Origin of the sequence: Stenotrophomonas sp. Marseille-Q5258 (genome assembly GCF_946900935.1) — a bacterium.
Classification (GTDB): domain Bacteria; phylum Pseudomonadota; class Gammaproteobacteria; order Xanthomonadales; family Xanthomonadaceae; genus Stenotrophomonas; species Stenotrophomonas nematodicola.
The window spans coordinates 1-55,806 of record NZ_CAMPPN010000010.1; the positions used below are offsets into that span (position 1 = coordinate 1).

At 67.3% G+C, this 55,806-nt stretch carries 50 protein-coding genes, 12 tRNA genes and 1 other RNA gene (1 of these 63 only partly in view); 23 read left to right on the plus strand and 40 right to left on the minus strand.

Annotated elements, in window-relative coordinates:
* Positions 1-1,273: DNA polymerase III subunit gamma/tau (gene dnaX / locus OC534_RS07680; protein ID WP_262071641.1), on the minus strand; the 1,273-nt coding region annotated here is incomplete at its 3' end.
* A 135-nt stretch (positions 1,274-1,408) separates the two neighbouring features.
* Here dnaX and OC534_RS07685 point away from each other — a divergent pair.
* The 6 genes from OC534_RS07685 (at position 1,409) to OC534_RS07710 (ending at position 5,636) form a co-directional block, all read left to right on the plus strand.
* Positions 1,409-1,501 (plus strand) — tRNA-Ser (locus tag OC534_RS07685).
* 226 nt (positions 1,502-1,727) lie between these two features.
* Positions 1,728-2,951 (plus strand): DNA methyltransferase, encoded by a 1,224-nt coding sequence (locus tag OC534_RS07690; RefSeq protein WP_017355643.1) that lies wholly within the window; start codon positions 1,728-1,730, stop codon positions 2,949-2,951.
* Positions 2,948-3,829 carry a hypothetical protein gene (locus OC534_RS07695; RefSeq protein ID WP_017355642.1) on the plus strand — a complete coding sequence of 294 codons (882 nt, stop codon included), beginning with the start codon at positions 2,948-2,950 and terminating at the stop codon, positions 3,827-3,829. The genes OC534_RS07690 and OC534_RS07695 overlap by 4 nt, the downstream gene beginning before the upstream one ends.
* Before the next feature lie 301 nt (positions 3,830-4,130).
* Complete coding sequence (locus tag OC534_RS07700; protein ID WP_017355641.1) at positions 4,131-4,439, plus strand: hypothetical protein; 309 nt, start codon at positions 4,131-4,133, stop codon at positions 4,437-4,439.
* An 89-nt stretch (positions 4,440-4,528) separates the two neighbouring features.
* A complete protein-coding gene (locus OC534_RS07705) occupies positions 4,529-5,173 on the plus strand; it encodes a cation transporter (RefSeq protein ID WP_262071642.1) in 645 nt (214 codons plus the stop codon).
* 13 nt (positions 5,174-5,186) lie between these two features.
* Positions 5,187-5,636, plus strand: a complete 450-nt coding sequence (locus OC534_RS07710) for a GNAT family N-acetyltransferase (protein WP_262071643.1) — start codon at positions 5,187-5,189, stop codon at positions 5,634-5,636.
* A gap of 4 nt (positions 5,637-5,640) precedes the next feature.
* Here the strand turns inward: OC534_RS07710 and OC534_RS07715 are convergent, their stop codons facing one another.
* Positions 5,641-5,958: a multidrug efflux SMR transporter gene (locus tag OC534_RS07715; RefSeq protein ID WP_017355638.1), complete on the minus strand. Its 318-nt coding sequence runs from the start codon at positions 5,956-5,958 to the stop codon at positions 5,641-5,643.
* Positions 5,959-6,233: 275 nt separating this feature from the next.
* On the opposite strand from OC534_RS07715, the gene ffs reads away from it, so the two are divergent.
* Positions 6,234-6,330: signal recognition particle sRNA small type (ffs, locus tag OC534_RS07720), an RNA gene on the plus strand.
* A gap of 10 nt (positions 6,331-6,340) precedes the next feature.
* Here ffs and OC534_RS07725 read toward each other — a convergent pair.
* The 3 genes from OC534_RS07725 to OC534_RS07735 are packed head-to-tail and all read right to left on the minus strand — an operon-like array spanning position 6,341 to position 8,243.
* Positions 6,341-6,727 (minus strand): DUF4440 domain-containing protein, encoded by a 387-nt coding sequence (locus tag OC534_RS07725; RefSeq protein ID WP_017355637.1) that lies wholly within the window; start codon positions 6,725-6,727, stop codon positions 6,341-6,343.
* A 2-nt stretch (positions 6,728-6,729) separates the two neighbouring features.
* Positions 6,730-7,494, minus strand: a complete 765-nt coding sequence (locus tag OC534_RS07730; protein WP_017355636.1) for an MBL fold metallo-hydrolase — start codon at positions 7,492-7,494, stop codon at positions 6,730-6,732.
* Positions 7,494-8,243 (minus strand): 3-deoxy-D-manno-octulosonic acid kinase, encoded by a 750-nt coding sequence (locus OC534_RS07735; protein ID WP_017355635.1) that lies wholly within the window; start codon positions 8,241-8,243, stop codon positions 7,494-7,496. The genes OC534_RS07730 and OC534_RS07735 overlap by 1 nt, the downstream gene beginning before the upstream one ends.
* Positions 8,244-8,264: 21 nt before the next feature.
* Between OC534_RS07735 and OC534_RS07740 the strand changes: the two genes are divergently transcribed.
* Positions 8,265-9,305 (plus strand): glycosyltransferase family 9 protein, encoded by a 1,041-nt coding sequence (locus OC534_RS07740; RefSeq protein ID WP_262071644.1) that lies wholly within the window; start codon positions 8,265-8,267, stop codon positions 9,303-9,305.
* 29 nt (positions 9,306-9,334) lie between these two features.
* Here the strand turns inward: OC534_RS07740 and OC534_RS07745 are convergent, their stop codons facing one another.
* Positions 9,335-9,739, minus strand: coding sequence for a DUF6165 family protein (locus tag OC534_RS07745; RefSeq protein ID WP_017355633.1), 405 nt, complete (start codon positions 9,737-9,739; stop codon positions 9,335-9,337).
* 340 nt (positions 9,740-10,079) lie between these two features.
* Positions 10,080-10,170: transfer RNA gene (locus OC534_RS07750), tRNA-Ser, on the minus strand.
* Positions 10,171-10,337: 167 nt separating this feature from the next.
* Here OC534_RS07750 and OC534_RS07755 point away from each other — a divergent pair.
* On the plus strand, positions 10,338-11,042 hold the full coding sequence (locus OC534_RS07755; protein WP_026070711.1) for a protein phosphatase 2C domain-containing protein: 705 nt from the start codon (positions 10,338-10,340) through the stop codon (positions 11,040-11,042).
* Between the two features lie 78 nt (positions 11,043-11,120).
* Here OC534_RS07755 and dnaQ read toward each other — a convergent pair whose 3' ends face one another.
* The 3 genes from dnaQ to OC534_RS07770 are packed head-to-tail and all read right to left on the minus strand — an operon-like array spanning position 11,121 to position 12,965.
* Positions 11,121-11,852, minus strand: coding sequence for a DNA polymerase III subunit epsilon (gene dnaQ, locus OC534_RS07760; protein WP_136005587.1), 732 nt, complete (start codon positions 11,850-11,852; stop codon positions 11,121-11,123).
* Positions 11,853-11,856: 4 nt separating this feature from the next.
* Complete coding sequence (gene rnhA / locus OC534_RS07765) at positions 11,857-12,309, minus strand: ribonuclease HI (protein WP_017355630.1); 453 nt, start codon at positions 12,307-12,309, stop codon at positions 11,857-11,859.
* Between the two features lie 11 nt (positions 12,310-12,320).
* Positions 12,321-12,965, minus strand: coding sequence for a hypothetical protein (locus tag OC534_RS07770; protein ID WP_017355629.1), 645 nt, complete (start codon positions 12,963-12,965; stop codon positions 12,321-12,323).
* 11 nt (positions 12,966-12,976) lie between these two features.
* Here OC534_RS07770 and gloB point away from each other — a divergent pair, with 11 nt between their 5' ends.
* The gene (gene gloB, locus OC534_RS07775) at positions 12,977-13,744 is read left to right on the plus strand and encodes a hydroxyacylglutathione hydrolase (protein WP_262071646.1); all 768 of its coding nucleotides are present in this window, start codon (positions 12,977-12,979) and stop codon (positions 13,742-13,744) included.
* On the plus strand, positions 13,741-14,955 hold the full coding sequence (locus OC534_RS07780; protein ID WP_153164566.1) for a lytic transglycosylase domain-containing protein: 1,215 nt from the start codon (positions 13,741-13,743) through the stop codon (positions 14,953-14,955). The genes gloB and OC534_RS07780 overlap by 4 nt, the downstream gene beginning before the upstream one ends.
* A 119-nt stretch (positions 14,956-15,074) precedes the next feature.
* Here the strand turns inward: OC534_RS07780 and OC534_RS07785 are convergent, their stop codons facing one another.
* The 17 genes from OC534_RS07785 to OC534_RS07865 all read right to left on the minus strand — a co-directional run bounded on the left by OC534_RS07785 (position 15,075) and on the right by OC534_RS07865 (position 26,811).
* Complete coding sequence (locus OC534_RS07785; RefSeq protein ID WP_136005578.1) at positions 15,075-17,048, minus strand: peptidyl-prolyl cis-trans isomerase; 1,974 nt, start codon at positions 17,046-17,048, stop codon at positions 15,075-15,077.
* A gap of 179 nt (positions 17,049-17,227) precedes the next feature.
* Positions 17,228-17,304: transfer RNA gene (locus OC534_RS07790), tRNA-Asp, on the minus strand.
* A gap of 90 nt (positions 17,305-17,394) precedes the next feature.
* Positions 17,395-17,471 (minus strand) — tRNA-Asp (locus OC534_RS07795).
* Positions 17,472-17,553: 82 nt separating this feature from the next.
* A tRNA-Asp gene (locus OC534_RS07800) sits at positions 17,554-17,630 on the minus strand.
* Positions 17,631-17,659: 29 nt separating this feature from the next.
* Positions 17,660-17,734, minus strand: a tRNA-Val gene (locus OC534_RS07805).
* Positions 17,735-17,745: 11 nt separating this feature from the next.
* Complete coding sequence (locus OC534_RS07810) at positions 17,746-18,018, minus strand: HU family DNA-binding protein (protein ID WP_017356992.1); 273 nt, start codon at positions 18,016-18,018, stop codon at positions 17,746-17,748.
* A gap of 205 nt (positions 18,019-18,223) precedes the next feature.
* Positions 18,224-20,689: an endopeptidase La gene (gene lon / locus OC534_RS07815; RefSeq protein ID WP_017356991.1), complete on the minus strand. Its 2,466-nt coding sequence runs from the start codon at positions 20,687-20,689 to the stop codon at positions 18,224-18,226.
* A gap of 143 nt (positions 20,690-20,832) precedes the next feature.
* Complete coding sequence (gene clpX / locus OC534_RS07820) at positions 20,833-22,122, minus strand: ATP-dependent Clp protease ATP-binding subunit ClpX (RefSeq protein ID WP_017356990.1); 1,290 nt, start codon at positions 22,120-22,122, stop codon at positions 20,833-20,835.
* A gap of 126 nt (positions 22,123-22,248) precedes the next feature.
* Positions 22,249-22,875 carry an ATP-dependent Clp endopeptidase proteolytic subunit ClpP gene (gene clpP, locus OC534_RS07825; protein ID WP_017356989.1) on the minus strand — a complete coding sequence of 209 codons (627 nt, stop codon included), beginning with the start codon at positions 22,873-22,875 and terminating at the stop codon, positions 22,249-22,251.
* Between the two features lie 67 nt (positions 22,876-22,942).
* Entirely contained in the window at positions 22,943-24,238 is a 1,296-nt protein-coding gene (tig, locus tag OC534_RS07830; RefSeq protein WP_153164568.1) for a trigger factor, read from the minus strand.
* A 235-nt stretch (positions 24,239-24,473) separates the two neighbouring features.
* Positions 24,474-24,558: transfer RNA gene (locus tag OC534_RS07835), tRNA-Leu, on the minus strand.
* Between the two features lie 63 nt (positions 24,559-24,621).
* Positions 24,622-25,923, minus strand: coding sequence for a chloride channel protein (locus OC534_RS07840; RefSeq protein WP_262071666.1), 1,302 nt, complete (start codon positions 25,921-25,923; stop codon positions 24,622-24,624).
* 220 nt (positions 25,924-26,143) lie between these two features.
* Positions 26,144-26,219 (minus strand) — tRNA-Lys (locus OC534_RS07845).
* A gap of 124 nt (positions 26,220-26,343) precedes the next feature.
* Positions 26,344-26,419: transfer RNA gene (locus tag OC534_RS07850), tRNA-Lys, on the minus strand.
* An 81-nt stretch (positions 26,420-26,500) separates the two neighbouring features.
* Positions 26,501-26,577, minus strand: a tRNA-His gene (locus OC534_RS07855).
* A 35-nt stretch (positions 26,578-26,612) separates the two neighbouring features.
* Positions 26,613-26,689, minus strand: a tRNA-Arg gene (locus OC534_RS07860).
* A 45-nt stretch (positions 26,690-26,734) separates the two neighbouring features.
* Positions 26,735-26,811: transfer RNA gene (locus OC534_RS07865), tRNA-Pro, on the minus strand.
* Positions 26,812-26,990: 179 nt separating this feature from the next.
* Between OC534_RS07865 and OC534_RS07870 the strand changes: the two genes are divergently transcribed.
* Entirely contained in the window at positions 26,991-27,749 is a 759-nt protein-coding gene (locus OC534_RS07870; protein WP_017357323.1) for a Bax inhibitor-1/YccA family protein, read from the plus strand.
* A gap of 53 nt (positions 27,750-27,802) precedes the next feature.
* On the opposite strand, the gene OC534_RS07875 is transcribed toward OC534_RS07870, so the two are convergent.
* The 4 genes from OC534_RS07875 to grxC all read right to left on the minus strand — a co-directional run bounded on the left by OC534_RS07875 (position 27,803) and on the right by grxC (position 30,570).
* Positions 27,803-28,558, minus strand: a complete 756-nt coding sequence (locus OC534_RS07875) for a sulfite exporter TauE/SafE family protein (RefSeq protein WP_136005569.1) — start codon at positions 28,556-28,558, stop codon at positions 27,803-27,805.
* A 97-nt stretch (positions 28,559-28,655) separates the two neighbouring features.
* A complete protein-coding gene (locus OC534_RS07880) occupies positions 28,656-29,663 on the minus strand; it encodes an isocitrate dehydrogenase (protein WP_136005567.1) in 1,008 nt (335 codons plus the stop codon).
* Positions 29,664-29,881: 218 nt separating this feature from the next.
* Positions 29,882-30,274: a carboxymuconolactone decarboxylase family protein gene (locus OC534_RS07885; RefSeq protein WP_017357320.1), complete on the minus strand. Its 393-nt coding sequence runs from the start codon at positions 30,272-30,274 to the stop codon at positions 29,882-29,884.
* Positions 30,271-30,570 carry a glutaredoxin 3 gene (grxC, locus tag OC534_RS07890; protein WP_017357319.1) on the minus strand — a complete coding sequence of 100 codons (300 nt, stop codon included), beginning with the start codon at positions 30,568-30,570 and terminating at the stop codon, positions 30,271-30,273. Before grxC ends, OC534_RS07885 begins: the two co-directional genes overlap by 4 nt.
* Positions 30,571-30,722: 152 nt before the next feature.
* Between grxC and OC534_RS07895 the strand changes: the two genes are divergently transcribed.
* The 8 genes from OC534_RS07895 (at position 30,723) to lpxH (ending at position 40,878) form a co-directional block, all read left to right on the plus strand.
* A complete protein-coding gene (locus tag OC534_RS07895; RefSeq protein ID WP_136005563.1) occupies positions 30,723-32,363 on the plus strand; it encodes a M48 family metalloprotease in 1,641 nt (546 codons plus the stop codon).
* A 133-nt stretch (positions 32,364-32,496) separates the two neighbouring features.
* On the plus strand, positions 32,497-33,186 hold the full coding sequence (gene phoB / locus OC534_RS07900) for a phosphate regulon transcriptional regulator PhoB (RefSeq protein WP_017357317.1): 690 nt from the start codon (positions 32,497-32,499) through the stop codon (positions 33,184-33,186).
* Between the two features lie 83 nt (positions 33,187-33,269).
* Complete coding sequence (gene phoR, locus OC534_RS07905; RefSeq protein WP_136005559.1) at positions 33,270-34,610, plus strand: phosphate regulon sensor histidine kinase PhoR; 1,341 nt, start codon at positions 33,270-33,272, stop codon at positions 34,608-34,610.
* Positions 34,607-36,688, plus strand: coding sequence for a polyphosphate kinase 1 (ppk1, locus tag OC534_RS07910; protein WP_017357094.1), 2,082 nt, complete (start codon positions 34,607-34,609; stop codon positions 36,686-36,688). Before phoR ends, ppk1 begins: the two co-directional genes overlap by 4 nt.
* A gap of 123 nt (positions 36,689-36,811) precedes the next feature.
* Positions 36,812-38,338, plus strand: a complete 1,527-nt coding sequence (gene ppx, locus OC534_RS07915) for an exopolyphosphatase (RefSeq protein ID WP_136005556.1) — start codon at positions 36,812-36,814, stop codon at positions 38,336-38,338.
* Positions 38,339-38,435: 97 nt separating this feature from the next.
* Positions 38,436-39,572, plus strand: coding sequence for a glycosyltransferase family 1 protein (locus OC534_RS07920; RefSeq protein ID WP_017357092.1), 1,137 nt, complete (start codon positions 38,436-38,438; stop codon positions 39,570-39,572).
* Positions 39,553-40,092, plus strand: a complete 540-nt coding sequence (locus OC534_RS07925; protein WP_017357091.1) for a phosphatase PAP2 family protein — start codon at positions 39,553-39,555, stop codon at positions 40,090-40,092. The genes OC534_RS07920 and OC534_RS07925 overlap by 20 nt, the downstream gene beginning before the upstream one ends.
* 45 nt (positions 40,093-40,137) lie before the next feature.
* Complete coding sequence (lpxH, locus tag OC534_RS07930) at positions 40,138-40,878, plus strand: UDP-2,3-diacylglucosamine diphosphatase (protein WP_017357090.1); 741 nt, start codon at positions 40,138-40,140, stop codon at positions 40,876-40,878.
* A gap of 85 nt (positions 40,879-40,963) precedes the next feature.
* Here lpxH and OC534_RS07935 read toward each other — a convergent pair whose 3' ends face one another.
* Positions 40,964-42,220 (minus strand): zinc-dependent metalloprotease, encoded by a 1,257-nt coding sequence (locus OC534_RS07935; RefSeq protein ID WP_262071649.1) that lies wholly within the window; start codon positions 42,218-42,220, stop codon positions 40,964-40,966.
* 238 nt (positions 42,221-42,458) lie between these two features.
* Here OC534_RS07935 and OC534_RS07940 point away from each other — a divergent pair, with 238 nt between their 5' ends.
* Positions 42,459-43,949, plus strand: coding sequence for a DUF2235 domain-containing protein (locus OC534_RS07940; RefSeq protein WP_017357088.1), 1,491 nt, complete (start codon positions 42,459-42,461; stop codon positions 43,947-43,949).
* Here the strand turns inward: OC534_RS07940 and OC534_RS07945 are convergent.
* The 7 genes from OC534_RS07945 to OC534_RS07975 form a co-directional block, all read right to left on the minus strand.
* The gene (locus tag OC534_RS07945) at positions 43,922-44,782 is read right to left on the minus strand and encodes a ferritin-like domain-containing protein (RefSeq protein ID WP_262071650.1); all 861 of its coding nucleotides are present in this window, start codon (positions 44,780-44,782) and stop codon (positions 43,922-43,924) included. The genes OC534_RS07940 and OC534_RS07945 overlap by 28 nt on opposite strands.
* Positions 44,783-44,792: 10 nt before the next feature.
* Complete coding sequence (purF, locus tag OC534_RS07950; protein WP_017357086.1) at positions 44,793-46,259, minus strand: amidophosphoribosyltransferase; 1,467 nt, start codon at positions 46,257-46,259, stop codon at positions 44,793-44,795.
* Between the two features lie 29 nt (positions 46,260-46,288).
* Positions 46,289-47,020: a CvpA family protein gene (locus OC534_RS07955; RefSeq protein ID WP_136005548.1), complete on the minus strand. Its 732-nt coding sequence runs from the start codon at positions 47,018-47,020 to the stop codon at positions 46,289-46,291.
* 52 nt (positions 47,021-47,072) lie between these two features.
* Positions 47,073-48,107 carry an SPOR domain-containing protein gene (locus OC534_RS07960; RefSeq protein ID WP_153164573.1) on the minus strand — a complete coding sequence of 345 codons (1,035 nt, stop codon included), beginning with the start codon at positions 48,105-48,107 and terminating at the stop codon, positions 47,073-47,075.
* A 106-nt stretch (positions 48,108-48,213) separates the two neighbouring features.
* Complete coding sequence (gene folC / locus OC534_RS07965; RefSeq protein WP_153164574.1) at positions 48,214-49,488, minus strand: bifunctional tetrahydrofolate synthase/dihydrofolate synthase; 1,275 nt, start codon at positions 49,486-49,488, stop codon at positions 48,214-48,216.
* Positions 49,489-49,534: 46 nt separating this feature from the next.
* Entirely contained in the window at positions 49,535-50,179 is a 645-nt protein-coding gene (locus tag OC534_RS07970) for a histidine phosphatase family protein (protein WP_017356794.1), read from the minus strand.
* Positions 50,180-50,461: 282 nt separating this feature from the next.
* Positions 50,462-52,627 (minus strand): S46 family peptidase, encoded by a 2,166-nt coding sequence (locus tag OC534_RS07975; protein ID WP_017356795.1) that lies wholly within the window; start codon positions 52,625-52,627, stop codon positions 50,462-50,464.
* 183 nt (positions 52,628-52,810) lie between these two features.
* On the opposite strand from OC534_RS07975, the gene tdh reads away from it, so the two are divergent.
* Positions 52,811-53,833, plus strand: coding sequence for an L-threonine 3-dehydrogenase (gene tdh / locus OC534_RS07980; protein WP_026070885.1), 1,023 nt, complete (start codon positions 52,811-52,813; stop codon positions 53,831-53,833).
* Positions 53,834-53,965: 132 nt separating this feature from the next.
* Here the strand turns inward: tdh and OC534_RS07985 are convergent, their stop codons facing one another.
* A complete protein-coding gene (locus OC534_RS07985; RefSeq protein WP_017356797.1) occupies positions 53,966-54,667 on the minus strand; it encodes a TorF family putative porin in 702 nt (233 codons plus the stop codon).
* A gap of 192 nt (positions 54,668-54,859) precedes the next feature.
* Between OC534_RS07985 and kbl the strand changes: the two genes are divergently transcribed.
* Positions 54,860-55,806, plus strand: the 5' portion of a protein-coding gene (gene kbl, locus OC534_RS07990; RefSeq protein WP_017356798.1) for a glycine C-acetyltransferase. It continues 265 nt past the right edge of the window; only the first 947 of its 1,212 coding nucleotides appear in the window; its start codon is at positions 54,860-54,862; its stop codon lies beyond the right edge, outside the window.

A 55,806-nucleotide genomic window follows, 5' to 3' on the forward strand; every position in this document is an offset into this window, starting at 1 on the left:
GGGTTGGGGCGGGCGCCGGCGGCGCCACCACCGGGGCCGCTTTCGGCACGGCCGGCGTGGCGGCGGCCGGCGCAGGCGCGACGGCCGCCGCAGGGGCCGCAGCGACGGCACCAACGCCGTGGCCGCTGCCGGTGCCACCGGTGCTGCCCACCCCGGTGCCGGTCTCCGGATCACGCGGTACCGGCGGCACCGCCGCCGCCGGGCGGAAGGCCAGCATGCGCAGCACGGCCATTTCGAAGCCGGCGCGCGGGCTGGGCGCCAGATACAGATCGCGGCGCCCATTCAGCGCCATCTGGTACCACAGCTGTACCACTTCCGGGCGCAGGCGACCGGCAAAGGCCACGGCATCGATGCCCTCACCCGCCGCCGATGCGCCCGGGACCAGCTGCTGCACCTGGATGCGGTGCAGGCCTTCGGCCAGCGCTTCCAGCACGCCACCCCAGTCCGGCGAGAATTCCGCCAGCAGCGCGACCACCTGCAACAGGCGGGGGCCGTCGCCGTCGGCCAGCGCATCGAGCATGGCGGCCACCTGGGTACGGTCGACCGTCCCCAGCATCGTGCGCACCACGTCTTCGCGCAGCGCACCACCGGCGTAGGCGATGGCCTGGTCCAGCAGCGACAGGCCGTCGCGCAGGCTGCCGTCGGCCGCCTTTGCCAGCTGGACGATCGCGCTCGGGTCCGATTCGATCTCTTCGGCAGCCAGAATCCGGGTCATCTGCCCCTGGATCTGGTCCTCGTCGAGCCGCTTGAGGTTGAACTGCAGGCAGCGCGACAGCACCGTCACCGGCAGCTTCTGCGGATCGGTGGTGGCCAGCAGGAACTTCACGTGCTCCGGCGGCTCTTCCAGCGTCTTCAGCAGCGCGTTGAACGCCGCCTTGGACAGCATGTGCACTTCGTCGATCAGGTAGACCTTGTACTTGCCGCGGGACGGCATGTACTGGGCGTTCTCGATCACCTCGCGGACGTCATCGACACCGGTATTGGATGCGGCATCGATCTCCAGCAGGTCGATGTAGCGACCCGAATCGATGTCCAGGCAGGCCGGGCACTGGCCGCACGGGTCGGCGCTGGTGCCCTGCTCGCAGTTCAGCGACTTGGCGAAAATACGCGCGATCGTGGTCTTGCCCACCCCGCGGGTGCCGGTAAACAGGAACGCATGGTGCACACGGCCGCTGTCCAGCGCATTGCTGAGCGCGCGGACCACGTGTTCCTGGCCCACCAGCTCGGCAAAACGCTTCGGACGCCACTTGCGGGCAAGGACGAGATAGGACATCAGGCCACCGTCTTCATCGGGACGTCCATTGTGCCACGCCTGTCCAGCCACCCTGCCCCCGCGTCTTGCCGCTTGTGCGTTGGCGATTCCCCCGCTAGAATCTGCGCCCCTGCAGCGGGTTGTTGCCGCAGGTCCGGAGAGGTGTCCGAGTGGTTGAAGGAGCACGCCTGGAAAGTGTGTAAGCGTCTAAACCGCGCTTCGGGGGTTCGAATCCCCCTCTCTCCGCCAGACAAACGTAGAAAGGCCGCCTTCGGGCGGCCTTTCTGCTTTTCGCCCTTCGATCTCAGCCACCGCGACAACGTCGCGCGATTCTTTGGCGGCGTCAGTCGTCCCGACGTTACCATCCCCCCATCGCATACACGTGAGGCCTCACTTGCTGTTCGCCCCCCCCCCTACCGCCAGGCCGAAGGCGAAGCCGCTGCAGACCGCCCGGTCAGGAACGTTCACGGACAACATGCGGCTGCCCGTCCACCGGTGGTTTCGCTATTCGGCAGGCTTTTCTGCTGAATGGGCGGAAAGCGTCATCGATGCCCACGGCGGCAAGCACTGCACCGTGCTTGATCCCTTCGCAGGATCCGGCACCACGCTTGTCGCCGCGGAGCACTGCGGCGCGGCCGCGTTCGGGTTTGAGAGCCATCCGTTCGTAAACCGCATTGCCGAGGCCAAGCTGTCCTGGCCCAGCGACAGCGATGCGTTCCTGGACGCCGCCGAGACGGTAAAGCAGCATCTCGACACCTGGGAGACGCTCATCACCGAGGCACAGGGTGCGCCCGATCTGCTGCAGAAGTGCTACTCCGTTGACGTGCTTGCCCAGCTCTATGCCCTGCGCAACGGATACACGACGGAGTCCGGCGCGCTCGATCCCGCTGCGGCGCGACTGGTGTGGCTGGCCATCACGGGCATCCTGCGCGCCTGCAGCGGCGTGGGTACGGCGCAATGGCAGTACATCCTGCCCAACAAGTCGAAGGCCAAGGTGCTGGAGCCACGGGTGGCATTTGATGCCAAGGTGCAACAGATGGCCGCGGACATGCGCTCGGCCCAGGAACACCGGTGGAGCGGTTCTGCCCGTGTGTTCGCCCACGATTCGCGCAATGCGCAGATCCCGATTGAACCTGGTTCCGTCGATCTCGTTCTGACGTCCCCGCCCTATGCAAACAACTATGACTATGCGGACGCTACCCGGCTGGAAATGATGTTCTGGGGGGAGATCAAGGGCTGGGGTGATCTGCAGAATGCCGTTCGTCAGCACATCGTTCGTTCGTGCTCCCAGCACGCGGCCGCCGATCGCGTCGATCTGGCGAGCATGCTTGAACATCCCAGCCTGTCAGCCATTCACAGCGAGATAAGCGAGGTCTGCAACGAACTCGCCACGGTACGCCTCGGCAAGGGCGGCAAGAAGGCGTACCACATCATGGTCGCAGCGTACTTCCACGACATGGCGGCCACGTTCACCATGCTTCGCCGCGCCTGCCGTGACGGCGCGCGGATGTGTTTTGTGGTCGGCGATTCCGCGCCGTACGGCGTCTACGTGCCTGTCGACGACTGGCTGGGACGCCTGGCGGTGGCCGCCGGCTTCACCTCGTATTCCTTCGAAAAGCTGCGTGACCGCAACACGAAGTGGAAAAACCGGAAACACACCGTGCCTTTGCACGAAGGCCATCTATGGATTGAGGGTTGACTGTGGCGAAATCTCCATCCCACCGCTTTGGACAGATCATCGGCGACCTCCTGGAGGAGATCGTCCTGCCGCAACTCCAGGCGTACTGCGATGCACGCGGGCTCTATCTGGACAAGAAGGGAAAGCGCGCGGCCCGCTCGGGCTCGAAGGTCAGTTGGCAGGATCGCTACAAGAACTTCCACGACCTCGATTTCGTCATCGAGTCGGGCGGAAGCGATGGCGTCCGTGGGCGCCCGGTTGCCTTCATTGAAGCTGCCTGGCGCCGCTACACGAAGCACTCCCGCGCCAAAGCCCAGGAAATCCAAGGCGCGGTCATGCCGATCGCCGAACAACACTCCTGGGACAAGCCTTTCCTTGGCGCCATCCTCGCGGGTGTGTTTACCAGGGACTCGCTGGCGCAGATGCGCAGCTGTGGTTTCGAAACCATTCTGATGCCCTATGACTCGATTGTTGAGGCATTTGCGTCCGTCGGCATTGACGCACGATTCGATGAGGAAACGCCGGATCAGGAGTTCGCGCATGCCGTCGAGCAGATCGAATCACTCACGCCCGAGAAGAGAGCCTCGCTCAAAGCGCAACTGACCGCGAACAATGCAGCGCAGTTGGCGGGCTTCTTCGACAGCCTGAAGAAGGCCATCGACAGGGCCGTATCCAAGGTCATGGTCATTCCGCTGCACGGCGTGGAAAGGGAGTTCGCCGGGGTGGATGCGGCAACGCAGTTCCTCGCGGAGCACGACCAGGCCAGAGTCGACGAAGGCGCGTTCCGCAAATACGAAATCGTCGTGCGTTACTCCAATGGTGACCGCGTTGAGGCCTCCTTTGAAGACAGGGCAGCGGCCCTTGGCTTCCTGGGTTACATCGGGGCCACTGCGCACTAACCGGGCGCGCGGGGATCGGCCCCATTAGGGACAAGGTGCATTGTCCCTCCCATGTGGCAGGATCCGGCACTCGGTCAACTGCAAGGAATGCACGATGATGACAAGGACGATGTGTTGTGCCCTCGTACTGGCCTGCGCGGTGGGCATAACCGCCTGCACGCAACCGGCCGCATCCGATGGACCGGCCGCGCCTGGCGCGCCAACGCCCGAAGCAGGTGCGCCGGACGCAGGTGCCGATCCGGCACCCGGCACAGCGGTGACCCACATTGCTCCCGGCCCTTCGCAGCAGGCCCGTGCCTGCATGATTGCAGGCGAGTTCCACCTGTTCGGAAAGACGCTCCGCTCCCGCGATTGCGTGCAGTCCAGCGGCGCCTCGAGCGACGCCGAGCTGAAGAAGATCTGCGAAGGCCTGGCGGCCACCTCCGCGCAGATGGGAGGCAAGGCAGGCCAGGTCACGTATATGGACGCCTGCCCGTCCCCATCGCAGGGCCGCTGCAGACAGCTGTTCGGCCTGGCGTTCGATGGCTACTACTACGAGCGTTCCGCCGACGACCTGGCCGGCCTGCCGGACAGCTGCACCCACGGGGGCGGCCACTGGACCACCGGCTGAACCTGCCGGCCCGGCCATCCGTCGATCGGCCGCAGCGCCCCGGATCTGGATTACAGTCGCTTCGCCTCCCTCGCCTGTGCGCTGCCCCCATGTCCGACTGCTGCGGTTGCGGAAAGATCGTCGATGTTGCCGCCCTCCAGGCCAGGCAGCGCCGCGTGCTGGGCATCGTGCTGGCCATCAACCTGGCCACGTTCGTGATGATGGCCGGCGCGGCCTGGTGGAGCCACTCGTCCTCGCTGCTCTCCGGCAGCCTGGACAATCTGGGCGACGCGCTCACTTACGCGATCAGCCTGGCGGTGGTGGGCGCTTCCGCGCGGACCAAGGGGCGCGTGGCGCTCCTGAAGGGACTGCTGATCCTTGGCGCCGCCCTGGCCGTTGCCGTGCAGATCGGCTGGCGGCTCACCCATCCCGCCGTCCCGTTGTTCGAGGGCATGGGAATTGCCGGCGCGCTGAACCTGGCGGCCAACGGGGTCTGCCTCTGGCTGCTCACGCCCTTCCGCCACGGCGACGTCAACCTGGCATCGGCATGGGAATGCTCGCGCAACGACATTGCCGAGGGCGTGGCCGTGCTGCTGGCAGCGCTCGCCGTGTGGGTGTTCGGTGCTGGCTGGCCGGACCTGCTGATCGCCGGCGCGCTGCTGGTGATGTTCCTGCGCTCGGCAGTGCGCGTCCTGCGCGCGGCCTGGCAGGCGCTGCGTGTGCAGGCAACGTCGAACACGCCGGAGGCACGCTAGCCATCGCCCCACGATGCGCATCTCCCGCCCCTACCGCCCCGCCGACGCGGACGCCTGCCTGCGCATCTTCGACAGCAATGTGCCCGGCTATTTCGGCGCACATGAGCGCGCCGGCTTCGCTGCGTACCTGCAGCATCCAGACCGCACGGGCGACTACCGGGTGATCGAGCGCGACGGCCGGATCGTTGCCTGTGCCGGCCTGGCGATCGATGGAACAACCGCCGCGTTCTGCTGGGGGATGGTCGAGCATGGCCTCCACCGCCAGGGGCTCGGCCACACGCTGGCGCAGGCGCGCCTGGGGCTGGCGCGTGCCGTGGGTGCGCAGCGCGTGACCCTAAGCACCAGCCAGCACACGCGCGGCTTCTACGCGGCGCTGGGCTTCACCGTGACCCGGGTCGTCACCGACGGCCACGGCCCGGGCCTGGATGCGGTGGAAATGGAACAGGTCCTGTCCGGCCGATGACGGCTCAGCCGCTCGAGACCTTCATCAGCACCAACCCGCTGACGATCAGCACCGCCGCGCCGATCCGCATCGCGCTGATCTGCTCGCCCAGGAAGACGATGCCGACCACGAACGCACCGACCGCACCGATGCCGGTCCAGATCGTATACGCGGTCCCCAGCGGCAGCGTGCGCATGGCCAGCGACAACAGCCAGAAACTGGCGGTCATGGTGACCAGGGTGATGATCGAGGGAGTGAGTTTGCTGAACCCGTCGGACTGCTTCATCGCGAACGCCCAGACGATTTCCAGCACACCGGCTGCCAACAGATAGATCCAGGCCATGCGGCCCTCCTTGATGGGGCCAGGCCGTCCTGGTCAGTCGTACCCGATGCGGGGGAGGTCGTTCCTCCTGTGCGGCGTATTTTACCCACCCGACCGCCCGATGGGCGGTCTGCCGGGCAGCGGGCTACACGGGATTCAGACTCGCCAGTCTGGCACTGCGTGCCGCGCATGCGCTAGAATGCGCGACTGCACTGCCGGACCTGTTCCGTCGCGCAGCTCCAGCATCCAGCGGCCGATCCTGATCGCCCTGTCTGCGGAACGTCTCTATGGTGGCCCCGTCGGCCCCTCGCGACGCTAGGTCGAAAATCCCGCCAGGGCCGGAAGGCAGCAACGGTATCGATCGACGCGGGCGCCGAGGTCAGCCGGCGGGGCCGCCACCTTTTCAGGGGTCCGGTACCGGCGTGCCCTGGTGGAACACCATCCGCCACGCGCCTGCGCGCAACCGCCACAGCGAACTGCGCAGCACCGTGCGCTGGCGCTCGCCATTGATCACGTAGGCGCTGCGATAGCGCACCTGCGCAACGTGCGCGTCGAGCAGCAGGACGCTGACGTCCTCGGCGAGGATCTCGACCTGCGCCCGTTCGGCCGGCAGTTCCGCCAACGCGGTGGCGCGGTCGAAACAACCGCCGGAACTCCCTATTTCGGCGAAGTCGTCATCCAGCAGTGCCGACAGGCGCGCCCGGTCACCACGCACGACCGGGTCGTGCAGCGCGCGCTCCAGCGCCTCCAGATGATCGGCCAGCGCACTGGGCACCCGGCCGGCCGCCATGCTCAGGGGTCCTGCGCGACCACGTTCGCGGCAGTCGGCGTGGCCAGCACCACGCACTCGCCGGGCAGCGCGACGCGATGGCCACGCTGGCGCAGGGCCTCGCCATCGGCGTGGCTGGCGTAGTGGTACAGCATCATCCGCGCCTGCAGCGCGCGGCTGTATTCGCGCTCCAGGTCATCCACACCGGTGTGCGACGGATTGCCGTGCAGGCCGCAGTCGTGGGCGATCAGTTCGTTGTCGTCGGCAAAGCGCGCGAGCATTTCCGGGATCGGCCGGGTATCTCCGCTCCAGGTCAGGGCACCCTTCAGGCGCAGGCCGTAGGCGGTTTCCGGCCAGTGGTGGCGCACCGGGAACACTTCCATGCGCACGCCGTCGTGCCAGAACGCGTCACCGACCACGATCAACTGGAACGCATCCCAGAAGTTGGCACCGCCCTCGGCCAGCACGTTGGGGTAGTCGGCGACCCGCCGATGCAACAGCGGCACTACCGGGGCCGGCACGTACAGGCGGATGCGCCCGCGGCGCTGCGGCGAGAAGAACGCATCCACGAACAGGCGCTCGAACCCGGCCACGTGGTCCAGATGCACATGGGTCACGAACAACGCCTGCGGCATGTGCCCGTAGTGGGCCTGGAAGGCGGTGAGCCCCTCGCCGCCGCAGTCGATGGTCAGCCACGGCCGTCCGGCGCGCTCGATCACCGCCATCGGCGACCCCAGTTCGACGGCCGACGCATTGCCGACCCCCATGAAACGCAGCGCCCAGTCCATCAGTAACCCCGGTTCCAGGCCAGGTCGTAGGCACGGCGCAGCCGTGCATAGTCTTTTTCCACGTCGTCGTGGCTGCGTTCGCCGCGCAGCTTGATCAGCGAGCGCAGCAGCCGCTTGAGATTGCGCTCGCGCCAGCGGGTGGCGGGAATGCGCTGCACGCCGCGGTCGAAATCGATCAGCCAGCCGTGGCCGTTGGCGTCGAACAGGATGTTGTGCGCGTTGAGGTCGGCATGGTCCAGGCCGGCGCGGTGGAACCGGGCGATCAGCCGGCCGGTCTCCTCCCAGGGCGCGCCACGGCCCGCCACCAGGGCACGGTCGGCCAGCGAGCGCACGCCTTCCAGGCGTTCCATCAGGATGGCCGCGCGGTACCGCAGCCCCTCGCGCATGTAGAACGCGGCGATCGGACGCGGCACCGGCAGCTTCTGCGCGCGCAGCGCGCGCATCAGGCGGAATTCGGCGAAACTTCGGGTGTGGTTGGCGCCCCGCCAGAAATACTGGTCACGGCTGAATCTGGCCGCCACGCCGCCGCGCAGGTACTGGCGCAGCACGCTATGGCCGAACGGCGCATCGACGAACCAGGCGCCGCCGCGGCCCCCATCACCGACCGGGCGCGCACGCTCGCCCCAGTGCGCCGGCGAGAACAGGCTCATCTCGGCTTGCCGCAGCCGCTCGCGGTCGAACAGAATGGCACCCATCCCGCGTCCATCGCGGCAGGGCGTCAGCGCTTCAGTGGCGTCGAATGCGACCATTCCTTCGAGTCTAACAACACCATGCCATCAGCGTCCTCTTCCTTGTGCCTTTTGCGTTTGTCCGCACTCGGGGACGTGACCCATGTGGTCCCCCTCGTCCGCACCCTGCAGCGCGCCCGACCGGGCCAGACCCTGCACTGGATCATCGACAAGGCTGGCCACAAGCTGCTGGACGGATTGCCCGGCGTGGTGTTCCACCCCTACGACAAAAAGACCGGGCTGGCCGGGATGCGCGCGCTGCGCGCGAGCCTGCCGCCCGGCCGCTTCGAGGCGCTGCTGCAGATGCAGGTGGCGTTCCGCGCCAACGTGCTGTCGGCCTTTGTACCGGCGCAGCGCCGGATCGGCTACGACCGCGCCCGCTCCAAGGATCTTCACGGACTTTTCATCAATGAACGCATTCCCGACCGCCCCGGCATCCATGTACTGGACGCGATCGGCAGCTTCTGCGAGCCTCTGGGCGTGGTGCAGGACACGGTGAGCTGGGACCTGGCGGTACCGCCTGCGGCGTTCGAATGGGCGCAGGCGCAGTGGGAGGATGACGGCCGGCCGGTGCTGATCATCTCGCCCTGCTCCAGCCATGTGCGCCGCAACTGGTATGCCGATCGCTACGCGGCCGTGGCCAACCATGCCACTGCTCGCGGCTGGCGGGTGGTGCTGTGCGGTGGGCGCAGCACGCTGGAGCGGGACATGACCGATGCCATCCAGGCCCAGCTGCAGACCCCGGCACTCGACCTGGTCGGCAAGGACACGCTCAAGCAGCTCCCCGCGCTGCTTGCCCGCGCCAACCTGGTGATGACGCCCGACTCCGGGCCGATGCACATCGCCAACGCAATGGGCGCCAAGGTGCTGGGCCTGCATGCGGCCAGCAACCCCCATCGCAGCGGGCCCTACTCGGACCGCCGCTACTGTGTGGACCGCTACGACGATGCCGCGCGGAAGTTCCTCGGCAAGCCGGCCAGCGAACTGAAGTGGGGCGCCAAGGTGGAGTTCGACGACGTGATGCAGCTGATCACCGTCGAGGACGGCATTGCGGCATTCGAACGGTATGTTGCCGACCGGTAGGGCCGGGCGCTGCCCGGCACCGTCGCCGCTCATGCGCCCGCAGCGTAGTCCTTGTACGACTTCTCTTCGACGTAGGCCGAGCCCAGCGCGAGATTGATGTCTTTCTTGATCCGGGCGCGCGCGTCGTTCTGCAGGTAGACCGTGCGGGCCAGCTCGATGAAGCGCTCGTCGAAGGCCTGGGCCTTGTCCTGCAGGCGGATGTCGTCTTCGGTATCCCACAGGCGCTCGTTGACGGCCTTCAGCTCGGCGCGCAGGCGCGCGACATCCTTGACCGCAGCCGGATGCGCCATCCAGGTCTGTTCCAGCGCGCTCAACTCGGCGCGGATATTGGCCAGCTTGGCCGGATCGCTGATGCGCTCGGACTTGATCTGCAGGATGGAAATCTTGTCGAGCAGCTCGCCGAAGGACACGGGAACGAGGATTTCAGCGGTCATGGTGGGGCATCCGTTACGTGAGGCGGTCAGTTTAACGGACCGCACCGCGCGGGGCGTCCGCCGCCGGAACGGAGCGCAGCCGACCAACGGTCGGCTCTACCGGATTGCCAATAAAAAAGCCGCCCAGTGGGCGGCTTCTTCATTGATCTGGCGGAGAGGGGGGGGATTGCGGGGCGCATCCGTGCGCCCCGCCCTTCCGCGCCATGCGCTCCAGGGCCAGCCTTTCGGCTGGCCGGATTCGCTCCTGGCGAATCCGTCGAACTCCAGCGGGTGTGCGATCAACCCGGCTCCCCGTCAGACCAATAAAAAAGCCGCCCCGTGGGCGGCTTCTTCATTGATCTGGCGGAGAGGGGGGGATTCGAACCCCCGAGGCGCTATAAACGCCTGCCTGATTTCGAGTCAGGTACATTCAACCGCTCTGCCACCTCTCCAGATGGTCCCGGCGAACCGGGGAGCGAATGATACGGGCAGGACGCGCCGGCGACAAGTCATTGCGTGCAATGAAGTGAATTTCTTCTGTATGGATGCCTTGCCGGATGTCCGGCGGGCCGCGATCATGCCGTTCATCCCCGCAACAATCCCCGGCCTTCGCACCGCCATGATCGAATTCGGACACCTGACCCACCCCGGCCTGCGCCGTGACCTCAACGAGGACACCTACTACGGCGATGGAGAGCTGTCCCTGTGGCTGGTGGCTGACGGCATGGGCGGCCACGCCTGCGGCGAAGTCGCCAGCGCCCTCGCCCGAGAGACCATCGTGCGCGAGATACGCCGCGGCGCCACCCTCGCCCAGGCCATCCGCGTGGCCGATGAGGAGATCATCCGCACCTCGCGCCGCCGCAACGACAGCCTGCCGATGGGCACCACCGTGGTTGCCGCGCGCGTGCAGGGCAATCGCTATGAAGTGGCGTGGGTCGGCGACAGCCGCGCCTACCTGTGGCGCGATGGCACGCTGGCGCAGTTGAGCCAGGATCACAGCGTCGTCCAGGAAATGGTCAGCCAGGGCAATCTGACCGCCGAGCAGGCGCGCGCGCACCCGCACCGCAACGTGGTGACCCAGGCGCTCGGCGTGACCGACCCGGCGCACCTGAACGTGGCCACCACCACCGGCGAGCTGCGCCCGGGCATGCAGCTGCTGCTGTGCAGCGACGGCCTGACCGAGGAAGTGGAAGACCAGGGGATCGCCCGCACCCTCGCCTTCGACGACGCCAGCGCGCAGGAATGCGTGGATACCCTGGTGGCCGCTGCACTGGATGGCGGCGGCTCGGACAACATCACCGTCATCCTGGTGCGCTGCCACTGACGCCGCCCCGCCCCGGGCAGCGCCGACCACGGGTCGGCCGCCCGGGGGCTGCAGACGCTCCCGCGCGCCCGGCGCGATTCAGGCGCTGGCGGCTTCCGCCATCTCCGGCTCGCCGTCCCAGATGGCACGACCGGCCTTCTTGCGCAGTTTGGCCAGACGCGCCTCATGGGCCTCCAGCTCCGAGGCGGTGGCGACCACGCGCGGGCGCGGCAGCAGGCGCGAGGTGTCGAAGACCTGGGCGTGCGCCGTGCCCGGCCGGCCCTCATCGACCGACCCGAAGCCGATCTCCTCCTGGCCCGACGTCAGCGCGATATACACATCGCCCAGGATCTGGGCATCGAGCAGGCCGCCGTGCAGCTGGCGGTGCGCGTTGTCCACGCCCAGCCGCTTGCACAGCGCATCCAGCGAGTTGCGCTGGCCCGGGAATCGCTCGCGGGCCATTTTCAGCGTATCGATGACCGAACAGCGGTCGGTGATCCGACCGTACTGGTCACCCAGCAGCGACAGCTCGTTGTCCAGGAAGCCCAGATCGAACGCCGCGTTGTGGATGATCAGCTCGGCGCCGTCGATGAAGGCCAGGAAGTCCTCGGCCACCTCGGCGAACGTGGGTTTGTCGGCGAGAAACTCCAGGGTCAGGCCGGTGACTTCCTGCGCGCCGGGTTCGAACTCGCAGTCGGGCTTGAGGTAACGGTGGAAGTGGTTGCCGCTGGGTCGGCGCTCGAGGTATTCCACGCAGCCGATTTCGACGACGCGGTTGCCCTTCTTCCACTCCAGGCCGGTGGTTTCGGTATCCAGGATGATCTGACGCATGGGCTCAGTGTACCGGTCCAGTGGCGCGGATCCGCATGGCCGCGTCGCGGGCGAGCTGGTCCACGCGCTCGTTGTCCGGGTCGCCGGAATGCCCCTTCACCCAGCGCCAGTCGATGGTGTGGCGCAGGGTGGCCGCGTGCAGGCGCTCCCACAGTTCGCGGTTCTTGACCGGATCACCGCCGGCGGTCTTCCAGTTCTTGCGGATCCAGCCCGGCATCCACTGGGTCAGGCCCTGGCGCACGTACTGGGAGTCGGTGAACAGCACGATGTTGCAAGGCTCGGTCAGCGCCTCGAGTCCGGAAATGGCTGCCATCAGCTCCATCCGGTTGTTGGTGGTGTGCGCTTCACCGCCGCTCAGCTCGCGCTCGTGCGCGTTGTAGCGCAGCAGCGCCGCCCAGCCGCCGGGGCCGGGATTGCCAAGGCAGGAACCGTCGGTGTGTATTTCAATTGTTTTCATTGCAGTCCAGATCAGGTCGCCACAGTGCCGTGCCAACGGCGTACCGGCAGTGGCGTTGGCCCCGGCAGGGCCAGGGTGCGTTTTTCAGCAGTGAACAGACAGGCCGCGCGCAGTGGCGCCAGGCTGCTGCGGTCGGGCGCGCGGTCGCGCCACATCGGGCCGAGGTAGCGCAGTTCCTCGCAGGTGAGCCCCGCCTGGGCCAGGGTATGGCGCAGGCGCTGCGGCGAGCGCACCACCAGGCCGTGCCGGCGCCATTGGCTGCGCCACGGGCTGAACGGATTGAGGGTGGACAGCCACAGGCGGCCGCCGGGCATCAGCACGCGCGCGCACTCGTCGATCAGGTGCTCGGCGTCGCGCGCGGTCACATGCTGCAGGACGATGGCGTTGACGCTTTCGCCGGGCAGCGGCAGCGGCAGGCCGCAGCGGGCGTCGCCGGCGTAGCCCCCTGCGTCGCGGTACAGGCGCAGGCCGCGTCCAGGCAGTGTGGCCTGCTCCAGCCATGCAGGGGTCGGGGCGATCCACAGCCACGGGGTCACCGGGTGCACGGACAGCAGCGGATGCAGGCGCTCGAACTCGAGACGGCGCAACGCCTGCGCCGGTTCAGTATCAAACCAGGATGCGACTGTCGCTTGACGGGGGCGCGGCGCGGCGGGCATGGTCCAATTCTATGCGACTGACCGCCCTGCCCGCCTTCGCGGACAATTACATCTGGACGCTGGTCGCCGACGACGGCCGTGCGTTGATCATCGACCCCGGCCAGGCCGCGCCCGTGCTGGCCGCCGCAGCGCAGCAGAACTGGCGTCCGGAGGCCATCCTGCTCACCCATCACCACGACGACCACATCGGCGGCGTGGCCGAACTGCAGGCCCGTTTCCCGGGGGTGGAGGTGTATGCGCCGGTGGAACCGCGCATCGACCTGCCTGCCCATCGGGTCGCCGAAGGTGAATGCATTCAGGCACTGGGGCTGGGCTTGCACGTAGTATCCGTGCCCGGGCACACCCGGAGCCACATCGCGTTTCACACCCCTGAACACCTTTTCAGTGGCGATGCGCTGTTCAGCCTGGGCTGTGGGCGCATGTTCGAAGGTACGCCGTCCCAGCTTCTGGCATCCCTGCACAAGCTGGCGTCCCTGCCGTCGCAACTGCTGGTCTGTTGCGCCCACGAGTACACCGTGTCAAATGCCGTCTTCGCGCGGCATGTCGACCCCACCAACGCTGCGTTGTCGCAGCGCCATGAGGAGGCTTTGGCCATGCGCCGCGATGACCGCCCCACGCTGCCGGTAACCCTGGCAAGCGAGCTCCAGTGCAATCCGTTCCTGCGTACCCATACTGCCGTGATCCAGCAGGCCGTCAGCGCCCATCTGGGTCGTCCCGTCACCGATGACGTCGACGTGGTCGCCGGTCTGCGGCGCTGGAAAGACGGATTCAGTACGTGAGTCGGCGATTGTTGCCGCTCGCGCTTGGCCTGGCGATCGCCGTGGCCGGCAGCGCGGGCGCCCAGTCGTTGACCGCCGGCATGTCGCAGAACGTCGCAGGGCTGTCCTCGCTGCCACTGGACCCGTCCGCCCTGCCGCCGCCTTCGGTGCGCAATGGCCAGGAGATCTTCGCCAGCTTCCGTGAGGGCCTGGCCGAGCCGACCTGCAATACCGAGGCCACCAGCCCGCGCTGGCAGAAGCAGTTCGCCCACGCCCCGTCCCGCCTGGCCAACCAGGATGATGACGCCCTGGTGCTGTTCGGCTATGTGGTCGAAGAGCTGCGCAAGGCCGACCTGCCGACCGAATTCGCGCTGATCCCGTTCGTGGAGAGTGGCTACCGCCCCAACGCCCGCAACGGCAGTGGGCCGACGGGCCTGTGGCAGTTCATCGCCACCACCGCCAGGAACCACCGCGTGCAGATGACGCCGGGCTACGACGGCCGCCTGTCGGCGGTGGACTCGACCCAGGCGGCGGTGCGGTACCTCAAGACGCTGCACGGCATGTTCGGCGGCGACTGGCGCCTGGCCACAATGGCCTACAACGCCGGCGAGTACCGGGTGCTGCAGTCGCTGCGCAAGGCCGGCATGAACGCGCAGAATGCGCGGCCGGCCGAGCTGCCGGGTCTGTCGCCGATCACCTATGCCTACGTCGAGAAGCTGCATGCCCTGGCCTGCGTGCTTGAAGACGCCGAGACCGAGCCGGCAGTGATGGCCTCGCTGGACCGGACCGTGCCGGTGCTCAAGGGTCACACCCTGCCAGCGGGTACCAGCGTGCAGCAGTGGGCCGCCCAGCGCTCGCTGGACCCGGCACGCATCGCACGCCTCAACCCGGCCCTGGCAAGCGGCAAGGGCCGCCCGTCCGGGCAGGTGACCGTGCTGGCCCCGACCACGCACGCGCCCGTGGACGCCAGTGCCAGTGTCGCCGCCGTGGCCAGTGCCCCGGCCTCCCCGGTAGAGGCGACCAGCCCCCGCAACGCACCCGCTCCGGCCACCAGCCGCACGGTGGCCAGCGCCGATCGCCCGCGCAGCCGCCGCCACACCGTGCGCGACGGCGAGTCGGCGTGGACCATCGCGCGCCGCTACGGCATGCCGCTCAAGGCGCTGCTGTCGCTCAATGGCTTGTCCGGCAGCAGCGTACTCAAACCTGGCGCGGTGCTTCGCGTCGAAGACTGAGCCACCCGCCCGGTCGATACCTGTCAGAAGCCCGGCCATGCCGGGCTTTTTTTGTCAGGCGCACAACGCAGAAAGCCCGGCGATGCCGGGCTTTCTGCTGTCCCTGGAACCGGGGTCGGTTACAGGTTCGCTTCTTCGGTCTGCACCTTGTAGTGCTTGCGCATGGCCTGGATGTAGGCCTTGGCCGCGGCCATGCCGTCGATCTGGCTCAGCTGCTGCTTGAGCTGCTGCTGCTGCTCCGGCGTGACCTCAGCCACGTTGCCCGGGGTGACCTTGTTCACCGCGAACACCAGGTAACGCCCCTGCACCTCGACCTTGCCGTAGGTCGGCTTGCCTTCCGCCGGCTGCGCCGCAGAGAACACCGCGCGGTTGATTTCCGGGGTCGGTACCGGCTGCGTGCGCGGCAGGCCCGGCAGCGGGCTGATCTGCAGCTGCTCGCTGGCCTGCAGCGCCTGCAGGGTCTGTCCGGCCTTGAGCTTGGCCAACAGAGCATCCACGGCCTTTTCCGACGCCTGGCGGGTACGGTCGGCATGGATCGCCGCGATCACCTGCTCACGCGCCTTGTCCAGCGGCAATGCCTGCTCGGGGGTGTGCTCGGTGACGCGGATCATCACGCTGTGGTTCGGTTCCAGCTCGATCGGGTCGCTGACCGTGCCGTCCTGCGTCAGCACGTCGGAGAATGCAGCGCGCAGCACGGCCGGGTTGGTGGCGATGCCGCTGGCGGTGGCGCGGTTGAACGGGCCCAGGGTCTGCACCGGCAGACCGATCTCCTTGGCCGCGCCTTCCAGCGAGGTCGGGTTCTTGTAGACCAGATCCACCAGGCGGCCGCTCAGCTCAGTGAACGCACGGTCGTTGTCGGCCTTGAGCTGTTCGGCGGCCAACTGGTCGCGCACCTCCTCAAATGCACGGCCCTCGCCGCCCTTGAGTTCGCGCAGCTTCAGCACGTGGTAACCGAAGTCGGTCTTGACCGGCCCGGTCACGTCACCGACCTTCATCGCGAACAGCGCGTCTTCGAACGGCTTGACCATCGCACCACGCTCGACCCAGCCCAGATCACCGCCGGTGCCCTTGGAGCCCGGATCTTCGGAGTTGGCATTGGCCAGCGCGGCGAAATCGGCACCCGGCGCCTTGGCCTCGGCGGCAATGCGCGTTGCCTTCTCTTCGGCGGCCTTGAGCTTGGCCGGGTCGCTGCCGTCGGCGGCGATCAGGATGTGCGAGGCCAGACGCTGTTCGGGCGTGGCGAAACGCGCCTTTTCATCGTCATAGCGTTTGCGCAGCGTGGCCTCATCGGCGGGCGCCGCAGCCGGCAGGTTCGCGCCATTGATCTCCACATACTCCAGCGCCACCGTCTCCGGCTGGCGGAAGTCCTTCAGATGCGCGTCGTACCACTGCTTGATCTGCGCGTCGGTGACCTCGGCGGTATCGGCCGGCGTTTCCGGCAGCGCGGCGATCTCCACGTCACGCGTTTCGCCCAGCAGCTTCATCAGACGCTCGGCTTCGGCCTGGGTGGTGAAGCCGGACAGCTGCAGCGCCGAGGGCACCACGGACTGCTGGATGCTCTCGCGCACCAGCGCCTCGAACTGCGTCGGGGTACGCGGCGGGTTGCTGCTGGCCAGTGCGATGCGGTACTGGTCGTTGTTGAACTTGCCGTCCGGTCCGATGAACCCGGGGATCGACACGATGTAGTCGCGCACGGCCTTGTCACCGATCACGATGCCGGACTGTTCGCCGGCCAGGCGCACGACCTGCTCGTCGATCATCTGGTCGAGCACGGCCAGCTTGTTCTCGGTGCTTTCGAACTCACGCGGGTCGAAATTCTCGCCCTGCTCCTGACGCGCCTGCTGGCGGGCCTGTTCAAAACGCACGCGGAAGTCCTGCGAGCTGATCTCGTGGTGCTGCCACAGGAACGACATCGGCCACCATGACGGTGCCGACTTCCACCAGGTTGGCGGCGCCGCCACCTTGGCCACGTTCTGCGCACCGACGCCACCGAGGTAGCTGTTGTCGATCACGAACAGGAACGGAATCATCAGCAGCCCCAGGATCACGGTGACGATCCAGCCTGAGGTCTTGTCGCGAAGTTTCTGCAGCATGGGAAGAATCAAGGCCTGATTGGCGAGCCCGGCAGTGTAACCCGCTTCGGGCGCGGCTCCAAAAGCGGCGCGGCGGCCTGCAGTCGCGGGCTTTCCATGCGCGGGCGGGAACGACACGTGCGCGGGCGGCGGACGCGCAAAAGAAAGGCCCCTGGTTTGCACCAGGGGCCCTCAAGAATTGGCGGAGCGGACGGGACTCGAACCCGCGACCTCCGGCGTGACAGGCCAGCATTCTAACCAGCTGAACTACCGCTCCGCGCTTGAAACTTTGCAGGCGCTCATTATATCCGAAGATATTCTGAAAAACCTACCCCGATTTACTGCTTTTCGAGGATTTATTTACAACTGGCGGAGCGGACGGGACTCGAACCCGCGACCTCCGGCGTGACAGGCCAGCATTCTAACCAGCTGAACTACCGCTCCGCGCTTTGACTCTTCTGTTTTCCGCAGCGACTCGCACCGTTGCAGAAAACAAGGCCCCCGATTGCTCAGGGGCCCGGTGTAGTGGCGGAGCGGACGGGACTCGAACCCGCGACCTCCGGCGTGACAGGCCAGCATTCTAACCAGCTGAACTACCGCTCCACTTTCAAACCAGTGTTACTGGCAGTGCTTGGTGGGTGCTGAGGGTTTCGAACCCCCGACCCTCTCCGTGTAAAGGAGACGCTCTACCGCTGAGCTAAGCACCCCAGCAAGCCGCTTAGTTTACGGCATCCTTCAGGGCTTTGCCAGCCTTGAACGACGGATTCTTCGAAGCAGCGATCTTGATGGTGTCGCCGGTCTTCGGGTTGCGGCCGGTACGGGCAGCGCGCGCACGGACCTGGAACGTGCCGAAGCCAACCAGCGTCACCGCTTCACCGCCCTTCAGGGCCTTGGTGACGGAAGCGATGACGGCATCGACGGCGCGGCTGGACTCGGCCTTGGTCAGGTCGGCGGCTTCAGCAACGGCGTCGATCAATTCGGTCTTGTTCATTCTCTACAGCTCCTTTGGCGGGGATTCCGCGTATTCGACAGTAAAGCATCCGACCGACAGTGCAGTCGGATACCGTGAAGTTCTCAGTTCGCCGAATTCAGTTTTTTGCTGACTCGCGAGTGGTGCTTTTATACCAGTCGCCCCCTACCCACGCAAGCTGAAAAGCCAATAACGACGCGGGTTTCGGCGATTTCCAGATGGCGCGTCAGTGCTTGACGCGCGTCGTGGAAGCTGTCTTGCTCTTGCCGCGCACTGTGACGCGCTGCCCATCTTTACCGGGCTTCTTCGGCGTCAGCGGTGTCTCCAGCGCCAGGTCGAGCACTTCTTCGATCCACTTCACCGGCACGATCTTCAGATCACGGGTGACGTTGGCCGGGATGTCCGCCAGATCCTTGCGGTTCTCCTCGGGAATGATCACCGTGGTGATGCCACCGCGCAGCGCCGCCAACAGCTTCTCCTTGAGGCCACCGATGGCGGTCACACGGCCGCGCAGGGTGATCTCACCGGTCATGGCGACTTCGGCGCGGATCGGCACCTTGGTCAGCATCGACACCAGCGAGGTCACCATCGCGATGCCGGCGCTGGGACCGTCCTTGGGCGTGGCACCGTCCGGCACGTGGACGTGCACGTCGTGCTTCTGCAGGAACTCGGCGTCGATGCCCAGGCGCTCGGCACGCGAACGCACCACCGACAGGGCGGCCGACGCCGATTCCTTCATCACGTTGCCGAGCTGGCCGGTCAGGATCAGCGCGCCCTTGCCCGGGACGAGGGTGGATTCGATCTGCAGCAGGTCGCCGCCCACCTCGGTCCAGGCCAGGCCGGTCACCAGGCCGATCTCGTTCTGTTCCTCGGCACGGCCGAAGTCGAAGCGGCGCACGCCCAGGTACTTGTCCAGGTTCTTGCCAGTGACCGACACCAGGGCCTTCTTCTTCGCCCCGGCCTTCTTGCCGGCCTTGGCCGGCTTGGCCGCCGCGACCGGACCGGCCAGTGCGATCTCCTTGACCACCTTGCGGCAGATCTTGGCGACTTCGCGCTCCAGGTTGCGCACGCCCGATTCGCGGGTGTAGTAACGCACCACGTCCTGGATGGCGTCGGCCCCGATGTCCAGTTCCTCCGGCTTCAGGCCGTTGGCCTTGAGCTGCTTGGGCACGAGGTAGCGCATGGCGATGTTGAGCTTCTCATCCTCGGTGTAGCCGGGGATGCGGATGACTTCCATGCGGTCCAGCAGCGGGCCGGGGATGTTGAGCGAATTGGAGGTCGCCACGAACATCACTTCGGACAGGTCCAGGTCCACTTCCAGGTAGTGGTCGTTGAACGCGTTGTTCTGCTCGGGATCGAGCACTTCCAGCAGCGCCGACGACGGATCGCCACGGAAGTCCATCGACATCTTGTCGATCTCGTCCAGCACGAACAGCGGGTTCTTGCTGCCGACCTTGTTGAGGTTCTGCACGATGCGGCCCGGCATCGAGCCGACATAGGTGCGACGGTGGCCGCGGATCTCGGCCTCGTCGCGCACGCCGCCCAGGCTCATGCGCACGAACTTGCGGTTGGTCGCCTTGGCGATGGACTGGCCCAGCGAGGTCTTGCCCACGCCCGGCGGCCCGACCAGGCACAGGATCGGCCCCTTCATCTGCTTCACCCGCGACTGCACGGCGAGGTACTCGAGGATGCGGTCCTTGACCTTGTCCAGGCCGAAGTGATCGGCATCGAGCGTGTCCTGCGCGGCCTTGAGGTCCTTGCGCACCTTGGTGCGCTTCTTCCACGGCACGCCCAGCAGCCAGTCCAGGTAGTTGCGCACGACCGCCGCTTCGGCCGACATCGGCGACATCTGCTTGAGCTTGTTGAGCTCGGCCTTGGCCTTGGTCTCCACCGGCTTGGGCATGCCCGCCTCGGCGATCTTGCGGGCCAGCTCTTCCAGTTCGCCCGGCGCGTCGTCCAGATCACCCAGTTCCTTCTGGATGGCCTTCATCTGTTCGTTGAGGTAGTACTCGCGCTGGCTCTTTTCCATCTGCGACTTCACGCGGCCGCGGATGCGTTTTTCCATCTGCTGCACGTCGATTTCGCCGTCGACCAGGCCGACCAGCATTTCCAGGCGGTCGCCAATCTGCAGGGTCTCCAGCAGGCGCTGCTTGTCGGCCAGGCGCACGCTGATGTGCGCGGCGATGGTATCGGCCAGACGCGCCGGTTCGTCGATGCCGGCCAGGGTCTGCAGCAGTTCCGGCGGCAGCTTGCGGTTGGTCTTGACGTACTGCTCGAACAGCGACATCAGCGAACGGGCGATCGCTTCGATCTCACGCGGCTCGCGCGATTCGTCCGATTCGATTTCCACGCCCACGCCATGCAGCGAGCCGTCGCGCTCGGTGACCTGGGTGACGTTGACGCGCGACAGGCCTTCCACCAGCACCTTGATGGTGCCGTCGGGCAGTTTCAGCAGCTGCAGCACCTGGGCCAGCGTGCCGACCTGATAGAGGTCGGCCGCAGCCGGGTCGTCGGTCTCGGCCGACTTCTGCGCGAGCAGCAGGATGCGCTTGTCCGCCTCCATCGCCTGCTCCAGCGCATGCATGGACTTGTCGCGGCCGACGAACAGCGGAATGACCATGTGCGGGAACACCACCACGTCACGCAGCGGCAATACCGGCAGGTCGAGAGTCTCAGTAGGGGAACGGGCCATGTGGGCTCCAGTGGAACAGTGGGAATGGCCTCCGGGCGGCCTCGCCCGGATACAAAAAAAGCCGATGGCCTCGTTATGGGGCCATCGGCTTCTAGATGCAAGCTGTTCTGAAAAAATTCTTTCAATTCAATTACTTGAACTGATTATTCAGCACCAGCCGCCTTCTGTTCAGGCGCCGGCGGCGTCTGGTAGATCAGGTACGGTTCGGACTTGTGTTCGATCACCGATTCGTCCACCACCACCTTGCTGACGTTCTCTGCCGACGGCAGGTCGTACATGGTGTCCAGCAGAACCGATTCGACGATCGTCCGCAGACCGCGCGCACCGGTCTTGCGCTTGAGCGCCTTGCGGGCAATGGCAGCCAGGGCGTCCGGACGGAACTCGAGCTCGACGTGTTCCATCTCGAACAGCTTCTTGAACTGCTTGGTGATGGCGTTCTTCGGCTCGGTCAGGATCCGCACCAGGGCCGCTTCGTCCAGCTCTTCCAGGGTGGCCACGACCGGCAGGCGGCCGACGAACTCGGGAATCAGGCCAAACTTGATCAGGTCCTCCGGCTCGACTTCGGCCAGCACCTTGCCCACTTCCTGCTTGCGCTCGGCGCTCTTGACCTTGGCCCCGAAGCCGATGCCGCCCGAATCGTTGGACCGCTGCTGGATCACCTTGTCCAGCCCGGCAAACGCGCCGCCGCAGATGAACAGGATGTTCTTGGTGTCCACCTGCAGGAATTCCTGCTGGGGGTGCTTGCGGCCGCCCTGCGGCGGAACGCTGGCCACGGTGCCTTCGATCAGCTTCAGCAGGGCCTGCTGGACGCCTTCGCCGGACACATCGCGGGTAATCGACGGGTTCTCGCTCTTGCGCGAGATCTTGTCGATTTCATCGATATAGACGATGCCCTGCTGTGCCTTCTCGACGTCGTAGTCGCACTTCTGCAGCAGCTTCTGGATGATGTTCTCCACGTCCTCGCCCACGTAACCGGCTTCGGTCAGCGTGGTGGCGTCGGCCATGGTGAACGGTACGTTGAGCAGGCGGGCCAGGGTTTCGGCCAGCAGCGTCTTGCCCGAACCGGTCGGACCGACCAGCAGGATGTTCGACTTCGCCAGCTCGACGTCGTCGTTCTTCTGGCGGCTCTCGATGCGCTTGTAGTGGTTGTACACGGCCACGGCCAGCGTGCGCTTGGCGCGGTTCTGGCCGATCACGTACTGGTCCAGGACCTCGAGGATCTCGCGCGGCTTGGGCAGCGAACTGCGTGCCGACTGCGCCTTCTCCTCCAGCTCCTCACGGATGATGTCGTTGCACAGCTCCACGCATTCATCGCAGATGAATACGCTCGGACCCGCAATCAGCTTGCGCACCTCATGCTGGCTCTTACCGCAGAAGGAGCAGTAGAGGATCTTGCCGCTGTCCGTGGAACGACCTTGGCGGTCTTCGCTCATGCTTCGCTTACCCAGTTACCCCACCCGCTGAACGGGGGTTCGATTCGAGAATAACACAGGGCCCGGAGGACGCCAGTCCTGCCCGACCCTGCGGAAACAAGCCGGAATGCCGGCCTGGTGGCGTCATCACGCCGGCTGGATCGACTCTTCCGGACGACGTTCCAGCACCTGATCGACCAGCCCGTAGGCCATCGCCTCGGACGCGCTCTTGAAGTTGTCGCGTTCGGTATCGCGCGCGATGGTCTCCAGCGACTGACCGGTGTGCCGTGCCAGGATTTCATTCAGGCGCGAACGCAGCGTCAGGATCTCGCGCGCATGGATGTCGATATCCGTGGCCTGGCCCTGGTAGCCGCCCAGCGGCTGGTGGATCATCACGCGCGAATTGGGCAGCGCATAGCGCTTGCCGGCTTCGCCCGCGGCCAGCAGGAGGGCGCCCATCGAGGCCGCCTGGCCGATGCAGGTGGTGCTCACATTCGGCTTGATGTACTGCATGGTGTCGTAGATCGCCATGCCGGCGGTGACCACGCCACCGGGCGAGTTGATGTAGATGTTGATGTCCTTTTCCGGATTCTCCGACTCCAGGAACAGCAACTGCGCCACCACCACGTTGGCCATGTGATCGTCGATCGGGCCCACGAGGAAGATCAGGCGCTCCTTCAACAGGCGCGAATAGATGTCATAGGCGCGCTCGCCGCGGCTGGTCTGCTCGACCACCATCGGAACCAGGTTCAGGGCTTTGGTTCGGTTGTCCATTACGTGAGGCACCTATCTTGGGGGGGACAACCCCGCGCCGGAGCGCGGGGCGTGAAACGCCGTCCGCTTACTGACGGATGGCGTCCTGGAACGACATCTGCTGCTCGGTGTGCTGGGCGCGCTCGGCGATCCAGTCGATCACCTGCTCTTCCATCACGCGGTTCTGCAGCCCACTCATCAGCTGGGGGTCGTTGCGGTACATCTCAATGACCTGCTCCGGCTCTTCGTAGGTCGAGGCGATCAGGCGCATGGTTTCATTCAGGCGCTTGGGGTCCAGGCGCAGGTCGTTCCTGCGGGCCACTTCACCGACCAGCAGGCCGACGAGCACGCGCTTGGCGGCGGCGTCCTTGAAGCCTTCGTGGGCATCGGCCGGGACGTCGCCCGGGTTGCGGCCGCTGCGGCGGATCTGCTCGATCTGCTGGGCCAGCATGGCGCGGGCTTCGTTCTCGACCAGGCGCGGCGGCATTTCCACCGACGCATAGGCAGCGATCAGCTGTTCACCCACTTCACGGCGCAGGCGGTTCATGAGCGCACCCTTCAGCTCGCGCTCCAGGTTGGCGCGGATGTCCTTGCGGAACTGCTCCACATCGCCACCCTTCACACCAAAGCTCTTGATGAAGTCTGCATCGACCTCCGGCAGCACCGGTTCGGACACGTCCACCGCCTTGACGGTGACCTTGACCTGCTTGCCCGCCAGCGCCGGCACGCGCCAGTCGGCCGGGAACTCGACGTCGAGGGTCTTTTCCTCACCCTTGGCCAGACCGACCAGGCCCTGTTCGATCTGCTCGAACATCATGCCCTGGCCCACGATCACGCTGCCCTTTTCGCTGCCTTCGGCCGGCAGGCGCTCGTCGCCGGCCTGCGACCAGGTTTCCAGCGCGACCAGGTCGCCGTCCTGGGCACCCCGGGTGACCGGGCTCCAGCTGCGGCGCTGTTCGCGCAGGTTCTGGATCATCTGGTCGATGTCGGCATCGTTGATCTCGGCGGTGTGACGCACCACGGTCAGCTTGCTGACGTCCACGTCGCCGAAGTCCGGCACCAGTTCGACGGTGGCCACGAAGGAGAATTCGCCGTCATCGCCCTTGTCGATGCGCGGGGTGCCGGCGATGCGCAGCTCATGCTCGCGCAGGGCGGCATCGAAGGTTTCGCGCAGCAGGCCGTCGACGGCTTCGCTGCGGACCTGCTGACCGAAACGCTGCTCGATCACCTTGGCCGGGATCTTGCCCGGACGGAAGCCCTTGATCCGCGCGGTACGGGCGATTTCGCCCAGACGGCCGCTGATGTGGGTCTGCAGGCGGTCTTCCGGCAGCGAGAAGGTCAGGCGGCGTTCCAGGTTGCCGGTGGATTCGATCGAAGCTTGCATGTTGACTCCTGCCACCGGCGGCATGGGCCCCGGCACGATGTGATGGATGAAACGGGTTTTGGACGCGGGGTCGTGAACGCGCTTGCCCGCCGCAGCCCTGTAGTTTCGCCGATTACGGCCAGCGCCGCCAGCACAGGGCCGGGAACGTCACAGGGCGCGTCACGCCCAGCATGTGGCCGTCTCCCGGATCCGGGACGTGCCCTTGGTCATGGGTGCGGGCCAAACCGGCCCGCACTGGTGCGAAAGGGGGGACTCGAACCCCCACGCCTTGCGGCACTGGAACCTAAATCCAGGGCGTCTACCAATTCCGCCACTTTCGCGAGCGTGCGCTCAGCTGTGCATTGTTGCAGGCGGACGCACAAACAGGAAGATCATCACCTTGCTTAACCGGCCGCCGGCGGCGTTGCGGCGGCGGTGGGTGGCGGCATGGCCTGCTGCAGCCGGTCGGCCAGGGCCCGGTAGATCGGCGTGCGGCATACCCACGACGAGGTTGCCCGCGCGACGAGCACCGCCGCCAGAATGGGCAGCAGCAGATCGCTGGTATTGGTGAGCTCCAGCGAGATCACCGCAGAGGTCAGCGGCGCCTGGGTCACGCCGGTCAGATAGGCGCACATGCCCAGCACCACCACCGCCGCCGGGTCCACCCCCGGCAGGAGCGCGGCGAGGTTGTGGCCGATGCCGGCGCCCACCGCCAGCGCAGGTGAGAACAGCCCGCCCGGGATGCCGGCAGCGTAGGAGACCAGGTTGGCGGCAAACTTCATCAGCCCGAACTCATGTCCGACCAGGGCCTGGCCCTGCACCAGGCCCCGCGCCTGTTCGTAGCCGGTCCCGAACGCGCCGGCCCCGAACACCAGGCCGAGCAGCGCCAGCAGCAGGCCACAGCCGGCGGCGAACAGGACCGGACGGGCCGTGCGTGCGCGGCCGAGCCAGCGCGGCCGGCCATCCATCACCGCCAGCACCAGGCGACTGAACAGACCGCCGCCCAGGCCACCGACCACACCGCACAGCAGGACCGCCACCCAGCCGATGCCCAGCGGCAGCGTCGCGCCCACCCGGCCGAAGTAGGTGTAGTTGCCCAGCAGCCCGAGCGAGACCACGCCGCCGACGATCACGGCCGTCAGCAACGCGCCGGAGAAACGGTGCTCAAAACGCCCGGACAGCTCCTCGATCGCGAACACCACGCCGGCCAGCGGGGTATTGAACGCGGCGGCGATGCCGGCTGCGCCGCCGGCCAGCAGGAAGTGGGTGGCCTGGCGCGGATCGCGGAAGCCCAGCGCGCGCCCGATCACGTACATGAGGCTGGCACCGACGTGGACGGTTGGCCCTTCGCGCCCCACCGACGCACCACCGAACAGGGCCAGCACGGTCAAGCCGAGCTTGCCGACGGACACCGGCAACGACAGATTGCGCTGGCGGAACGCGGCATCGGGCGTATCCAGCGCGGCAATCACCTGCGGGATACCGCTGCCGCGGGTGGGCCGCAGCACGCCCTGGGTGAGCCACGCCAGCACGGCGAACACCGTCGGGGTCAGCAGCAGCGGCCACCACGGGGAAGCATCGTAGATATGCCGGAACAGGGCGAATGCCGCGTCGCTGGCCTTGGCAAACAGGATCGCCGCCAGCGCGACCGCGACCGCCCCGCCCCACAGGGCCAGCCGTTCAAGCCACTGGCGCCGCGACCCCAGCCAGCGGGGAGAGGGAGTAGGTGAAGGCGCGTCCACGCCCACATTGTTTCACCGCCCGGCTCCACGCGATGTGCAGGGGCTGGCGACAGAGCCGACCGGATCGGGGCATCGGACGGACGCTGCCGCGCAGTCGCGGGGCTTTGCTGCAGACAGTGCGTGGGCTGCTGTCCGGGTCCAGGAAAAGAAAAAAGCCGCCTGGCGGACCAGGCGGCTTCTGTCTTGGTGGGCTGTCAAGGATTCGAACCTTGGACCTATTGATTAAGAGTCAACTGCTCTACCAACTGAGCTAACAGCCCGAAAATCGGGAGGCGAATTATGCAGGAATCCTGGCGATGGATGCAAGCACTTTGTTTGAACGGCAGAAAAACCACCGTGCCGGCAAAGAAAAAAGCCACCCGGCGGACCGGATGGCTTCTGTCTTGGTGGGCTGTCAAGGATTCGAACCTTGGACCTATTGATTAAGAGTCAACTGCTCTACCAACTGAGCTAACAGCCCTGAAAACGCAGGCGCACATTGTAACGTGACTGCCCTTTTTTGCAACCCTGATTCACTTTCGGTGAACCAGGTTCTGATCAGTGGGGTGGCTGAGGGGATTCGAACCCCCGACCACCGGAATCACAATCCGGTACTCTAACCAACTGAGCTACAGCCACCACTGAAACCTTTGCTTCCTACCGCTTGCACCGAATGGCGCGCCCGACAGGAATCGAACCTGTAACCGCCGGCTTAGAAGGCCGGTGCTCTATCCAGTTGAGCTACGGGCGCTCGATCCGGATTGTCGCATTTCCAATCCCGTTCTGAGCAGCGGATTGGTCGGGGTAGAGGGATTCGAACCCCCGACATCCTGCTCCCAAAGCAGGCGCGCTACCAGACTGCGCTATACCCCGGCGGTTTTGTTTCCCTCCGAGGTTCCCCCCGAAAGAGTCGGCTATTGTGGGAATCAGCGAGGCATCTGTCAACGGTTTTCACACATCGATTCACCTGTCGCCATCGACTCCCCCTCCTTCGGCTATCCTCGACACAGCGGCCGGATGGCCAAACCGTACCCCTTTCAAGGAGATTGACAATGCGCAGCGGTAATCCCGCCCTTTCCGAGTCGACCTTCCTCGACCTGGCCAGCGGCTCGGTCGTGAGCTCACCCGACCAGGCGATGACCATCAATGGCACGGTCAACAAGACCGGCATCCTGCTGTTGCTCACCGTGCTGACCGCTGCGTTCGCCTGGAGCCAGACCGTTGGTGCCGATGGGCAGATCGCGCCGGGCGCGATGATCTACGCCGTCGGCGGCGCGATCGGCGGCCTGGTGCTGGCGCTGGTCACGGTGTTCAAGAAGGCGTGGTCGCCGGTGACCGCGCCGCTGTACGCACTGGTGGAAGGCTTCTTCCTCGGCGCGATCTCGGCCGTGTTCGAAATGAAGTTCCCGGGCATCGTGTTCCAGGCCGTGCTGCTCACCTTCGGCACCCTGTTCGCCCTGCTGGTGGCCTACCGCACCGGCCTGATCAAGGTCACCGAGAACTTCAAGCTCGGCGTCGTGGCCGCCACCGGCGGCATCGCACTGCTGTACCTGGCCTCGTTCGTGCTGGGCTTCTTCAACATCAATGTGCCGGTCATCCACGAAGCCAGCGGCTGGGGCATCGCCTTCAGCCTGTTCGTGGTGGTGGTGGCGGCGCTGAACCTGGTGCTGGACTTCGACTTCATCGAAACCGGTGCCGCCGCGCGCGCGCCCAAGTACATGGAGTGGTACGGCGCGTTCGGCCTGATGGTCACGCTGGTGTGGCTGTACGTGGAGTTCCTGCGCCTGCTGTCCAAGCTGCAGAGCCGCTGAGCGCCGCACCCTCACCACGGAAAAGGGCGCCTGCGGGCGCCCTTTTTCGTTGATCAGCCCGCGCGTGCCAGCAGCGCCGGCACCGACGAGGCGAGCAGCGCCACGCCCGAGGCGGTGAGCAGGCCCAGCACGATCTGCCGGAAGCGTGCCTCGCTGATGCCGACGTACAGCTTTGCGCCGAACAGGGTGGGCAGCAGCATCGCCGGTGCGACGATCGCGAACAGGGGCAGCACCTGCCGGGTGACCACACCGGTCGCCAGGTAGATGCCCATCGTCACCAGCAGCATGGACAGGTTGAAGTTCTGGACAATGGCGCGCTGGGCATCCTTGTCCATGCCACGCAGCGTGCACCACAGCGTCGGCAGCGTCCCGGTGAAGCCACCGATGCCACCCAGCACGCCACCGGCCATCCCCACCGCCGCATCCGCGATCCGACCGCCGGCGGTGACCCGCGGCAATGCGCGCGCCATCAGCATGGCCGGGCACCAGATCACCAGCAGCCCGCCGAGCAGCGCCTTGAACCAGTCCATGTCCAGGTGCGGCAACACGGCCACGCCGAGCGGAATGCCGGCCAGGCCCCCCAGCACGAACGGCAGCAGCCGCTGCAGCTCGAAGCCGCGGCGCACGGTGAAGGCCGCCAGCACCTGCCCCACCAGGGCGCCGAACACCGACAGGGTCGCCGCCAGACGCGGATCCAGGGTCCATGCCCAGAACGACATGGCGACCAGGCCAAAGGCGAACCCCGACAGCCCCTGCACGAATCCCGCCACGATCGCGCCCAAGGCCACGATCAGATACACCGACTCCATTGCCTTGCTCCTGTCGCACTGCGCGCCGCGTGCGACGCAAACGCAACGGGGCGCCCGAAGGCGCCCCGCTGGAGGTACCAGGCGATGCCAGGACCGCTTACAGGCGGCTGGCGATGGCCTGGGCGAAGCCCATCGTGTTGCCGGTGCCGCCGAGATCGCCGGTCAGCGAATCCTTGGCTTCCAGCGTGGCCACGATGGCCTTGCGCAGGCGCTCGGCGTTCTCGGTCTGGCCGACGTGGTCCAGCATCTGCGCGGCGGCGAGCAGCAGCGCGCACGGATTGGCCTTGCCCTGGCCGGCGATGTCCGGGGCGGTGCCGTGCACGGCTTCGAAGATCGCCGCGTTCTCACCGATGTTGGCGCCCGGGGCCAGGCCCAGCCCGCCGACGAGGCCGGCGCACAGGTCGGAGATGATGTCGCCGAACAGGTTGGTGGTGACGATGATGTCGAACTGCTCCGGACGCATCACCAGCTGCATGCAGGCGTTGTCGACGATCATTTCCTGGAACTCGATGTCCGGGTACTTGGCCGCCACTTCGCGCGCCACGGCCAGGAACAGGCCCGAGGTCGACTTGATGATGTTGGCCTTGTGCACGGCGGTGACCTTCTTGCGGCCGGTGCTGCGGGCCAGCTCGAAGGCGTAGCGCACGATGCGCTCGGAGCCCTTGCGGGTGATGCGGGTACCGGAGAAGGCGGTTTCGCCGTCGGCCGAGACTTCCTGGCCTTCGGCCAGGTAGGCGCCTTCGGTGTTCTCACGGACGGTGATCAGGTTCACGCCGTCGCCGAAGCGCGACTTGGTGTTCGGGAACGAGGTCGCCGGACGCACGTTGGCGTACAGGTCGAAGTGGCGACGCAGGCTGACGTTGATCGAGGTGAAGCCACCACCGACCGGCGTGGTCAGCGGGCTCTTCAGGGCGATCTTGTTGCGTGCGATCGATTCCAGCGTGGCCGCCGGCATCAGGTCGCCGTGCTTTTCCAGCGCGACCAGACCCGCGTCGGCGTCTTCGTATTCAAAGCCGGTGTCCAGCTTGCCGAGCACGAACAGGGTAGCGTCCATGATCTCCGGGCCGATGCCGTCACCGCGGATGACCGTGATTTTCTGCGTCATTTGATCTGTTTCCGAACCGAGGGGGAGCGCCGTCCAGCAGGTGCGGAAAGCACCGGCGCAAGGGAAGTTTCACCCGCAATTATGCCTGACCCGGCCCGGGGACCCCAAATCAGCCTTTGGTCCAAGACCGCAGGCCGTACCGGCCTGCGCTTGGCACCTGCCGGTACGGTGGCGGAGAGACAACCGGTGGCGCCCGACCGCCGGCCGGACAGTTCCGGTCAATGTTCGTGAACGGCCGGGGCGGCGGCGCCACCTTCGAGCTGGTCCAGGAAGTCCACCGCGCGGCGCAGGTGCGGAATCACGATGGAGCCGCCGACCACCAGACCGACCGAGAAGGTCTCGAAGAACTCCTCGCGGGTGACGCCGGCGTCCTTGCACTGGGCCACGTGGTAGCTGATGCAGTCGTCGCAGCGCAGCACCATCGAGGCGACCAGACCGAGCAGCTCCTTGGTCTTCACATCCAGCGCGCCGGCCTGGTAGGTCTGGGTATCCAGCGCGAAGAAGCGCCGCACGACCTGGTTGGGCTCGCCGAGGATGCGCTGGTTCATGCGCTGGCGGAATTCGGTGAATTCGGCGATGCGGTCCCGGCTGCCGTCGTCGGCCGCGCTCATGCCTGGCCCTCGCCGGCCAGCAGCGGTTCGAGCTTGCCGGCGCGGTGCAGCGCCATCATGTCGTCGTAGCCACCGACGTGAACCTCGCCGACGAAGATCTGCGGCACGCTGGTGCGGCGGGTCCTGGCCATCATTTTTTCGCGCTCGACCGGGTCCAGGTCAATCCGGACTTCGGTCCAGTCGCGGCCCTTGCTCTTGAGGAAGTTCTTGGCCGCCACGCAATAGGGGCAGACCGCGGTCGAATAGATGGTGATGGCGGGGGTGCCACCCGGGGTGGAAGCGACATCTTGGCTCACGGGAAACTCCACAGCGGAACGAGTGTCTGTATATGGTAGCGGCCCGCTGGAATTTCCACGTCACCGCCGCAACACTGTGGATTAACCATAGATTTGCAGGCCCCCTGCCACCCTGTACCAGCTGTACCTGCCCACCCTTCCAGGAGCTTCGTTTGCGCCCTCTGCTGCTTTCCGCTGCGTTGACCCTGGCCTTGGCCGTGCCACTGGCCTCGGCCCAGGACAGCAAGCTGCCGGACATCGGCTCCTCGGCCGGCGAACTGCTGACCCCGGCGCGCCAGGCCGAATACGGCGGGATGATGCTGCGCGAACTGCGCAACTATGGCTATCTGCTCGATGACCCGCTGGTGGACGACTGGCTGCAGACGATGGGTGCACGGCTGGGTTCCAACAGCGCCCAGCCGCGGCAGCCCTACACGTTCTTCATGCTCAAGGACCGCCAGATCAATGCCTTTGCCACGCTGGGCGGCTACATCGGGGTCAATGCCGGGCTGGTGCTGACCGCCGAGCGCGAAGACGAGGTGGCGGCGGTGCTGTCCCACGAAATCGCCCACGTCACCCAGCAGCATGTGCTGCGTGGGGTCGAACGCGCCCAGCGTGACCAGATTCCGATCCTGCTGGGCATGCTGGCGGCGGTGGTCGCCGCGCAGCAGGCCGGGGGCAACTCCTCGGGCGATGCGACGATGGCGGCGATCACCTCCGGCATGGGCCTGATGCAGCAGCGGCAGATCAACTACACCCGGTCCAATGAATCCGAAGCCGACCGGCTCGGCATCCGCACCCTGGCCCGCAGTGGCTACGACGTGGATGCGATGGCCGGCTTCTTCGAACGCATGTCCGCCTCGATGCGGGGCAACGCCGGCGGCTATTCGGTGCCGGACTTCCTGCAGACGCATCCGGTCACCACCACCCGCATCAGCGAGGCCAAATCCCGGGCCGAGCAGATGAAGAAGGACACCGTGCTGCTGACCACCGCCGTACCCGGCGGCGTGCGCGAGGAACGCGTGGACCCGGCCGACCCGGCGCTGTCCGATCCGCTGGTCCGGCGCAACAATCCGCTGCTGCCGGCGTCCATGCAGGTCTCGGTGACCACGCTCAGCCGCGGCGCCACCGGGCAGTTCGAGTGGGCCCGCGAGCGGCTGCGGGTGCTGAGCGCCGACACACCCGGCGATGTGCTGAAGGAATATGAAAACCTGCAGCGCGCGCAGAAGGACGGCCTGACCGAGCCCCAGCGCTATGGGCTGGCCCTGGCCCGGCTGCGCAGCAGCGCCGCCGGCCAGGCCCGCGACGACCTGCAGGCCCTGCTGCGCGATCACCCCGACAACCTCTGGGTGGCGCTGGCCCTGGGCGAGGCCGAATCCCGCGCCGGCCAGCCGGCCCAGGCCAACGCCCGTTTCGAGGCCCTGCTGCGCCAGCATCCCGGCAGCCGACCGGTGGCGTTGACCTTCGCCGCCATCCTCAATGAGCAGGGCGGGCGCGAGGCCGGGCAGCGCGCGCAGGCGATGCTGCGTCCGCTGCTGTCGCAAAGTGGTAATGATCCGGTGTTCCAGACCCGTTTCGCCCGGGCCAGCGAACTGGCCGGAGACACCACCCGCGCCAGCGAGGCCTATGCCGAAGCGGCGTTCCTCAGCGGCCGGCCGGAGCAGGCGTTGATCCAGCTGCAGGCGCTCAAGCGCCAGCCCGCGCTGGACTATGTGGGCCGCGCACGGGTGGATGCCCGCATCGAGGCGATCACGCCGACGGTGCTGGAAATGCGCCGGCAGGGTATCCAGGACCCCGATCTGGACCGGCGCTGAGCCGGCCGCCGCCCCGGTCCACATGACCGGCCGATGGCACCGGGCACCGATACCGCCCCGGTCGTCACAAACATGTCATGAAACCGTAGTCTACTGGGCTCAATCCCGGTCTGATAAGCATTACGGTGGGCACGTGCAGAAACGCATCCTGATCGTCGACGACGAACCCGCGATCCGCGAAATGGTCGCGTTCGCCCTGCGCAAGGGCGATTACGACCCGATCCACGCCGGCGATGCCCGCGAGGCCCAGACCGCCATCGCCGATCGCGTCCCGGACCTGATCCTGCTGGACTGGATGCTCCCGGGCACCAGCGGCCTGGACCTGGCCCGGCGCTGGCGCAAGGAGGCCCTCACCCGTGAGGTGCCGATCATCATGCTCACCGCCCGTGGCGAAGAAAATGACCGCGTCGGTGGGCTGGAAGCCGGCGTGGACGACTACGTGGTCAAACCCTTCTCGGCGCGCGAACTGCTCGCGCGTATCCGGGCGGTGATGCGCCGTGCGCGCGACGATGACGAAGACGGCAGCGTGGCGGTCGGCACGATCCGTATCGACGGCGCGGCGCACCGCGTGTTCGCCGGCGACCAGCCGGTGCCGATCGGCCCCACCGAGTACCGCCTGCTGCACTTCTTCATGACCCATCCCGAGCGGGTCTATACCCGCGCGCAGCTGCTCGACCACGTGTGGGGCGGCAGCGTGTATGTTGAAGAACGTACCATCGACGTGCACATCCGCCGCCTGCGCAAGACGCTGGAGCCGTTCGGTGCGGAGAACATGGTGCAGACCGTGCGCGGCGCGGGCTACCGTTTCTCCACCGCCACCTGATTCCAGCCCGTCCAGCGCGGGGCAGATCCTCTTGATTCAGCCGGGCAGAGCCCCGCGCTACGGACACTTTTTACGAGACTGTAATGCCGCGCCACATCCGTTCCGCCTGGTTGAAAACGCTGGCTACCCTGGCCACCCTGCTGCTGGCGGCCGCCGTTCTGGGCCTGCTGCTGGGACAGGTGTGGATGTGCATCGCGCTGGCGGCCATCGGTGCGCTGGCCTGGCATTACTGGCGGCTGCGGCGGGTGCTGCGCCGGCTGACCGCGCGTCATCGCTGGGATGTGGGCGACGGCACCGGCGTGTGGAATGAGCTGGACCGGCTGCTGTACCGCAACCAGCTGGAAATGCGCACGCGCAAGCGGCGCCTGCTGGACATGCTGCGCAGCTACCGCGCCGCCGCCGCGGCGCTGCCCGACGCGGTGGTGGTGGTGGATCGCAACAGCCAGCGCGTGCAGTGGTTCAACGAAGCGGCAACCTCGCTGCTCGGGCTGCACCATCCTGGCGATCTCGGCGAGGCGCTGGTCGAACGCCTGCAGCCGATGCCGCTGGCGCACTGGCTGGCGGGCGGCCGCAATGCCGAGCCGATCCTGGACGTGCCATCGCCGGTGGACCCGGCGATCCGCCTGAATCTGCGCCTGATTCCCTACTCGCCCGACTACTGGCTGCTGATCGCGCGCGATGTGAGCAAGCTGCTGCGACTGGAGCAGGTGCGCCGCGACTTCGTCGCCAATGTCTCGCACGAACTGCGCACGCCGCTGACGGTGGTGCACGGCTACCTGGACATGATGGACCCGGAGGATTTCCCCGGCACCGGCCCGATGCTGGAGGAGATGCGCAAGCAGTCCCAGCGCATGGCCCAGCTGGTGGAAGACCTGCTGACGCTGTCGCGGCTGGAATCGCAGGAACATACCGAAGAAGAAACGGTGGCCATGACGCCGATGCTGGCCACCCTGCGCCGCGAGGCCGAGGCGCACAGCCAGGGCCGCCACCAGATCAGCATCGTCGACAGCGCCGGCGTGGACCTGCAGGGCTCCAACAAGGAACTGCACAGCGCCTTCTCCAACCTGGTCACCAACGCCGTGCGCTACACGCCCGCCGGTGGCCGCGTCGAGGTGGTACTGGCACGCGAAGGCGACGGCGCGGTACTGTCGGTGCGCGACAGCGGCTACGGCATTCCGGCCAACCACCTGCCGCGCCTGACCGAGCGCTTCTACCGTGTCTCCAGCAGCCGTTCACGCGAAAGCGGCGGCACCGGGCTGGGCCTGTCGATCGTCAAACACATTCTCGGCCTCCACCACGCCCGCCTGGAGATCCAGAGCGAGGTCGGCAAGGGCAGCGTGTTCTCCTGCCACTTCGATGCCGATCACGTGCGCGCGCGCAATGAGCTGGCCTCCCTTCCCTCTTCCGAGGACTTTTCCGCATGAGCAATCTCGTTCCAGCCGTTGTGAATGTGGACAGCGACCCGCTGCGCGACCCCGCGCTGTACATCAACCGCGAGCTGTCCCAGCTCGACTTCAACTTCCGGGTGTTGGCCCAGGCGCTGGATACCCAGGTGCCGCTGCTGGAGCGCCTGCGATTCCTGTGCATTTCCTGCACCAACCTGGACGAGTTCTTCGAGATCCGCGCCGCCGCGGTGCGCCACGCGCAGGAATTCGGTCTGCCGCCGGCCCCGGACGGCATGAGTCCGCAGGCGATCCTCAACGCCATCCACGACCGCGCCGCGCAACTGGTCGATCAGCAGTACCGCTGCTGGAATGACACGCTGCGCCCGGCCCTGCACGAGGCCGGCATCGACGTGCTCGGCCGCCACTCCTGGAACCATCGGCAGAAGCGCTGGCTGCGTGCCTACTTCCGCAACGAGATCATGCCGGTGCTGTCGCCGCTGGGCCTGGACCCGTCGCACCCGTTCCCGAAGATCCTCAACAAGTCACTGAACATCGTGGTGGTGCTCAAGGGCACCGACGCGTTCGGCCGCGCCGGCCACCTGGCCATCGTGCGTGCGCCGCGCTCGCTGCCGCGCATCATCCAGCTGCCGGAAAAGCTCGGCGGGGGGCAGACCTATGTCTTCCTGTCCTCGGTGCTGTCCACCTTCGTGGACGAGCTGTTCCCGGGCATGGAGGTCCAGGGCGCCTACCAGTTCCGCGTCACCCGCAACTCCGAACTGGTGGTGGACGAGGAAGAGGTGGAGAACCTGGCGTTGGCGCTGCGCGACGAGCTGGTCGACCGCGGCTACCGGCCTGCGGTGCGGCTGGAGATCGCGCAGGATTGCCCGCGCGACATCGTGCGCACCCTGCTGCAGAACTTCGGGCTGACCGAGAACGCGGTCTACCGCATCGACGGGCCGGTCAACCTCAACCGCGTGGTCCAGCTGTACGATCTGCTGGCCCGCCCGGACCTGAAGTACCCGCCGATGAGCCCGCGCACGCTGCGCGACAGCGACGGCATCTTCGAGGTGGTGGCGCGCAGGGACGTGCTGCTGCACCACCCGTTCGACGCGTTCACGGCCGTGCTGGATCTGATCAAGCAGGCCGCGATCGACCCCAACGTGCTGGCGATCAAGCAGACGCTGTACCGCACCGGCAAGGACTCGCTGATCGTCGATGCGCTGATCCAGGCCGCGCGCAACGGCAAGGACGTCACGGTGGTGGTCGAACTGCGCGCGCGCTTCGACGAAGAGGCGAATCTCGGCCTGGCCGATCGCCTGCAGGAAGCCGGCGTGCAGGTGGTGTACGGCGTGGTGGGTTACAAGACCCACGCCAAAATGCTGCTGATCGTGCGTCGCGAAGGCCGCAAGCTGCGTCGCTACGTGCACCTGGGTACCGGCAATTATCACAGCGGCACCGCACGCGCCTACACCGACCTGAGCCTGATCACCGCCGATGCCGATATCGGCAACGATGTGCACCTGCTGTTCCAGCAGCTGTCCGGGCTGGCCCCGCGGATGAAGCTCAAGCGCCTGCTGCAGTCCCCCTTCACCCTGCACACCGGCGTGCTGCAGCGGATCGAACGCGAAACCCGGCTGGCCGCCAGCGGACGTCCGGGCCGGATCATCGCCAAGATGAACGCACTGAACGAACCCCAGGTGGTGCGGGCGCTGTATGCCGCCTCGCAGGCCGGCGTGCAGATCGACCTGATCGTGCGCGGCGCGTGCACGCTGCGTCCCGGCGTGCCGGGGGTGTCGGACAACATCCGGGTGCGCTCGATCGTCGGGCGCTTCCTGGAACACAGCCGGGTGTACTGGTTCGGCAACGATGGCGCCGCCGAGCTGTACTGCGCCAGCGCCGACTGGCTGGAGCGCAACCTGCTGCGCCGGGTCGAGACCTGTTTCCCGATCCTGGACCCGGAACTGGCACGCAAGGTGTACCGCGATGTGCTGCAGAACTACTTGGATGACAACCTCAACGCCTGGGAACTGCACGCGGACGGCAACTACCACAAGTGCGCCCCGGCCCATGACGAGCCGCCGCACTCGGCGCAGATGGCGTTGATGCAGGGTCTGTAAGGGGCCCCTCGAGGCAGCGCGGTGTTCCGGCCATTGGCCGGCCCTGTCACGCGACACTGCGTCGCATCCCATGTGAAGGCCGTGCGGTGACGCCGCACACCGGCCTTCGGCTAACATTCGCCCATGCCGCATACCACCACGACTCCGCCCGCCCTGCAGGATGGCGACCTGCTCGCCGCCATCGATCTTGGATCGAACAGTTTCCATATGGTCATCGCGCGCTACACGCTCGGGCAGCTGCGGGTGGTTGACCGCCTGCGCGAGACGGTGCGCATGGCCGATGGGCTGGATGGCAAGGGCGGCCTGTCCGCCGACGCGCGGCAGCGCGCGCTGGAATGCCTGGCCCGGTTTGGCCAGCGCATCCGCGCCATTCCGCCGGTGCGCGTCCGCGCCCTGGCCACCAATACCGTGCGCCAGCTGCGCTCGCCGCAGGCCTTCCTGATGCCGGCCGAAACCGCGCTGGGGCATGCCATCGAAGTGGTCAGCGGCCGCGAGGAGGCGCGCCTGATCTACCTGGGCGTGGCCCACGCGCAGCCGCCCAAAGCGGACCAGCGCCGCCTGGTGATCGACATCGGCGGCGGCTCCACCGAGTTCATCATCGGCCAGGGCATGCAGACCCTGGAGCGCGAAAGCCTGCAGGCCGGCTGCATTGCCAGCACGCGGCGCTTCTTCCCCGGCGGCAAACTCAGCCGCAAGCGCTGGAAGGACGCATTGACCGAGATCGGCGCCGAGTTCCAGCAGTTCGCCACCAAATACCGCGCGCTGGGCTGGCACGAAGCGCTCGGCTCGTCGGGCACACACAAAGCGATCAGCGAAATCTGCGCGACGATGAAGCTGAGCAAGGGCGCGATCACCGCCGAGGCCCTGCCGCAGCTGCGCGACGAGCTGCTCAAGGCCAAACGGATCGACGACATCGACCTGCCCGGCCTGTCGGCCGACCGCCGCCCGATCATCGCCGGCGGCATCCTGGTGCTGGAGGCCGCCTTCCAGGCGTTGGGCCTGCAGAAGCTGCTGGTCAGCAAAGCGGCCATGCGCGAAGGCATCCTGTACGACATCCTCGGCCGCGCCAGCGAGAACGACCTGCGCGACGAGTCGGTGGCCGCGCTCAGCCTGCGCTACGGGATCGATACCGTGCAGGCCGAGCGCGTGGAACGCACCGCGATGGACCTGCTTGGCCAGGTGGACGCCGCCTGGGGGCTGGACCCCGACGATGCACGCATGCTGGGCTGGGCCGCGCGCCTGCACGAGCTGGGCCTGATGATCGCGCACAGCGGCTACCACGTGCATGGCAGCTATGTGCTGGAGAACTCCGACATCGCCGGCTTCTCGCGCCAGGAACAGCAACTGCTGGCCGCGCTGGTGCGCACCCATCGCCGCAACGTGCCCAAGGCCGCCTTCGATGCGCTGCCCGAGCGCCTGCTGCTGCCGGCACGCCGGATGGCCGCCCTGCTGCGGTTGGCGGTGCTGCTCAACCGCGCCCACGAGGACACCCCCATGCCGGCACTGGAACTGACCGCCGACGATACCCGGCTGTCGCTGATCCTCCCACAGGCGTTCATCGACGCGCGGCCGCTGCTGCGCGCCGACCTGATCGGCGAAACCGAGGGCCTGGCAGGGCTGGGGATGCAGTTCAGGCCGTTCGTGGCCTGAACCGGGCGGCCCGGCCGGGCCGTCATCCGATGGTCATGCCAGGGTCATGTCGGCTACATCGCCGGCGCCCAGCATGCGCGCATACGGGAGGTCCGCCATGCGCTATGCCATCGTCACCGAGACATATCCACCCGAGGTCAACGGCGTTGCATTGACCGTCCAGGGGCTCGAACAGGGGCTGCGTGCGGCCGGCCACCAGGTTGATCTGGTGCGTCCACGCCAGGCCGGCGACGCCGACGGGGAGAGCACCCTGCTGGTGTCCGGAGCGGCCCTGCCCCGCTACCCCGGCCTGCGCTTCGGCCTGCCGGCACCCAAGCGGCTGGCGCGCCAGTGGCAGCAGCAGCGCCCGGATGCGATCTACATCGCCACTGAAGGCCCGTTGGGCTGGTCGGCCCTGCGTACCGCGCGGCGGATGGGCATCCCGGTCGCCACCGGTTTCCACACGCGCTTTGACGAGTACCTGCCCGACTACGGCGTGGCCTGGCTGCAGGCTGCGGCACTGCGCTGGATGCGGCGCTTCCACAACCAGTCCGACGCCACCCTGGTCCCCACCCAGGAGCTGCAGCAGTTCCTCTGCGAACAGGGCTTTGAGCGGGTGCGCCTGCTGGCGCGCGCGGTGGACAGCCGTCAGTTCGAGCCGACCCGGCGCGATCCGGCGCTGCGCGAGGAATGGGGCATCGACGGCACCGGCTTTGCCGCGATCTACGTCGGCCGCATCGCACCCGAAAAGAACCTTGCGCTGGCCGTGAAGGCCTTCCGGCGGCTGCAGCAGGTGCGGCCCAAAGCCCGCTTCGTGTTCGTCGGCGACGGCCCGTCGCGCGCCGCACTGGCGCATGACAACCCGGACTTCATCTTCTGCGGTGTACAGCGCGGGGATGCGCTGGCCCGCCATTTCGCCAGTGGCGATCTGTTCCTGTTCCCCAGTCGCAGCGAGACCTTCGGCAACGTGACCCTGGAAGCGATGGCCAGCGGCCTGGCCACGGTGGCCTTCGACTATGGCGCGGCGCGCGAACACCTGCGCACCGATGAGAGCGGCATTGCGGTCGGCGACGACGCCGCGTTCGTGACCGCCGCCGTGCAGTTGGCCGGGGACGATGTGCTGCGGGCGCGACTCGGGCGCAACGCGGCCCTCGCCATGAAGCGGCTGCATCCGCAGCAGGTGGTGGCCGAGTTCGATGCCCTGCTTGCCGAGCTGGCCCAGGCCCGGAGGCCGCATGCCGACCACGCCGCTTGACGCCCTGCGCGGCCATGAAGCGCGCTGGTGCCGCCGCGCCAATCACTACTGCCGGCGACGGCGGGTACGGCAGGGGTTTGCCGCGGTCAGCCGCCTCGGCGACGGCGTGTTCTGGTACGTCCTGATGGGCGCGCTGGTGCTGCTGGACGGCTTCGACGGCCTGCGCGCCTCGCTGCACATGGCGGCCACCGGGCTGTTGGCGCTGCTGCTCTACAAGGGCCTCAAGCGCTGGACACGACGCCCGCGCCCCTACGCCGCCGATCTGCGTATCCGCGCGTGGGTAGCGCCGCTGGACGAGTTCAGCTTTCCGTCCGGCCATACCCTGCACGCGGTGTCCTTCACCATCGTGGCGCTGGCCTACTACCCGTGGCTGGCACCGCTGCTGGTACCGTTCACGGCGGCGGTCGGGGTGTCGCGGGTGGTACTGGGCCTGCACTATCCCAGCGATGTGCTGGCCGCCACCGCGATCGCCACCGGCCTGGCCGGTGCCAGCCTGCAGTGGTTGCCGCTCCCGGTGTGAGGCGGTGCGGCGGTGCGGCGGCGCCCGACGTTTTACAATGCGCGCATGACCACGTTGTTCATTTCCGATCTGCATCTGGACCCCAGCCGTCCAGCCATCACCGACCTGTTCCTGGCCTTCCTGCAGCGCGACGCACTGCAGGCCGACGCGCTGTACATCCTGGGCGATCTGTTCGAGGCCTGGATCGGCGACGATACGCCGTCCGCCGCCGCCGATGCGGTGGCCGATGCGCTGCACGCGGTAGCCGACGCCGGGGTGCCGGTGTACTTCATCCGCGGCAACCGCGACTTCCTGGTCGGAGACGACTACGCCCGGCGCGCGGGGTTCCGCATCCTGCCCGACCCGAGCGTGATCGACCTCTACGGCCGGCCGGTGCTGCTGCAGCACGGCGACCTGCTGTGCACCGATGACGTGGCCTACCAGCAGTTCCGCACGCAGACCCGCGACCCGGCCTTCCAGGCGCAGTTCCTGGCGCAGCCGCTGGCCGCGCGCATCGCGTTCGCACAGAAGGCGCGCGATGCCAGCCAGGCGCGCCAGTCGGAGATGAAGCAGGGCGACAGGGCCCAGTTCGAAACGGTCACCGACGTCGCCCCGGCCGACGTGGAGGCCGCCTTCATCCGGTACGGCGTGGACACCATGATCCACGGCCATACCCATCGTCCGGCGATCCACACGCTCCACGCGGGCGGGCGCGAGTGCACGCGCATCGTGCTCGGCGACTGGTACGAACAGGGTTCGGTGCTGCGCGTGACCCCGCAGGGGTGGACGCTGGAATCGCTGGCGTAAGGTACCGATCCACCGTTGGCACCTGCCCGCTTGGTCGAGTGGGTACCCACCCTTGCCGGGTGGGCACCCACAGCCCCCGGCAGCGTCAGCGGAACGCGGCGACGGCTGCCTTGGTGTTGACCAGCACCCGCTGGTTGTCCGCACTGGCGGCAATGCCCATCGGAATCCCGTTGTAGCTGATGTTCGGGTTGGACCAGAAGTTCAACCGCGGGCAGCTGCGCGTGCAGTTGTAGGCCATGATCGTGCGCCAGCCGGTGCCCGTGGCCGGTTGGTAACGGTAGCCGTGGCCATAGGCGTACGGCGAGGTGCTCGAATCGGTGGCGATGTCGTGGCGGGCGCTCTGCAGATGGCCGATCTCATGGGCGAAGGAGTAGTACCCGGTCGCGCAGTCCCAGTGCACGGCGGCGAACGCTGTGCTGGCGGTGGAGCCGATGCCCGAGGCCAGGCCGCAGGAACTGGCGTTGTTGATCACCAGGACCGCCACGTCGGCGCGGGTGGTGTTGCGGCTGGTGTGGATGCTGTCCATATAGCCGTCACTGGTCTGGCGGAAGCGCGCCAGGTCGGTGGAGAAGCTGCTGGACTCGGTATATGCGGTGGTCTCGTAGCCGGCCAGCTGCAGCGTGATGCCGACGTTGCTGTTGACGTAGCCCTGGTTGGATTCCGCCACGGCCAGCTGCACCAGCGACTGCATGTTGCCGCCGTACGCGGCGACCGCGCCGTTGGTGGCCACCACCAGTACGCGGATGGTGGCCGGCGTACCCGAGGACGCGGCCGCAATGCCGATCTGCTCGTTGACCGGCATCGCCACCGTCGGCAGCCGGTTGTAGTCGGCCGGATGGTCGGCCGGCATGCGCGACTCATCCACTTCCACCAGCACGTGGCGCCCGTCGCTGATCGGACGCAGGCGGTACAGCTGGCCATCACGCCGGATGGTGCCGGTGACCGTGTCGCCGGCGCGCACCAGGATGATCTGGTTGAGCGGGTCCGGGGCACCGGCCTTGGCCAGCCGCGCACCGGTACGGGTGCCGAGCTGGCCGTACCACACGCTGCCCCCGTCGGCGAGGGTCTCCACACGGCTCTGCAGGGCCTGCACCGGCTGCCCGAGCAGCTCGAACTCAAGTTGCTTCTGGGTCGCGGTCACCGCAGCCGCATCCACCTGCACTTCCTGCACGGTGGCCGTGGACGGGGAGTTCATCAGCGCGCTCAGCGCCGGCTGGCTGCTGGCCGATGCGCGGCTCACCACGGTGACCGGGGCGAACAGCGACGCGGCCGAGGCACTGCCGGCGGTCAACAGGCACAACGTGATCACACCTGCGGTCTTGCTCATCGATCTGGACATCATGTCGGCTCTCTATGAGTGGGAACACTGCGGGGAAGTCGTTGCTGCAAGCGGCCGATTGCGACAGGCCAGCGCCATATGGCGCCTGTTGATCGCGTGAATTCAATAGATGCAACTGATGACCTTTCAAATCTGTGATCCGCATCCGCACGGTTCAGCAACATCACGTTCCGCCTCCCCGTCGCGCCAGTCCCGGTTTCGCGCTAACGTGATCGGGCATCGACCGGGGGGCAGGAGCGACATGGCGGGGGGACATGGCAATGAAGGCACGGCAGCGGCGGTACCGCTGCAGATCGGCCTGTTCTTCGACGGCACCCGCAACAATGCCGACAACCTGCGGCACGCCTCGCGTCCGCCCGGCAGCACCACACCCGCTCCACGCCCGCCGGCGATCCGCGCCGACGATGCCTCGCCCTACCAGAGCCGGCTGACCAGCAGCTACAGCAATGGCCTGACCAACATTGCGCGTCTGCACGGCCTGTACCCGGACCATCGCGGCACGGGCCACCCGGCCGCCGGCCCGCTGTCACTGGCGATCTACATCGAGGGCGTCGGCACGCGCACCGGCAAGGACGACGACCTGATGGGCCTGGCCTTCGGCGTTGGCCGGACCGGCGTGCGCGCCAAGGTCCACCGCGCCTTGGACGTCCTGCTGCCCGATGCCCTGCGCACGCTGGCCCGGCAGCCCAGGCTGCCGGCGATCGCCGCGGTGCGGGTGGACCTGTTCGGCTATTCGCGCGGTGCCGCCGCCGCACGCGATGCCGTCAATCGCCTTGCGCGCCCCGAGGGAGCGGCCTGGCTGCGTGAACAACTGGTGCGCGCCGGGCTGGCGCTGGCGCCGGCGTTCCCCGGGCAAGCGCGCCGGGTCCGTTTCGTCGGGCTGCTCGATACCGTGGTGGCGGTCGATCGTCGCCAGCGCGACCAGCTGCCCGAGGTCGCACTCGCCGCCGACTGCGCGGACACGGTGCTGCAGCTCACCGCCCGCGACGAACATCGCGAGCACTTCGCGCTGACCAGCGTGGCACCGCCGCACGAGGAAATCGCCCTGCCCGGTGTGCACGCCAACATCGGCGGCGGCTACGACCAGACGGTGGAAGGCCCCAAACTGCTGACCCGCCCGCTCGGCCAGATCCTCGATGACCACGGCTTGGCCGACGGCGCGACGCCGCCCCTGTCGCTGCTGCGTGCCAGCGACGTCCATCGTCGTGCACAGGCGCAGTGTCGCCAGTGGCAGGCCACCTTGAGCCTGGGCGACGAGGCGGTGTGGGTCGACGTGTGGCACCAGTGGCAGCAGCAGCGTCGGGCCGGCAGCCGCAGCGTGCGCCTGCTGCCCACGCTGCACGTCTACGCGGCGGTGGTACTGCGGCGGTCCATCGACCCGCGCTACCAGTGGATCGCACTGCGCCTGCTGCACCAGCGGGCGGCGGCGGCCGGCGTGCCCTGGCGGGCCACACCGGACCAGGACCCGGCGCTGGCTCTGCCGGCACCGCTGCTGCCCATTGCCGCGCGCCTGCTGGCCGGCCAGCCGCTGGATGCCGCGCAGGAACGGTTGCTGCGGCAGCGCTACGTGATGCAGTCGGCCCACTGGAATTTCGATGCGCTGGGCGATACGGCGCTGCTGTACGCCGCCGACGAGGCCGCCCGCGAGCTGCCCTATCGGCCCGGCCCGGGACTGTTCTACGTGAACCGGCCGACCGAGGACGGTCAGCGCGTGGTGCTGGCCAACGCCTGACCGCGCATCTCGGTCTGCTCGATCAGTTCGGCCAGTTCGTCCTCGTCGAACCCGGCCAGCAGCCGCGCTTCGAGATTGAACGGGCCATACAGGAAACCGCCGGCGTACTCCTTCAGCAGTGCCATGAAGCGCGGCCGTGGTTCGACGCCTGCACGGGTGCAGTACCAGCGGTACCAGCGCGAGCCGGCCGCCACATGCGCCACTTCCTCGCGCAGGATGATCTCCAGCACGTCGGCGGTGTCGGCATCGCCGCTGGAACGCAGCTTGACGATCATGCCCGGGGTCACATCCAGCCCGCGCGCTTCGAGCACGCGCGGCACCAGCGCCATCCGTGCCAGGCCGTCATACGCGGTCTTCTCGCACATCTCCCACAGGCCGTTGTGCGCGTCGAAGTCGCCGTAGGCATGGCCCAGGGCCTGCAGGCGACCATGCAGCAGCATGAAATGACGCGACTCGTCGTCCGCCACGCCCACCCAGTCGGCGTGGAACGATCCGGGGAGCCCGCGGAAGCGGTACACCGCATCCCACGCGAGGTCGATGGCATTGAGTTCGATGTGGGCGATGGCGTGGATGAACGCAGCGCGCCCCTCCGCACTGCCCAGGCCGCGTCGCGGCAACTCGCGCGGGTGCACCAGGGTCGGCCGCACCGGGCGGCCCGGCATGCGGATTGGTTCGGGGGGCGGCGCCTCGGCCGGTGCCTTCAGGCGCCCGGCGCGGAACTGCGCCGCGTAGTGCTGGGTGAGCGCGACCTTGCGCAGCGGATCGGGCTCGGCCAGGCACTGCTGCGCGGCGCGCAGCAGGTTGCCGGCGGCAGTGTCCATCGCCTCGCCCATGCCAACGGCCTCAGGCGCGCCGCTTGTGCTTGGCATCGTCCGAACGCAACTGCTGGATGCGCTCGAAGTAGCCCGGTTCAATCCCGGTCGGGTAGATCCCGTTGAAGCACGAGGAGTCGAACGTCTTCAGCTCCGGATTGCCTTCGCGCACCGCCGCTTCCATGTCCTCGATGTCCTGGTAGATCAACCAGTCACAGCCCAGGTGCGCCTCGATTTCCTCGACGCTCCGGTTGTGCGCGACCAGTTCCTCGGCCGCCGGCATGTCGATGCCGTAGATGTTGGGGTAACGCACCGGCGGCGCGGCGCTGGCCAGGTAGACCTTGCGCGCACCGGCGTCGCGCGCCATCTGGACGATCTGCTGGCTGGTGGTGCCGCGCACGATCGAATCGTCTACCAGCAGCACCACGCGGTTGCGGAATTCCAGGTGGATCGGATTGAGTTTGCGACGCACCGACTTCACCCGCTCGCCCTGCCCCGGCATGATGAAAGTGCGGCCGATGTAGCGGTTCTTGATGAAGCCTTCGCGGTACTTCACCCCGAGCGTGTTGGAGATCTCCAGCGCGGCGTCACGCGAGGTGTCCGGGATCGGAATGATGGTGTCGATGTCGTGGTCCGGGCGCAGGCGCAGGATCTTCTCGCCCAGCTTGATGCCCATGCGCATGCGCGCCTTGTGCACCGAGACGTTGTCGATCATCGAATCCGGGCGCGCGAAGTACACGTACTCGAAGATGCACGGGCTGTGCTCGGCCGGCTCGGCGCACACTTCGGAGAACAGCTCGCCGCGCGCGGTGATCACCAGCGCTTCGCCCGGGCGCACATCGCGCACGCGCTGGAAGCCCAGCACGTCCAGCGCGGACGACTCGGACGCCACGATGTATTCATCGCCTTCGGCATGGGCGCGCTTGCCCAGCACCAGCGGGCGGATGCCATGCGGATCGCGGAAGGCGACCAGGCCCAGGCCCAGCACCACGCTGATCACCGCATAACCGCCCTTGCAGCGGCGGTGCACGCCGGCCACGGCACGGATCGCCGCTTCCGGGGTGAGCTGGCGCTGCGCGTCCAGCTCGTAGGCGAATACGTTCAGCAGCACTTCGCTGTCCGAATCGGTGTTGACGTTGCGGCGGTCCTGTTCGAACACCTGCTGGCGCAGCGCTTCGGTGTTGATCAGGTTGCCGTTGTGGGCCAGCGCGATGCCATACGGCGAATTGACGTAGAACGGCTGCGCTTCATCCATGCCTTCCGAACCGGCGGTCGGGTAGCGCACATGCGCGATGCCGACGCGACCCTCCAGGGTCGACATCCGCTTGGCGTCGAACACGTCGCGGACCAGACCGTTGGCCTTCTGCACGCGCAGGCGGGTGCCATCGGCGGTGGCGATGCCGGCCGCATCCTGGCCGCGATGCTGGAGGACGGTCAGGCCGTCATACAACTGCCCGGCGACGTTCTGGTTGCCGACGATTCCGACGATGCCACACATGGTGCGAATCTCCGCTGGGCTGTGCCCATCTACAGTGAAGGTGGCCGTGCCTGGCCGGGGGAACCGTTCCGCGAGGGAGCGGTGTCGTCCGGACGCGCGCGCGCCGGCTCGATGTTGGTGGGCAGTGTGGAAGCCGGTCCGCGCGCCGCAGCGTCGGCAGGTACCGGGTCCCTCGCCTCGTCAACCGGACGCGGCCATCCGCGCCCTGCCACTACCTCGCCAAGCACGCCATTATCGCCTGTCGCGAGCGGCTTGCCCAATTCCAGCGGAGGCAGTTGCGGCAGATTCACCTCCGGCAGCGCCACCTCGGGCAGCTGCGCCTGCATCCAGCGCACGCCGGGCTGGAGCAGTGGGCGGACCTGGGAGTCGCGCCAGGCGGCCTCGTCGGGCAGCGGCGTGAAGGCGGCGAGCATCAGCAGGACGCAGCCCAGGAACGCCCCACGGACCAGGCCCAGGGCCCCGCCCAGCAGGCGGTCGGCGCCGGTCAGGCAGGTCACCTTCACGGCCGCTTTGATCAGCATTCCGATCCCGCCCACGGCAATCATCACCGCCAGGAACACGCCCAGGTAGCCGCCCACGTAATGGCCGGTGCCGGGCGCCGCCGGTGCAGCCCACCAGTGCGCGGCGTCGTTGCCGAACAGGAACGCCGCCCAGCCGGCCAGCAGCCAGGACAGCGTGGCGACCACGATGCCGACGAACCCGCGCATCAGCCCGAGCAGCACCGAAGTGCCGATCAGCGCCAGCAGCACGATGTCGATCACGCCCGCACGCCGCGGTGGGGCCGTGGGGCCGGCAGCCGGTGCATGCCGGGGCTCAAGGGTGCGGGCGGACCATGCCGGCCACGCCGACCTTGGCCGCGACCTGGGCCTTGAGGTTTTCGGCGTCGGCGCGGTTGGCCACCGGCCCGACGCGCACGCGGTTCAACGTGCCCTTGTCGGTGCGGACCTGCTCGACGAAGGCGCTGAAGCCCGCCGCGCGCACCTTGTCGCGCAGTGCATTGGCTTCAGCGGCCTGGCCGAAGGCGCCCAGCTGCACGGCGAACCCGACGCTGCTGGCGGCCGGTGCGGCCGGTGCGGAAACGGTGGCGGCTGCAGGTGCCGGCTTGGCGGGGGCCGGCTTCGGCTCGGGCTCGGGCTCGGGCTTGGGCGCGGCCGGCTTCGGCTCGGGCTTGGCGGCCGCCACCGGTTCGGCCGGCAGCGCTTCGGTTTTGACCGTATTGGCGGCTGCAGCGGCCGGGGTGGCGCTGGAGGCGCTGGCCGGGGCGGCAGCGGGCGTCGGCGTGGGTGTGGCAGCCACGGCGCTGTCGGCACGGGCGTCCAAGGTCACTACTTCGGCCTTGACGTCGCTGCGCACCTTCACTGCCTGCAGGCGGGCCGACTCGGCTTGGGCGCGATCCGCGTAGGGCCCCACGCGCACGCGCCAGGCCGGGCGGCCGTTGATCGTGGCCGGCTCGCTGAACCCGGGAAGCTGCGATTTCCTGAGGTAGGCGATCACCGCGTCGGCATCGGCCTGGCTGCCGTAGGCGCCGAAGCTGACCGCGTAATTGCCCGCAGCCACGGCCGGGGAGGTGTCAGCCGGCGCCGCATCGGCAGCCACGGCACTGGTGTCGGCCAGCGGCTGGGTGCTGGACACCCCGCTCTGCAGGCCGGTGGCGGCCCCGGTCGGCGCCACCAGGGGCAACTCACGCGTTTCGAATTGTCCGTCTGACGGTGCAGCCGGCGCGGTGATCGGCACATTGGCCACGCCGCTGTCCGGCGCGGGGCCCTTGACCAGCATGGGCAGGAAGATCACAGCCAAAGCCACCAGAACGATGGCACCAATCAGTCGCTGTTTCAGAGGAGTATCCACGGAAGGCAGGCAGGGCGGCGCGGCGGAATGCCACGGCGATTATACGGTCGCGCGCACGCGCGGCGTCGAATGCGGCTGAACGGCGGCACAGGACCGCCGACGGGATTCACGCTGTCGCTTCCAGCCACTGCAGGGCCTGCGCGGCCGTGTGGAAGGAACCGAACACCAGCACGCGATCACCGGGCTGGCTATCCCGCAGGGCCTGGTGCAGCGCATCGGTCACGCTGGCATGGCGGTTGCCATCGGCCGCGGCCGTGCCGGCCAGGCGCGCCTGCAACGCCTCGGCGCTCTGCGCGCGCGCGCCGTCCAGGCCGGCCAGGTGCCAGGTCTGGACCTGCGCCGCCAACGCCTCGACCACACCGGCGGCGTCCTTGTCCTGCAGTGCCGCGAACACGGCCACGGTGCGCCCGGCGGCCGGTGCGGCCTTGAGCGCGGCGGCCAGCTCGCGTGCGGCCTGCGGATTGTGGCCGACGTCGACCAGCACCTCCACGCCGTTGCGGTCGAAGGACTGCAGGCGGCCGCGGATGCGCGCATTGGCAATGCCCTCCACGAACGCCGCGCGCGGCAACGGCTTGTCCAGCGCGCGCAGCGCGGCAATCGCCGAGGCGGCATTGCGCAGCTGGATCGGCCCACGCAGCGCCGGCGTCGGCAGGTCGATGCGGAACCCGACGTCGCGCCAGCGCCAGTGCTGTGCGTCGATGACGTCGGCGAAGAAGTCGCTGCCGCCGCGGATCGCGTTGGCACCCAGCACGTAGGCGCGGGCCAGCACGCTGGACGGCGGATCGGTTTCACCGAGGATGACCGGCTTCCAGCCGCGGATGATGCCGGCCTTCTCGGTGCCGATCGCCTCGCGGTCTTCGCCGAGCCAGTCACTGTGGTCGATGTCCACGGTGGTGATCACGGCCACGTCGGCGTCGACAATGTTGACCGCATCCAGGCGCCCGCCCAGACCGACCTCCAGCACCGCCAGGTCCAGCCCGGCGGCGGCGAACAGGTGCAGCGCGGCAAGGGTGCCGTACTCGAAATAGGTCAGCGTGGTCTGCCCGCGCGCCTGTTCAACCGCGGCGAATGCAGCGACGAGTGCCTCGTCGGCAACGTCCTGGCCATCGATGCGCACGCGTTCGTTGTAACGCAGCAGGTGCGGGGAGGTGTATGCGCCGACCTTCCAGCCGGCGGCACGTGCGATGGCCTCGATGAAGGCCACGGTCGAGCCTTTGCCGTTGGTGCCGCCGACGACGATGGTACGGGCGGCCGGCGCGCCCAGGCTCATCGCCTGCGCCACGGTGCGCACCCGGTCCAGCCCCATGTCGATGGTGGCCGGGTGCTGCTGCTCGATGTAGGTGAGCCAGTCGGTGAGGGTCTGCGGGCGGGCGATGGTCATGGGCGTTGGATCAATGTGGCGGACGACGGGGCGGGACGGGACGGCGTTACAGCGCGCGGTGCTTGGCTTCGCCGAAGAACGGCGTGTGGTGGGCGCAGTCGTTCAGGCGAACCACTTCCAGGCTGTCCAGGTCGGAACCTTCGAGCAGGTTGAGGGTGGTCGGCGCCTGGCGGAAGGTCCACAGGCGGGAAAGCGGCAGGCCGAGGATGCGGCACAGGATCACGCGGTTGACGGCGTCGTGGGCGACGACCAGCAGGGTGTCGTGCTCGCCGAGGCCATCGGCGGCGCGGGCCAGGCCGCGCCAGCTGCGCTCCAGGACCAGGCGCAGCGATTCGCCACCCGGCATCAGGACGGTGTCCGGTTCTTCGCGCCAGGCCTTCAGCCGCGACGGATCCTTGTCGTTGATTTCGCTGGCCAGCAGACCCTCCCACTCACCGTGGGCGATTTCCTGCAGATCCGGTTCGGTGAGCAGCATGTCGGCGCGCGCGCTGCCCAATGCAAGCTGGGCGGTGCGCTGCGCACGCGACAGCGGCGAGGCGACGGCGCGGGTGATGTCGACCGAGACCAGGCGTTCGCCCAGCGCCTGGGCCTGGGCTTCGCCGATCGGCGACAGCGGGATATCGATCTGGCCCTGGTAGCGGCCTTCGGCGTTCCACGGGGTTTCGCCGTGACGGGCAAGCAGGATGCGCATGCGAGCAAAGGGTCCTTGGGGGGAGGAGTTCCGGCGTTTCGTTCACATCCTGTGAAAGCGCGCGGAACAGGGATCATACCCGGTTGACGCATCGAACCCGTGCCGGACGCGGTCTGGCCGCTCTGCGCCCACGTTGCGCCGGGGACCACCCGGTTGCGGTTGACGGCGGCCGCGATCAGTGCAGCGCCGCGCGCGGCCAGCCGGCCAACGGTCGGCTCAACCGGCCACAAAAAAAGCCCCGCTGCTTTCGCAGCGGGGCTCGGTGGATCTGCCCTGCCCGGCTTACTTGACCAGGTTCAGTTCCTTCAGCAGCTGCGGCGCCGGCGCCACTTCCTGCATGATCCACTGCATGTAACGGCTGTCCACCGAGATCATGCGGGTCATCACCGGGTCGAACACCCAGTTGGAGCTGACCGACTCCCAGTTGCCGTCGAAGGCCAGGCCGACCAGCTTGCCGTTGGCATCCAGCACCGGCGAACCCGAGTTGCCGCCGGTGATGTCCAGGTTGGACAGGAAGTTCACCGGTACCGAGCCGATGCGCTTGTCTTCCAGACCGCCGTACCGCTTGGCCTTGACCGCATCAAGCAGCGCCTTGGGCGAGTCGAACGGATCGGCACCGGTTTCCTTGGCGACGATGCCTTCCAGCGTGGTGAACGGGGTGTAGGCCACGCCGTCCTTCGGCGCATAGCCCATGACGTTGCCGAAGGTGATGCGCAGCGACAGGTTGGCGTCCGGGTACACGAACTCGCCCTGGCTCTTCTTGTAGTCCGCCAGCGCCTGCAGGTACAGCGGACGCGCGACCAGCGACTCGCCTTCGCGGGTCTTCCTCTGCTCTTCCTGCTTCAGCAGCGCAGGCATGACGGCCACCGCGTACTGGATCGCCGGATCGGTGCTGGCTTCGAATGCCGCGCGGTCGGCCTTGAACCACTTCAGGCGTTCATCCAGGCTGCCCAGCTTTGTACCCGACAACTTGCTCACCAGACCGTCGATGGCGGCCTTGTCGCTGCCCGCCAGCCACTGGTTCAGCACCTCGTTGTTGCGCTGTGCGGCCGGCAGTGCGGCGTACTGGCCCAGCCAGTAGGCCTGCAACTGCTGATCCATGCGCGCCACATAGCGGCGGTCCATCTGCTTGAGCGAACCCTCGATCGACGGCAGGTCGCGCTCCTGGTAACCGGCTTCGCGCTCGGCGTCGGCCTTGCTGCGCTCGATCGACAGGCGATACAGCGCGATTGCCGAACCCAGCACCGAGGTGTTGTTGAACTGGCCCACGATCAGGTCGCGGTCGCGGGTGGCGCGGCCTTCTTCCAGGTGCTTGATCAGCTGCGCGTGCGCGGCCAGCGCCGGCTTGCCGGCGGCGCCCTGCTTCTTCAGCCATGCCAGCACGGCCGCTTCCTCGGCCTGCTTCTGGCCGGCGGCGTCGATGCGCTTGAAGCCATCCAGCTGGCCCTGGTAGTTCTTGGCGGTGTTGTTGAGGCCGGCCATCGTGGCGGCGTACTTCACCTTGATGTCCGCGTCCTGCTGGCCGGCCTTGCCGATCAGGTCGATCACCGCGTTGTAGTGGCGCGCGATGGTCGGGTAGGTCCAGCTGGCGGTGTCGTTGAACTCAGCGGCCAGCGCGTAGCGGTTGGTACGGCCCGGGTAGCCGGCCACCATCACGAAGTCGTCGGCGCCCAGCGGCTGGTCGGCGAACTTCAGGAAGTGCTTGGGCTGGTAGGGCACGTTGTCGGCCGAGAACGCGGCCGGCTTGCCGTCCTTGCCCACGTAGGCACGGTAGAACGAGAAGTCGCCGGTGTGGCGCGGCCACATCCAGTTGTCGATGTCGCCACCGAACTTGCCCACGCTGCCCGGGGGCGCGTAGACCAGGCGGACGTCCTTGATTTCCATGTTGCGGAACAGGCGGTAGGTATTGCCGCCGGAGAAGCTGTACAGGCGGCAGCGGAAGCCGGCATCGGCTTCGCAGGCGGCGGTCTGGGCCTTGTCGAAGGCATCCAGCGCGCGGGTGCGGGCCAGCGGGTTCTTGCCGGCGGCGGCGATGGCGGCCTTGGCCTGGTCGGTCACGTCGGTGATCTGATCGAGCACGAATACGCGGGCGTTGGGGCCTGCGCTCAGTTCATCGCCCAGGGTCGGTGCGTTGAAGCCGTCCTTGATCAGGTTCTTCTCGGCGGTGGAGTTGAGCTGGATCGCGCCGTAGGCACAGTGGTGGTTGGTGACCACCAGGCCCTGCGGCGACACGAAGCTGGCGGTGCAGCCACCCAGTGCCACCACCGCGCCCATCGGATCGCCGGTCAGGTTGGAGATCTGCTCCGGGGACAGCTTCAGGCCGGCCTGCTTGAGCGGGCCGGCAATCTCCGGCAGCTGTTGGGGCACCCACATGCCTTCGGCGGCATGGGCGACCTGGACCAGCCCAAGGCTGGCGACGACGGAGAAAGCGAGCAGGTTCGAGCGCATTGAGCAGCCCCTGGTGAAAGAACCACCGAGTGTAGCCCAGCACCCGCCCCGCCCCGATGCCCGGAAGTCATGGCCCCCCAGGGGGACCCCGGACCACCCGCAACGCAGCATGGGAAAACTGCCGGCGGCTCTATAATCCGCGTTTTCCCCCAGACGAGTTCCACCCCGATGGCGCAGCAAACAATGAAGGCCCTGGTCAAGCGTGAAGCCGCCAAGGGCATCTGGCTGGAAGAGGTTCCGGTCCCCACCCCGGGCCCGAACGAAGTCCTGATCAAGCTGGAAAAGACCGCCATCTGCGGTACCGACCTGCACATCTACCTGTGGGACGAATGGAGCCAGCGCACCATCAAGCCGGGTCTGACCATCGGCCACGAATTCGTCGGCCGCATCGCCGGGATCGGCCCGGGCGTGACCGGCTATGAGATCGGCCAGCGCGTCTCGGCCGAAGGCCACATCGTGTGCGGCCACTGCCGCAACTGCCGTGGCGGCCGCCCGCACCTGTGCCCGAACACCGTGGGCATCGGCGTCAACGTCAACGGCGCCTTCGCCGAGTACATGGTGATGCCGGCCAGCAACCTGTGGCCGATCCCCGACCAGATCCCGTCCGAGCTGGCCGCCTTCTTCGACCCGTATGGCAACGCCGCGCACTGCGCGCTGGAGTTCAACGTGATCGGCGAAGACGTGCTGATCACCGGTGCCGGTCCGATCGGAATCATCGCTGCCGGCATCTGCAAGCACATCGGTGCGCGCAACGTGGTGGTCACCGACGTCAACGATTTCCGCCTGAAGCTGGCGGCCGACATGGGCGCCACCCGCGTGGTCAACGTGTCCAACACCTCGCTCAAGGACGTGATGAAGGACCTGCACATGGAGGGCTTCGACGTGGGCCTGGAAATGAGCGGCAATCCGCGCGCCTTCAACGACATGCTCGACTGCATGTACCACGGTGGCAAGATCGCCATGCTCGGCATCATGCCCAAGGGCGCCGGCTGCGACTGGGACAAGATCATCTTCAAGGGCCTCACGGTGCAGGGCATCTACGGCCGCAAGATGTACGAGACCTGGTACAAGATGACCCAGCTGGTACTGTCCGGCTTCCCGCTCGGCAAGGTGCTCACCCACCAGTTGCCGATCGACGACTTCCAGAAGGGCTTCGACCTGATGGAACAGGGCAAGGCCGGCAAGGTCGTGCTGAGCTGGAATTGACCATGCGGCGCGTCACGACCACCGGTCGTGACCTGCCACGGAGGTGATGCCCTGCCGGGCTGGGTGCCGACCGGGTGTCGGTACGAAAAAGGCGCCTTTCGGCGCCTTTTTCATGCCCATCGCCGCGTCAGGTCATTTGCCCACGGCCACGGTGAACACCACGCGGTTGTCGGCCAGCCTGCCGTTGTTGTCACGACCGGCACCATCGGTACCGTGGTAGCCCAGACCCAGGTTGAACAGGCCGAACTGGCGGCTCACGCCGACGTTGAAGTCGGTGTAGTCCTTGCCGAAATCGGTCTCGAGCGAGGTGCGGCCGACGTTCGCGCTCAGGGTGAAGTCATTGGGCAGGCCCCACTCGCCGCCCACCGCGTAATACCAGCTCTTGGTATCGGACCCGGACAGGTCGTTGGTGTAGGCCACCGTGAGCTTGTACTGCTCGGCAAACGTGGTGGTGGTGATCAGCTCGTTGTAGTTCAGCTCGCTGGCGCCCGGGTAGGTGTAGCGGTTGAGCAGCACGTCGAAATTGACGCCGTCCGTGACATCCACTCCGTAGCCGATCAGGTAGTCGATCTCCAGGTTCGGGTCGCCCGGCCCGAAGTCCACGCCCGAGCCCCACACGCCCGCATACAGGCCCACCGGCGAGGTGTAGGTGAAGCCGGCCTGCAGGGTCGGGTCCTCGTCGGTCTGGGAGACACCCCGGAACACGTAGTCCGATACCGCGGTGACGTTCCAGCTGAAGGGAGACTCGGTCTCGTCCTGGGCAGCGGCGGCGAACGGGGCAAGCAGGGCGGCGCAGAGCACAACGGCGGCGGTGCAGCGCGTGGCGTGGTTCATGCGGGGTCTCTCCAGACGTGGGGGCAGGTGCGGCGGGGTTTACGGTTTTTTAACCTGATTGATATTGCGATGCAACAATCACATGCGCAACCGTTTTCGCTCATGCCCCGGCCCGCGCGCCGCCGGAGGGCGGCCCCGGTACCGACGGGGACAGGTAAAATCCCGGGTTTCCCGTGCCGAAGACTGCCTGCCATGAGCGACGCCATCACCGCCCCGCTGACCCAGCACTACGTTGAAGAACTGGAGGCGATCCGCGCCCAGGGCCTGTTCAAGTCCGAACGCATCATCACCAGCCCGCAGTCGGCCGAGATCACGCTGGATGACGGCCGCACGGTGCTGAACTTCTGCGCCAACAACTACCTCGGCCTGGCCGACCACCCGGACCTGATCCAGGCGGCCAAGGATGCGCTGGACAGCCACGGCTTCGGCATGGCGTCGGTGCGCTTCATCTGCGGCACCCAGGACCTGCACAAGCAGCTGGAGAGGCAGATCGCCGACTTCTTCGGCAAGCAGGACACCATTCTCTATGCGGCCTGCTTCGATGCCAACGGCGGCCTGTTCGAACCGCTGCTCGGCGAAAACGACGCCATCATCTCCGATGCGCTCAACCATGCGTCGATCATCGACGGCGTGCGCCTGTGCAAGGCCAAGCGGTTCCGCTACGCCAACTGCGACATGGCCGACCTGGAAGCGCAGCTGCAGGCCGCCGACGCCGCCGGCTGCAGGACCAAGCTGATCACCACCGACGGCGTGTTCTCGATGGACGGTTTCATCGCGCCGCTGGACGAGATCACCGCGCTGGCGAAGAAGTACAACGCACTGGTGCACATCGACGAATGCCACGCCACCGGCTTCCTCGGCGCCACCGGCCGCGGCTCGGCCGAAGTCAAGGGCGTGCTGGAGAAGATCGACATCATCACCGGCACGCTGGGCAAGGCGATGGGCGGCGCGCTGGGCGGCTTCACCACCGCCAGCGCAGAAGTGATCGAGCTGCTGCGCCAGCGCTCGCGCCCCTATCTGTTCTCCAACTCCCTGCCGCCGCACGTGGTGGCTGCCGGCATCAAGGCCTTCGAGATGCTGGCCGCCGCCGGCGACCTGCGCAGCACGCTGGCCGACAACACCGCCTACTTCCGCCAGAA

Excerpts from the sequence above, each read along its gene's own strand:
- OC534_RS07690 (WP_017355643.1), top strand. The coding sequence starts at position 1,728 with ATGCGGCTGCCCGTCCACCGGTGGTTTCGCTATTCGGCAGGCTTTTCT.
- OC534_RS07700 (WP_017355641.1), top strand. The coding sequence starts at position 4,131 with ATGATTGCAGGCGAGTTCCACCTGTTCGGAAAGACGCTCCGCTCCCGC.
- OC534_RS07705 (WP_262071642.1), top strand. The coding sequence starts at position 4,529 with ATGTCCGACTGCTGCGGTTGCGGAAAGATCGTCGATGTTGCCGCCCTC.
- OC534_RS07710 (WP_262071643.1), top strand. The coding sequence starts at position 5,187 with ATGCGCATCTCCCGCCCCTACCGCCCCGCCGACGCGGACGCCTGCCTG.
- OC534_RS07715 (WP_017355638.1), bottom strand. The coding sequence starts at position 5,958 with ATGGCCTGGATCTATCTGTTGGCAGCCGGTGTGCTGGAAATCGTCTGG.
- OC534_RS07725 (WP_017355637.1), bottom strand. The coding sequence starts at position 6,727 with ATGGCGGCCGGCCGGGTGCCCAGTGCGCTGGCCGATCATCTGGAGGCG.
- OC534_RS07730 (WP_017355636.1), bottom strand. The coding sequence starts at position 7,494 with ATGGACTGGGCGCTGCGTTTCATGGGGGTCGGCAATGCGTCGGCCGTC.
- OC534_RS07735 (WP_017355635.1), bottom strand. The coding sequence starts at position 8,243 with ATGGTCGCATTCGACGCCACTGAAGCGCTGACGCCCTGCCGCGATGGA.
- OC534_RS07740 (WP_262071644.1), top strand. The coding sequence starts at position 8,265 with ATGCCATCAGCGTCCTCTTCCTTGTGCCTTTTGCGTTTGTCCGCACTC.
- OC534_RS07745 (WP_017355633.1), bottom strand. The coding sequence starts at position 9,739 with ATGACCGCTGAAATCCTCGTTCCCGTGTCCTTCGGCGAGCTGCTCGAC.
- OC534_RS07755 (WP_026070711.1), top strand. The coding sequence starts at position 10,338 with ATGATCGAATTCGGACACCTGACCCACCCCGGCCTGCGCCGTGACCTC.
- dnaQ (WP_136005587.1), bottom strand. The coding sequence starts at position 11,852 with ATGCGTCAGATCATCCTGGATACCGAAACCACCGGCCTGGAGTGGAAG.
- rnhA (WP_017355630.1), bottom strand. The coding sequence starts at position 12,309 with ATGAAAACAATTGAAATACACACCGACGGTTCCTGCCTTGGCAATCCC.
- OC534_RS07770 (WP_017355629.1), bottom strand. The coding sequence starts at position 12,965 with ATGCCCGCCGCGCCGCGCCCCCGTCAAGCGACAGTCGCATCCTGGTTT.
- gloB (WP_262071646.1), top strand. The coding sequence starts at position 12,977 with ATGCGACTGACCGCCCTGCCCGCCTTCGCGGACAATTACATCTGGACG.
- OC534_RS07785 (WP_136005578.1), bottom strand. The coding sequence starts at position 17,048 with ATGCTGCAGAAACTTCGCGACAAGACCTCAGGCTGGATCGTCACCGTG.
- OC534_RS07810 (WP_017356992.1), bottom strand. The coding sequence starts at position 18,018 with ATGAACAAGACCGAATTGATCGACGCCGTTGCTGAAGCCGCCGACCTG.
- lon (WP_017356991.1), bottom strand. The coding sequence starts at position 20,689 with ATGGCCCGTTCCCCTACTGAGACTCTCGACCTGCCGGTATTGCCGCTG.
- clpX (WP_017356990.1), bottom strand. The coding sequence starts at position 22,122 with ATGAGCGAAGACCGCCAAGGTCGTTCCACGGACAGCGGCAAGATCCTC.
- clpP (WP_017356989.1), bottom strand. The coding sequence starts at position 22,875 with ATGGACAACCGAACCAAAGCCCTGAACCTGGTTCCGATGGTGGTCGAG.
- tig (WP_153164568.1), bottom strand. The coding sequence starts at position 24,238 with ATGCAAGCTTCGATCGAATCCACCGGCAACCTGGAACGCCGCCTGACC.
- OC534_RS07870 (WP_017357323.1), top strand. The coding sequence starts at position 26,991 with ATGCGCAGCGGTAATCCCGCCCTTTCCGAGTCGACCTTCCTCGACCTG.
- OC534_RS07875 (WP_136005569.1), bottom strand. The coding sequence starts at position 28,558 with ATGGAGTCGGTGTATCTGATCGTGGCCTTGGGCGCGATCGTGGCGGGA.
- OC534_RS07880 (WP_136005567.1), bottom strand. The coding sequence starts at position 29,663 with ATGACGCAGAAAATCACGGTCATCCGCGGTGACGGCATCGGCCCGGAG.
- OC534_RS07885 (WP_017357320.1), bottom strand. The coding sequence starts at position 30,274 with ATGAGCGCGGCCGACGACGGCAGCCGGGACCGCATCGCCGAATTCACC.
- phoR (WP_136005559.1), top strand. The coding sequence starts at position 33,270 with ATGCCGCGCCACATCCGTTCCGCCTGGTTGAAAACGCTGGCTACCCTG.
- ppk1 (WP_017357094.1), top strand. The coding sequence starts at position 34,607 with ATGAGCAATCTCGTTCCAGCCGTTGTGAATGTGGACAGCGACCCGCTG.
- ppx (WP_136005556.1), top strand. The coding sequence starts at position 36,812 with ATGCCGCATACCACCACGACTCCGCCCGCCCTGCAGGATGGCGACCTG.
- OC534_RS07920 (WP_017357092.1), top strand. The coding sequence starts at position 38,436 with ATGCGCTATGCCATCGTCACCGAGACATATCCACCCGAGGTCAACGGC.
- OC534_RS07925 (WP_017357091.1), top strand. The coding sequence starts at position 39,553 with ATGCCGACCACGCCGCTTGACGCCCTGCGCGGCCATGAAGCGCGCTGG.
- lpxH (WP_017357090.1), top strand. The coding sequence starts at position 40,138 with ATGACCACGTTGTTCATTTCCGATCTGCATCTGGACCCCAGCCGTCCA.
- OC534_RS07935 (WP_262071649.1), bottom strand. The coding sequence starts at position 42,220 with ATGATGTCCAGATCGATGAGCAAGACCGCAGGTGTGATCACGTTGTGC.
- OC534_RS07940 (WP_017357088.1), top strand. The coding sequence starts at position 42,459 with ATGGCGGGGGGACATGGCAATGAAGGCACGGCAGCGGCGGTACCGCTG.
- OC534_RS07945 (WP_262071650.1), bottom strand. The coding sequence starts at position 44,782 with ATGGGCGAGGCGATGGACACTGCCGCCGGCAACCTGCTGCGCGCCGCG.
- purF (WP_017357086.1), bottom strand. The coding sequence starts at position 46,259 with ATGTGTGGCATCGTCGGAATCGTCGGCAACCAGAACGTCGCCGGGCAG.
- folC (WP_153164574.1), bottom strand. The coding sequence starts at position 49,488 with ATGACCATCGCCCGCCCGCAGACCCTCACCGACTGGCTCACCTACATC.
- OC534_RS07970 (WP_017356794.1), bottom strand. The coding sequence starts at position 50,179 with ATGCGCATCCTGCTTGCCCGTCACGGCGAAACCCCGTGGAACGCCGAA.
- OC534_RS07975 (WP_017356795.1), bottom strand. The coding sequence starts at position 52,627 with ATGCGCTCGAACCTGCTCGCTTTCTCCGTCGTCGCCAGCCTTGGGCTG.
- tdh (WP_026070885.1), top strand. The coding sequence starts at position 52,811 with ATGAAGGCCCTGGTCAAGCGTGAAGCCGCCAAGGGCATCTGGCTGGAA.
- OC534_RS07985 (WP_017356797.1), bottom strand. The coding sequence starts at position 54,667 with ATGAACCACGCCACGCGCTGCACCGCCGCCGTTGTGCTCTGCGCCGCC.